The organism is Candidatus Viridilinea mediisalina (genome assembly GCF_002532535.1).
GTDB lineage: Bacteria > Chloroflexota > Chloroflexia > Chloroflexales > Chloroflexaceae > Viridilinea > Viridilinea mediisalina.
This window is the reverse complement of record NZ_NQWI01000039.1, coordinates 1-41,577: the sequence shown is the minus strand read 5'-3', so window position 1 is coordinate 41,577 and position 41,577 is coordinate 1. Positions and strand designations below refer to the sequence as shown.

General features: G+C 58.9%; 22 protein-coding genes. 10 read left to right on the top strand and 12 right to left on the bottom strand.

The features are described from left to right. On the top strand, positions 1-297 hold a 297-nt coding region (locus CJ255_RS10345; RefSeq protein WP_124681899.1), incomplete at its 5' end, for a DUF4351 domain-containing protein. A 237-nt stretch (positions 298-534) separates the two neighbouring features. Here CJ255_RS10345 and CJ255_RS24095 read toward each other — a convergent pair. The 3 genes from CJ255_RS24095 to CJ255_RS10330 form a co-directional block, all read right to left on the bottom strand. Then, positions 535-5,424, bottom strand: a complete 4,890-nt coding sequence (locus CJ255_RS24095; protein ID WP_097644027.1) for a Kelch repeat-containing protein — start codon at positions 5,422-5,424, stop codon at positions 535-537. A 257-nt stretch (positions 5,425-5,681) separates the two neighbouring features. Beyond that, positions 5,682-6,884, bottom strand: coding sequence for an L-2-hydroxyglutarate dehydrogenase (gene lhgD / locus CJ255_RS10335; RefSeq protein ID WP_245863313.1), 1,203 nt, complete (start codon positions 6,882-6,884; stop codon positions 5,682-5,684). A gap of 166 nt (positions 6,885-7,050) precedes the next feature. Further along, positions 7,051-8,109, bottom strand: coding sequence for a DUF8189 domain-containing protein (locus tag CJ255_RS10330; RefSeq protein ID WP_097644025.1), 1,059 nt, complete (start codon positions 8,107-8,109; stop codon positions 7,051-7,053). 239 nt (positions 8,110-8,348) lie between these two features. Here CJ255_RS10330 and CJ255_RS10325 point away from each other — a divergent pair, with 239 nt between their 5' ends. Further along, the gene (locus CJ255_RS10325) at positions 8,349-8,618 is read left to right on the top strand and encodes a helix-turn-helix transcriptional regulator (RefSeq protein WP_097644024.1); all 270 of its coding nucleotides are present in this window, start codon (positions 8,349-8,351) and stop codon (positions 8,616-8,618) included. Positions 8,619-8,790: 172 nt separating this feature from the next. Here the strand turns inward: CJ255_RS10325 and CJ255_RS10320 are convergent, their stop codons facing one another. After that, positions 8,791-9,723: a hypothetical protein gene (locus CJ255_RS10320; protein WP_097644023.1), complete on the bottom strand. Its 933-nt coding sequence runs from the start codon at positions 9,721-9,723 to the stop codon at positions 8,791-8,793. 112 nt (positions 9,724-9,835) lie between these two features. On the opposite strand from CJ255_RS10320, the gene CJ255_RS10315 reads away from it, so the two are divergent. The 3 genes from CJ255_RS10315 to CJ255_RS10305 all read left to right on the top strand — a co-directional run bounded on the left by CJ255_RS10315 (position 9,836) and on the right by CJ255_RS10305 (position 13,397). Then, complete coding sequence (locus CJ255_RS10315) at positions 9,836-10,324, top strand: GNAT family N-acetyltransferase (RefSeq protein ID WP_097644022.1); 489 nt, start codon at positions 9,836-9,838, stop codon at positions 10,322-10,324. A 121-nt stretch (positions 10,325-10,445) separates the two neighbouring features. After that, positions 10,446-11,336: a Uma2 family endonuclease gene (locus CJ255_RS10310; protein WP_097644021.1), complete on the top strand. Its 891-nt coding sequence runs from the start codon at positions 10,446-10,448 to the stop codon at positions 11,334-11,336. A gap of 15 nt (positions 11,337-11,351) precedes the next feature. After that, entirely contained in the window at positions 11,352-13,397 is a 2,046-nt protein-coding gene (locus tag CJ255_RS10305) for a DUF8754 domain-containing protein (RefSeq protein WP_097644020.1), read from the top strand. A gap of 199 nt (positions 13,398-13,596) precedes the next feature. On the opposite strand, the gene CJ255_RS10300 is transcribed toward CJ255_RS10305, so the two are convergent. Then, positions 13,597-14,718 carry a glycosyltransferase family 4 protein gene (locus CJ255_RS10300; RefSeq protein ID WP_097644019.1) on the bottom strand — a complete coding sequence of 374 codons (1,122 nt, stop codon included), beginning with the start codon at positions 14,716-14,718 and terminating at the stop codon, positions 13,597-13,599. 246 nt (positions 14,719-14,964) lie between these two features. Here CJ255_RS10300 and CJ255_RS10295 point away from each other — a divergent pair, with 246 nt between their 5' ends. The 3 genes from CJ255_RS10295 to CJ255_RS10285 all read left to right on the top strand — a co-directional run bounded on the left by CJ255_RS10295 (position 14,965) and on the right by CJ255_RS10285 (position 30,185). After that, entirely contained in the window at positions 14,965-17,217 is a 2,253-nt protein-coding gene (locus CJ255_RS10295) for an ATP-binding protein (RefSeq protein WP_097644018.1), read from the top strand. After that, positions 17,168-27,358 (top strand): Calx-beta domain-containing protein, encoded by a 10,191-nt coding sequence (locus tag CJ255_RS10290; RefSeq protein ID WP_097644017.1) that lies wholly within the window; start codon positions 17,168-17,170, stop codon positions 27,356-27,358. The genes CJ255_RS10295 and CJ255_RS10290 overlap by 50 nt, the downstream gene beginning before the upstream one ends. 148 nt (positions 27,359-27,506) lie before the next feature. After that, entirely contained in the window at positions 27,507-30,185 is a 2,679-nt protein-coding gene (locus CJ255_RS10285; protein WP_097644016.1) for a hypothetical protein, read from the top strand. A 182-nt stretch (positions 30,186-30,367) separates the two neighbouring features. On the opposite strand, the gene CJ255_RS10280 is transcribed toward CJ255_RS10285, so the two are convergent. Further along, entirely contained in the window at positions 30,368-30,781 is a 414-nt protein-coding gene (locus CJ255_RS10280) for a DUF8738 domain-containing protein (protein ID WP_124681898.1), read from the bottom strand. Between the two features lie 293 nt (positions 30,782-31,074). Here CJ255_RS10280 and CJ255_RS10275 point away from each other — a divergent pair, with 293 nt between their 5' ends. Together CJ255_RS10275 and CJ255_RS10270 are read left to right on the top strand one after the other, a co-directional pair. Further along, the gene (locus tag CJ255_RS10275) at positions 31,075-31,764 is read left to right on the top strand and encodes a glycosyltransferase (protein WP_165774659.1); all 690 of its coding nucleotides are present in this window, start codon (positions 31,075-31,077) and stop codon (positions 31,762-31,764) included. A 78-nt stretch (positions 31,765-31,842) separates the two neighbouring features. Then, positions 31,843-32,283 carry a hypothetical protein gene (locus tag CJ255_RS10270; protein WP_097644013.1) on the top strand — a complete coding sequence of 147 codons (441 nt, stop codon included), beginning with the start codon at positions 31,843-31,845 and terminating at the stop codon, positions 32,281-32,283. 185 nt (positions 32,284-32,468) lie between these two features. On the opposite strand, the gene CJ255_RS10265 is transcribed toward CJ255_RS10270, so the two are convergent. From CJ255_RS10265 to CJ255_RS10240, 6 genes are all read right to left on the bottom strand, one after another. Next, positions 32,469-35,807: a type ISP restriction/modification enzyme gene (locus CJ255_RS10265; protein ID WP_097644012.1), complete on the bottom strand. Its 3,339-nt coding sequence runs from the start codon at positions 35,805-35,807 to the stop codon at positions 32,469-32,471. A 348-nt stretch (positions 35,808-36,155) separates the two neighbouring features. Beyond that, positions 36,156-37,562 carry a LutB/LldF family L-lactate oxidation iron-sulfur protein gene (locus tag CJ255_RS10260; RefSeq protein ID WP_097644011.1) on the bottom strand — a complete coding sequence of 469 codons (1,407 nt, stop codon included), beginning with the start codon at positions 37,560-37,562 and terminating at the stop codon, positions 36,156-36,158. A 108-nt stretch (positions 37,563-37,670) separates the two neighbouring features. Then, entirely contained in the window at positions 37,671-38,708 is a 1,038-nt protein-coding gene (locus CJ255_RS10255) for a hypothetical protein (protein ID WP_097644010.1), read from the bottom strand. Next, a complete protein-coding gene (locus CJ255_RS10250) occupies positions 38,709-39,971 on the bottom strand; it encodes a glycosyl hydrolase family 18 protein (RefSeq protein ID WP_097644009.1) in 1,263 nt (420 codons plus the stop codon). Between the two features lie 3 nt (positions 39,972-39,974). Continuing rightward, a complete protein-coding gene (locus tag CJ255_RS10245; RefSeq protein WP_097644008.1) occupies positions 39,975-40,340 on the bottom strand; it encodes a metallopeptidase family protein in 366 nt (121 codons plus the stop codon). 9 nt (positions 40,341-40,349) lie between these two features. Continuing rightward, complete coding sequence (locus CJ255_RS10240; RefSeq protein ID WP_097644028.1) at positions 40,350-41,486, bottom strand: tRNA-queuosine alpha-mannosyltransferase domain-containing protein; 1,137 nt, start codon at positions 41,484-41,486, stop codon at positions 40,350-40,352. Positions 41,487-41,577: the final 91 nt, after the last annotated feature.

Below are 41,577 nucleotides of genomic sequence, written 5' to 3'. Positions count from 1 at the left end.
GAGGCGTTACTCAGCTTCACAACCCAAGCGCATCTTGATGCGTGGCTGCAAGGGCAGCGCGAGGGGTGGGATGTGGCCCCCTTCGTGACCACTACTGAAGAGCCTGCCTATGTCCAAGGCGAGCGTAACGTGGTGCTGCATCTGCTCAAGTGCAAGTTGGGAACACTCAATGATGCGTTGGAGGCGCAGGTTGCGTCCTTGAATCCCGTGTTGCTGGTACCGTTGAGTGAGGCGCTGCTCGCTTTCACGACGCAGACCGAGCTTGAGGCGTGGCTGCGAGAGCAGGGTGGGGGCTAGAACTAGCTGGAATACCTTAGAGGCTGTCTGAAAAGTCTATGAACTGGCGTTGGAGTGCCGACTTTAGCCGGCTAAAGCCGGCACTCCAACACATGCCCACTAGCTTTTCAGACAACTTCTTAGACTGCTGGTTTAATACCATTTACGATTGTAGATTGCAGATTGCAGATTGCCGAACATGGCGTCCCAATGGGCTTTCGCGTTCTTGATCATGCGGCATGTTCAAGGGTAATTGGTTTAACGCACCACTACAGGTAAGTAGACCCAATGACTGGCTTCTAGCTCCTGTTCAGGTTCAGATTCCAGTTCTGGTACTGGGGTTGGTGTGGCCACTGTTGGGCTTGCGGTGGTCGTCGGGCTTGCGGTGGTCGTCGGGCTTGCGGTGGTCGTCGGGCTCGCGGTGGGCGCGGGGCTTGCGGTGGTCGTCGGGCTCGCGGTGGTCGTCGGGCTTGCGGTGCTTGTCGGGCTCGCCGTGGGCGTTGCTTCGGGCGCTTGGCTGAAGCCTGGTGGAATGAAGGGGGCAATCAGTTCGTTGTGAACCAAGGGCGGGGGATCACTACTGAGTTGCGGTGGGATGCCGCCTTGGGCCAGAAAGCTGGCCCAATCGTTCTCGCGGGTGATGTGGAAGAGTTCGTGTTGTACGTAGGCCGCAAAGGCGGGACTGGTGGCGATGCTGCCACGGGCAGGGTAGTAGATGCCGAGTCCGTGGGCGTTGGCTAGGTTGACGTTGTAGCTGCGCTCACCGCCATAGTCGGGGTCTACATAGCCAAAGGATCGGCTGGCATGGGATGCGTGGATCACGAAACGTGCATGGTCGGGATGGGCGACGTTGATGATGCGCTCGCTTGCTGCTTGCACCGCCGGATCGTTGATGTTGCTGCGTAGTTGTTGCGCTAGATGTACCAGATCCACATAGCTATCTTCGTCATCGGGCTCGAAGGGCCGCCCTTCGCCTGAGTCATACTTCTGCACTTGGCTACGTAGGCTACGCAACTCTTGGCGACGCAACTCAGGGTCGCTTTGGACGTAGGCCAAGAGGCTTGCCCCCAGATCACGTATGGCTGCCTCTAGCTCATCAAAGTGGGCAAGGTCAAAGACCGAGATGGTGTAGGGTAGGCCTTCACGCTGAACCAGCATAGCGTAGTGTTGAGCCATGCCCACCGCAAGAGCCTGCGGGTCGGCGGCGCTACCAGCAAGTTGTCGGTAGTGGTCGTAGGCAAATACGCCCCAGGCGGTGTTGGGTGAGGCAATCACAAAGTGGGCGAGCTCGGCAGCAATGGCCGCATTCTCGAAGAGCCCGAAGGAGCAGCCATCATAGAAGATCAGATCAAGTTTGCGCGCTCCATTGTCACTCGCCTCTTCAAGGGCTTGGCGGAGCTGCAAGGGTGTGAGGAAGGGCTGTTGGTTGTTTGGCCCACGACTAGTCTCGTCCTGACCGATGCCCACAATTCCGTTGGCATGATCCACTAGCGCCAGCGCGTAGTGGTCAGTGGGGGGAAGCTGGTTGAAGCCCCAGGTCAAAAAGTCGCGCAGGGTGTCCGGTTCGTCCATGCGCTTTTCGCCAAGGTGGCTCCGTTGCCATGTGCCCGCTGCATCAAGAATGTAGCGTCGGGTGTCGTTGACGCCCGGGCCATCGTAGAGTACGGCAACCTGCACATTGTTGAGCGCACCGGCGCGTTCGAGGCGGTAGAGCATGCCATTGGCGGCGCGGTTGTTGCCCATCCAAAAATCGAGGTTATTGTCGGCCACCGCGTAGATCAGCAGGGTCCAACTGCTACCACTAGCCTGCACTGCGCCTGTGTTGGCGCGAATGATGATCTCCTGTTCCACAGCGCGCGACCAGTCACCTTTAGCGTTTTGCACCTCAAAGCGCACGCGTTGCACCCCCACCGGGAAGGTACTGGCCGCAAGGGTGACGTTGCGCTCAGTGCTGATGACGACGCCATCAAGTGTCCAGCGATAGGCAACGATGCTGGTCTCAGGATCAGGATCGGCTGCGCTCCCCTCGAAGCGGATATTATCCACCTCTTGGCGCGCATCACGCGGAAAGACGCGGTTGATCGTAGCAACAGGCAGCGCACGGGTCATTGCGCCGCTGGCGCGGTGTAGATAGACGCCCTGCACATAGCCGCTACTCGTTTCGCCACCAATGGCTACCATGCGATCAGCCAGTGGATCGTAGCTCATACTCAGGTTGTGCATTGCTGGCAGGGCCGGACTGCTCGTGCGTTCACGCCAGAAGCTCCCATCCCACTCCCAGGTATCGTTGTGCATGCCGCTGCTGCCATTGCCGCCCGCAATCACCACAACATTGCGGAGGCTATCAAAGCTGGCTGCATGGCCACTACGGGCGCTCAGGCGAAACGCCGGGGTAACATTGCTCCAGGTATGGCCGTCCCACTCCCAGACCTCATCGAGATGGCCGCGGCTATTCTGGCCACCAATCAGCACCGCCCGTCCGCGCACGGGATCATAGGTGAGCGTCGCCCCACTGCGCGCCGTCGGGCTGGTGGGCGGGGTCCGCTGCGTCCAATTGGTACCATCAAACTCCCATGTATCGGAGAGGTAGGCGCTACTATGTTGCCCACCAAAGAGCAGCCAAACATTGCGTTCGCTATCGAAGCTGAGGACATAGCCAGCGCGCCCCGCTGGTTGCGTCGCAGGGTGCTGCTGTTGCCATGCGCTACTGTCACTCAGCCAGAGCCACGTATCGCTCAGGTAGCTGCCATTACTGGCCAAGCCACCAAAGAGCAACACCTGAGCGCCGGTGTCATCACGGGCCAAACGATGCGCGGAGCGGGCAATGGGGCGGGGGCCGCTAGGATTGAGTTGCTGCCAACTGCTGCCATTCCAGAGCAGACTACTATCGTCCGCCTCCAGCCCACCAAAGAGCAGACTCGCACCGTTGCGCGTATATTCTAGCGCCGCACCGGGGCGCTGGATGGGGTCGCTGAACAGCAACTGCCAGTGCGTGCCGTTCCAGATCCAATTACCCCTGCTGTGACCACCAGAGCGCGTAAGCCGCTGGTTCAGCGGATCGTAGAAGAGCAAGCTTTGCGTGATAGACGGCATGCTTGTACGAGCAGGGTGTGGTTCCCAATTGGTACCGTCCCACTGCCAAAGCCCACTAAGCACGTTGCGTTGCTGCGTTGCATCAAAGAACATGCGGTAGAAGCCCGGCGGTGGCTGTGTCGCGGGGCTGAGCTCTGTCCAATTGCTGCCATTCCACTCCCAGGTATCGTTGAGATTGCCATAATCACCAGAGCCCCCAAAGAGCAACACCCGTTGGCGCATGGGATCGTAGGCCATGGCGTGACCGTAACGGGTCGAAGGGCGCGTAGCGGGAATGATCTCTGTCCAGTTGTTGCCGTCCCACTCCCAAGTGTCATTGAGCCGCCCCGTACTACCAGTGCCACCAAAGAGTACGGCGCGCTGGCGCAGGGGATCGTAGGCCAGCGTATGTAATGAGCGTGAAGGTGGGTTTGTCGTTGGATGGCGTTGCGTCCATGTCGAGCCATCCCACTCCCAAGTGCCGTTCTGGCTATTGCCGCCGAAGAGCAACACCCGTTGGCGCACAGGATCATACGTCAGCGCAATGGAACCAGAAGTCATCCCTGGATCAACACTAGTCTGGCGATTCGTCCAGCGACTACCATTCCATTCCCAGGTTCTGGTATCCGTCGCCCCACTGCCGGTATAGGCCACAACGGTGCGCCGCGCCTCATCGTAGACCGTGTGACTAGACCATATTTGGAGTGCTGGTGTATGCTGGAACCATTTCATCCCATCCAATAGCCACGTATCATCCCTATTGGCGGCACCAGTGCGACTCCTGCCACCAAAGAGAACCATCTGTTGGCGCGCCGCATCGTAGGCCAATGCATGGCGATCACGGGCAGCAACACTCTGATTCGGATGTTGCTGCCAACTGTTGCCGTCCCACGTCCAAAAGTCATCAATAGCGTAGAGGCTGCCACCATTGTTGGTATAGCCTCCGAAAAGTACCATGCGCTGCCTTACCGGATCATAGGCCATGGCATGATCGCGACGGACAGGCGGACTCGTAAGGGGGGTAAGTCGCATCCAATTGCTGCCATCCCACTCCCAGAGATCGTTGAGGTAGGTGCTTCCATACATGCCAGCGAAGAGAACAACCCGCCGGTAGCTCTCGTCATAGGTCAGCGTATGGCCTGAGCGGGCGGATGGGCTTACCGCAGGATGGCGCTGCTGCCAATCGTTCCCATCCCACTCCCAAGTATCATTGAGGTAGCCGCCGCCACTTCCCCCAAAGAGTACAACGCGCTGCCGCACGCTATCGTAGGCCATCGCATGATCCGAGCGCGCGGATGGGCGATTGGTAGGGTGGCGCTCAACCCAGTTGGTGCCGTCCCACTCCCAGGTATCGTCAAGGCCAATGCCCCCAAAGAGAACGACTCGCTCACGGGCGGCATCGTAGACCATGGCGTGCCTCATCCGTGCAGGCGGACTCACCGCGGGGTTTTTGCGTGTCCAACTGCTGCCATCCCATTCCCAGGTATCGTTGAGGCCGCTACCGCCAAAGAGGACGACTCGTTCGCGGGCGGCATCGTAGGCCATGGCGTGGCCAGCGCGCCCCGCAATCTCGCCGCGTGTCCATGCTGCGTCCAATTGGCTTTGGGGCAGCACGAGGTCAATCTGTTGGCCGCCTTCACGTGCTGTGAAGCTGACACTTGTGCTTTGGCCCCAGGCGCTCGCTGTGATGGTGACGTGGTCGCCGGGGCTGACATTGAGCGGCTCGCCGTTGAGCATGGCCCCAAAGGAGGGCAAGCGCCCGTCGGGGCCGCCTGCGGTGTGTGTGGTTAGGCTGCGCCCTGCGATGCTGATGCGCACCTCGGCGTCGGCAATGGGCTGGCCATTCAGATAGACATAGCCACTGACACAACAGATGGCTTGAGCAAAGTTGTCGAGCGGGGCTCCACGAATGCAGGAGCGCGGCAGGGGGGGCGGGGCCAAATCGGTATCGTGAGTCGTATGCAACACCACTGGCTCGGATTGGGCCAACATCGCATGGGGCGGCACAACAGGCCATAGGTTGAACAGCAGCATGAAGACTACGACCAGCAACAGACCAAGTGGGAAGCGGTGCATGAGGGGTTACTTTCTAAGAAGCGGTCTGAAAAGCCGTGGGGCACATGCTGGAGTGCCGGCTTTAGCCGGCTGAAGCCGGTACTCCAACGCCAAACCATAGACTTTCCAGACAGCCTCTAAGGCAATAGCGCAAAAGTCGCCCTGTGTAGGGGCACGGCAGCGCCGTGCCCCTGGGGGCTACGGCTACCACGGGCAGGGCACGGCGGCACCGTGCCCCTACGGTCAACAGGGTTACTTCTGCGCTATTAGCCTATTTCCTATTTCCTCGTTTCTAACCCCTGCCCTAATGGTGGCAGGCGTTCAACAATGGCAGCACCAATCTCGAGGGCGGCGGTTGCTGCTGGCGAGGGTGCGTTGCAGACGTGGGTCGAGCGGGTGCTGTGAATGATCACAAAGTCGTCTTGGAGTTGACCGTCGGCCATGAGGGCTTGGGCGCGTACCCCGGCGTGGGTTGGTACGACATCTTGGGCGCGAATGCTGGGGATCAGCCGTTGCATACTGCGTACAAAGAGGGTTTTGCTGGCGGAACGTAGCATCTCTTTGCTGCCTTCACCCAGATACTTGCGGGCGAGGTGCCAGAAGGCAGGGTAGCTCAACACTTCAGCACTATCGCGCAGATTGAAGGCCAGTTTGTGGTAGCCTTCGCGCTTGAGGGCTAGGACAGCATTGGGCCCCGCGTGGACACTGCCGTCAATCATGCGCGTGAAGTGGACGCCCAAGAAGGGGAAGGCGGGGTTGGGCACTGGATAGATCAGGCCGCGCACGAGGTGGCGTCGCTCTGGCACAAGTTCATAGTACTCCCCGCGAAAGGGAATGATCCGCATGCCCGTGTGCAGCCCGGCCATACGGGCCACGCGGTCACTATGCAGACCGGCGCAGTTGATCAGGTGGTCTGCCTCAAACGCACCGGCATTGGTCTCGACGCGCACGCCACGGGCATGCTCGCTGATCTGCTCCACCCGGGTTTGCAAGCGCAACTCAACGCCACGTTCGGCCAAAAGTTGGGCCATGCGTTCAGCCACAAGGCGGTAGTCCACTATCCCGGTTGTGGGCGAAAAGATCGCAGCAACAGCCTGCACATAGGGCTCACGCTCACGGATCTCGGCGGGGTCAACGAGGCGTGCAGGTAAGCCATTGGCTTGGGCGCGTTCCAGCAGGGCATGCAGGCGCGGCAACTCGGCAGGCGTAGTGGCCACAATCAACTTACCGCAGAGATCGTGGGCAATGCCATGCGCTTGGCAGAAGGCAACCATCGAGCGGCTGCCTGCGCGGGCCATAGTAGCTTTGAGGCTACCTGGGCGATAGTAAATTCCGGCGTGGATCACCCCACTGTTGCGCCCAGTCTGGTGCGCGGCCCAGCGATCTTCCTTTTCGCAGAGCAGCACACGCAAGTGGGGGTAGCGTTCAGTGAGGGCGAGGGCGGTAGCTAGGCCAACAATGCCACCGCCGACAATAAGCATATGGTAGTCCATACGGCATTATACCAATTACCCTTGAACATGCCGCATTATCATGGAACGCTAACGCCCATTGGGACGCCATGTTCGGCAATCTACAATCTACAATCTACAATCTACAATCTACAATCTACAATCTACAATCTACAATCGTAAATGGTAGTATACTTCACCGCACCGTCCCACTCGTTTGGAGCATATCACCAAAGGCATTGAGCATGGGGCTATCACTGGCCCGGGCGAAGCAATCGGTGCGTCCGGGGGTGGTGCTGGTGCAGGAGGGGATCGTCGCCAGAGGGAGATTCTCATTGGCTGGTTGCCAGGTCACGTTATCACGTCCGGCCCATGTGGTCTGAAAGAGCTTTTGGGCATCATTGAGCGCAAGGATCGCGATGCGATTGGGGCCAATAGCGAGGGCTGCGGGGGCTGAAGCCATCATGAGGGAGTTGCCATTGGCCTCATGCATAGCGAGGGTCACATAGCCACTGCCACTGAGCCGCTCGCCATCGATCAGAATTGCTTGGCGTGAAATGGAGCGTTGGGTATTGGTGACAAAACAGTGGATTACCTGGTCGCCACGGTAGGCAGCGCACGCGGGGGCGGAGCGCAGTTCGCCGCCGAAGTCAATCCATTCAGACCAGCGCCCAGGCACCCAACCTCTCCCATAGAGGCGTCCGCCAGCACCGGCAACAAAGACGGCCACCTGATCGGGCTGCGGCGAGACAATCGTCGGGGCCGACCAAGCATCGCCCCCTAGGCTCTCGCGGGCCCAAGCTTGGCCATCGTAGTAGAAGTGCCACACGGCGCGATCATCTTCGATCAGGGCGACACAACTGATGCGTTGGCTGCCCCAAGAGGCGCATGTGGGAGCAGAGCGCAGCACAACCCCGCGAAAGGCTGGGGGCACCTGCCAACCCGACCATTGCCCCGCTTCGCGGTAGTTTTGAAACAGTTCACCATTGCGTCCGCGCACAAAGAGATCGAGGCGCCCTGCCCCCCACGAGACCACGGCAGGGGCAGAAGTGGCTTCAGCAATCTGGCCTGTCATGGTGGCAAAGGGGCTCCAGGTACCCAAACTCATCTGAGCGGGCACCACAACGGCTGGGGCCAGCAACTCGGTGGCGCGAACTTGTGGTGTAGAGGAGCGCCAGATGTAGATACCAAGACCAAGCAAGCCGAAAAAAATGAGTACAAAGAACCATCTTTTGGGTTGGTATGCCTGATCCACTGTTTTGCTCCTTATTACATTAGCCCTTGGTGGGGGTTTGGGGGAGGCTTCGCCTCCCCCAAAAAAATCTTTCTACGACCTGCTTGCGTACTACACTATTATACTAGACTTTAGATATGCAGTTGAGCATAGATGCGAAGCAAGCTGATTTCCTTTGCATCCCCCATTTCCGCAAATTGATGTACACTGAGGCAGGAACGAACTCCTCGTGCTTACGCCTTGTTGTAAGGAGACCAAGGATGTCGCAGTGGACATTTCTGACCAATCATGCCCAAGTGTTGCTTTGTATTGCTCAGAACCAGAATGCCACGGCCCGTGAAATTGCCGGACAGGTGGGCATCACCGAACGGGCGGTGCAACGCATTCTGCGTGACCTGCACGATGCGGGTTATGTGAGCCATACTCGCGTGGGGCGTTCCAACCGCTATGCCATCCATGCCGACAGGCCCATGCGCCACCCGGCGCAGCATGGGCTTGCTGTGCGTGAGTTACTTGATCTCTTGGGTTAATGTGGCATGGGGCCAGCCTCTATGTGTCGTCCCTCAACATGCGCTGGATTTGGTGATCTCCATTGGGTAGGCCGTAGCAGCGGCCTGTAGATTCCCTACTGCGCGCTGATGCTTGGGGCGGGCCGCTGCTACGCCCCTGCATTCATCATGAGCAAACGCTTGATACTGCTGCTCACGAACGCTGCACCACTCGCAATCCCTCATTCTCTGTAATCGCTGCCATCACGACGCCCTTGGTTGGGGGCACGAGTGGGCGTAGGGCCTGGCGCGCACTGATGCTGCCCCGGTCGCCCTGTACGATGCCAAAGAGCGCTGCGCCAGCTAGGCTGCGCCCACAGGCTACTGCGCCACTCGCGCGCAGTTGGTCGCAAACTTGCTGTTCCCATGCGCTCAACGGGGGTTGTGCGTAGCCACCTTGCAATTGGGTGAGTGCAGCCCCAAAGCCTTCCAGATCATCCGCATCGAGTGCCGCGATCAACGCTTCAGTCGCTGCTTCAGCTTGGGCCGCAGCAAGCTGGGGCGCGAATTGTAAGGCATTGTTTAAGCGTTCTAGCTCAAAGTTGGCTTCTGGCACGGGATCAAGTCGGGGCAATACGATCACGAAGGCCCAGGCCTGGCGGTTCGTATGCTGAATGGTTCGCCGTAGGTCGGGCGTCTGGCTGCCCGGCAAGCCACAGAGCCACAGCCCGCCCTGGGCCGCAATCTGCGCCAAGGGCTGCTCGCCTGGCGGCAGGCCACAGGCGGACGCAATGGTTGCCGCAGGCTCGTGGGGCTGTTCATACCAATGGGCCAAGCCTGTCCCCAAGGTCACCGCCAGACTCGCTGCCGAGCCTAAGCCCATAAAGCTGGGTACCGCCAACTCCAGATCCACGCGCACGCGCCCCCCGAGGCTATGCGCGGCCAACCAGCGTGCCGCATAACTGTAGGCCAAATCTGCCCGCGCTCCGCTCAGATCGAGTGCTTCGCTCGGATAGAGCAACAGATGCACCGGCGGATGCTGCAATGCCACCGCAAGCAACTGCGGCCCACCCGCCCGCCAACCCAAGCCCAACGGCAACACCGCTGGCCCCACCAATTCAATTTGCTTGCCCGCAACCCCTTGCATAGCCCTATAATCCTTGTAGAATGAATGAAGTAGCTTGCCTACGCTACGATCTTAGCACATATTCATGTTTGTGCGGAAGAAGGCACTTCTTCGGTACAACCCAGTGTAAGCGATGAAGCTAACCCTTGCACCGCTCAACGATGCGGAAGTACCCCTGCTGACCCAACTCATGACGGCGGCCTTTGATGCTGATGCGCCCAATGATTCTACCTTCGATCAGCAACTTTTAGCCTGCTATCGCAACAGCGACTTCTTCCAACGTTGGCCCCCAGGCTGCATTGATACCTTCGTCTATACCCTCTGGGTGGAACATGCTCCTGTAGGCGCGGCGGTGATCTGGTACTATAGCCCCCATGAGGCTGTCCTCGGGCTCTTTTTCATCGCCCTGCCCTGGCAGAGCAAAGGTCTTGGCCTGCTCTGCTGGCAAGAACTTGAACGCTTGCACGCCGATGTGCGCCACTGGACCGTCGCAGCACCGCTTTGGTCACCCGCAACCAGACGTTTCTATGAGCGCCAGTGTGGCTTTCGGCGCGTGGGCATGTCTGGCCGCGACTATGTGTGCTATGCGAAAAATGGCCTTGCGTCCAACTCCTCTCCTTAGAGGCTGTCTGAAAAGCCGGGAGGCACACGCTGGAGTGCCGGCTTTAGCCGGCTGAAGCCGGCACTCCAACACCAAACCATAGACTTTTCAGACCGCCTCTTAGAACCAGAACGTACTCCCTATGCAACCTCCTCACAATCCAACTACGCCCGAACACGACCCCTGGTGCTATGGCTGGCGCTATCTGCAACGCCCCATCCCCGGCGATGAACATCACATGGAACGGGTGCCGCTTACCCTCGAAGATGTGCTGCATCCCGAAGAGGACGACTACATTATTCATAGCGACCGCCACGAGAGAGACCGCCTCTATTTGGCTCAGGTGTTGCACACATGCGTTGCTGCCAGCGGCGCTGCACTGGTACTCAGCAATGTTCGGATTACCTGGGATCAGCCGCTGCTCGGTAGCCACACGCCCGACCTTATGCTCATTCGTGGGCTGCACGAGCAGCGCGATTGGCGTACCTTTGATGTGGTCAAAGAGGGTCTGCGCCCCTGCCTGATCATCGAGCGGACTGCGCCCACAACGCGCAACAATGACCTCGATGCTAAAGTCTACCACTACGCCTATGCCGGAGTCACCCAGTATATCATCGTAGACGAAGAAGGGACGGGGGAAACGCGCCAACTCAATCTGCTTGGCTATAACCTCGTCGGCCATAGCTACCATGTGCAACCGCCCGACCCCAGTGGACGGATCTGGATCGATGTGGCCAACATCTGGCTTGGGGTTCACGGCGAGCGCGTCATCTGTTACGATCAGCAGGGCCAAGAGTTGGGCGACTATAGCGCCGCCATCCAACTTGCCGCTGTGGCCGAGGCCCGTGCCGCCAGCGCCGAGTCTTTGGTACGCTACGAGAGCGAAGCGCGCAGCGAGGCGGAGGAGCGTGCTGCTAGTGAAGCGGCAGCACGCGCCGGAGCTGAAGCCCGCGTCACCACCCTCGAGGAGCGCATCCTTGCTATGGAAGCCCAAATCCAAGCGCTCCAAGCCGAACTGAAGCGTCTCCAATAGGAAGAATAAGGTGCAATGAAGCGCATTGTCAGTATTAGCCTGGGCTCTTCGGCCCGTGATTATCGCGTTACCACCACCCTGCTCGGACGGAGTGTCGAGATTGAGCGCATCGGTACCGATGGGAGCGTCGCCCGCGCCGCCGAGTTGCTGCGCTCCTGCGATGGCCACGCCGATGCCATTGGGCTCGGCGGCCTCACCCCGGTCTTTCGGGTCGGCACAGCGCGCTACCCCCACCGCCAAGCCATCCAGATAGCCTCCCAAGCCACGCGCACGCCCGTCGTAGACGGCGGGGTGATCAAGGCCACCCTCGAACGCTGGGCCATTGCCCAAGCAGCCCGGCAACTCCCTAGCCTCTTGCGCTACAAACGGGTGCTGCTCACCAGCGGGATTGAACGCTACCAATTGGCTGCGGCGATTGACCAGTATGAACCAACCTTGCGCTTTGCCGATCCACTGATCCACATCGGCTTGCCCAACCTGCCCCCGCCGCGCAGCCTTGCCCAACTCGAACTCTACGCCGCCACCACGCTGCCCATCACCGCCCTGTTGCCCTACCGCATCCTCTATCCTGTCGGCTTGAGCCAAGCAGACTACGACCCACGCCTGGCCCCCCTCTTCCAATGGGCCGACGTGATCGCGGGCGATTTTGCCTTCATTCGCCGCTTTGCCCCCCCCGATCTCAGTGGCAAAAGCATCATCACCGACGATCCCGCCCCCGCCGAGCTTGAAGATTTGCGCCAGCGGGGCGTCACCACCCTCGTAACCATGATGCCGCCCTTGAGTGCCGAGCGCCCCTTTATGGCCGCCGATGTACTAGAGGCGCTCGTCACTGCGCTGCAAGAGGCCAAGCGCCAACCCGGCGAAGCCGAAGTCCTTGACTTCATCGCCGCCGCTGGCTGGGGGCCAACCGTACAGCAACTCAATCCACGCCCACGCCCCAAGTTTGCCTTCGTCATCCACCCGCTGCGCACCAGCCTGATCGCCAACCACCCGCGCTTCCGCTGGACACGCCACCTGCCCGAACGCCTCGTTGAACGCATGGCCGCCTACATGCCCCCCCTCTACGTCTCCAAGATTCGTGGCATCCGCTCCACTGCCACGGGTGAAGAGGCCGAAGGCTTCCTGCTCTCCTTGGGCACTACGCCCCGCGAAATGATGCGGCGCGAGCCGAGTTTCACCTATCGCCGCCTGATTCGCGCCGCACGCATGGCCGAGCGCATGGGCGCACACCTGATGGGCCTGGGCGCATTCACCTCTGTCGTTGGCGACGCGGGCATCACCGTTGCCCAAAAAGCGACCATCGGCATCACCTCCGGCAACTCACTCACCGTCGCCGCCACCCTTGAGGCGGCCAAGCAAGCCGTCATTCTCATGAAAGGCGGACGGCCCAGCAAAGTCCGCGCCGTGGTCATTGGCGCAACCGGCTCTATTGGCGCAGTCTGCGCTCGCCTGCTGGCCCAAGCGGTTGGCGATGTCGTACTGATCGCGCCGCGCCCCGAACGCCTCCTGGCGCTCAAACAGCAGATCGAAGCCGAAACGCCGGGGGCGCGTGTCATTGCCGCCACCCATCCCGACGCCTACATCGGCGAAGCCGACCTGATCATCACCACTACCAGCTCGCTCACAGGCAACGTCGTCAACGTAGACAAACTCAAACCCGGTGCGGTCATCTGCGACGTTGCGCGCCCACCCGATGTCAAACCCGCCGACGCCGCCCGCCGTCCCGACGTACTCATTGTCGAAAGCGGCGAAATCGTCCTCCCCGGCGAACCCGACTTCGGCGTAGATATTGACATGCCCCCTGGCACCGCCTACGCATGCCTCTCCGAGACCGCATTGTTGGCGATGGAGGGCATGTTTGAAGACTACACCCTCGGGCGCAACATCGAAATGGAGCGGGTCAAAGAGATGTACCGCCTCTGGCACAAACACGGCCTCAAACTAGCCGGACTACGCTCCTTCGGCGTCTACGTCACCGGCGACATGATCAGCGAAAAGCGCCGTCTCGCCGCCGAGCGCCGCCGCCACATGGGGCTGCCGCAGGAGGAGGTAGCGGGGTAGCGAGTTTTTTGAACAAAAGGTTCACAACGTCAACGAGAAGAGGTTCAGAGGATTGCACCACCGGCGCAAAACAGGAACATTCCTGGCTTTGAGTGAAGCCTTGTTCAGCCTCTCCTCTCTGGATGATCTGCAAGCTTGGTTGGCAGCGTTGGAACAGCCGCTACGTTCTTGAGCATGGTCAAGAGGGAACTTGGTTCCCTCACCTCCCGCCTCTTCCACACTCCCGATAGACCGCTAAGGTTTCGCGTGCGGCACGTTGCCACGAGAATTGGGCGGCGCGGAGGGGGCCACGCTGGGCGAGGTCGGCTTGGGCCGCTTCGTCGTCCCAGAGTTGCATGATTGCTGTTGCCCACGCCTCACTATCGCGGGTGGGCAAGACCAAGGCGGCAGCGCCAGCCACTTCGGGTAGGCTGCTATTGTCGGCCACGAGGGTTGGGGCTGCGCAGGCCAGCGCTTCGAGTACGGGCAGGCCAAAACCTTCGTAGAGTGAGGGGTTGGCATAGAGCCTACAGGCAGCATAGAGCCAGTGCAACTCCTTTGGGGCCACCCCACCCAAGAAGGTTACCGCATCTCCCAGCCGTAAGTCGCGCACCAAAGCATAGATCGGCTGATCGAGCCATCCGGCTCGCCCGGCGGCCACGAGCTGGTAGCCTGCCTGCGGTCTGCGATCCAGCGCGATCCGCAGCGCTCGCAGCAGTGTCTCAAGATTCTTACGCGGCTCAATGGTACTCACAAAGAGCAGGAACTGCCCGCCGTTGAGCCTGTGGCCGTTGATCACCCGCTGCTCAGCGCGTGCAGTGGGTAGGGGCCCAAAGGCCGGATCGGCAGCCTCATAGATCACCCGAATCCGTTCGGGTGCTAGTTCAAGCAACTCAACCATATCGGCGCGGGTCGCATGGGAGACGGTGATCACCCCTTCGGCCTCGTGGACTGCGCGCCGCACTTGGCTGTAGTAGCGCCGTGCTGCATCATCGAGAATTTCGGGGAAGTGCAGAAAGGCTAAATCATGAATAGTGACCACGGCTGGACAGGGGCGACGCTGCGGCGCAATGAAATCGGGGCAATGGAGACAATCCAGCCGACGCGGCCATAGCTCAAGCGGTAGCAAGAGTTCTTCGTAGCGGTGGTGCGGCGGGGTGAAGAGTTTGGTTGCGCGCAGCTTGGGGGCCACCAGTAGCGGTTGGCGCTGCCGCAGATGCTGTAATACGACAAACTCATCAGCAGGCGCCAAATGCACCAATGCCTCCAGCAGCAGGCGGGTATACTGGGCAATGCCGCCCTCACGATAGGCATTCAAGCGGGCATCAATTCCAATACGCATAGCCTGAGGAGTATAGCATGCCAGCGGGCGCTTGGGTAGCGTTGAGGCGGTGCCATGCACATGGCGTTACGCCGCCCGGCGGGGGTTCGGGGCGCAGCCCCAGGAATGGGCCGCAACCACCACACAAAATTAAACAAACTGTCAGCAAAAGCCCCTTGCATAACCCCCCTACTAAACCTATACTCATAGTATACGGCGTAGTCTCGCTACGTCCGTTTAGCTTCTGCTTATGTCTACGAGGCGGCTATGAAGCGCATATGGAAGCAGCTTACTGGGCAGCTTCGCTACCAGATTATTATACCCTTCCTGCTGCTCACCCTCGTTGTGTCGGTGATTGGGGCCTCGTTGTCCTTTTTTTTCCTTGCCCAATCGATTGATGAACGGTTCAATAATCAGTTGGCGAGTATTGCCAGCAGCGTAACCGATTCCATTGTTGCCCAAGAACGCTCAAACCTTGAGTTTCTGCGCGAAGCTGCGTTTGCTCCTGAAAACAACGATCCAGAGGTAGCTGCACCGGCTGTTGCTGAGGCGCTGGCTACGAATGATCGCCAAGGTTTGGCCCGTGCGCTCCATCCCTATTTTCGTTTGGCGAGAAACCGCAGCCAGTTACGTATTGATCGCCTGATTGCTTTTAATCAGGCTGGTGAAACACTGGTCGATTTTGAGAGTTTTGGTCAGGCATCTGAGCCAACTGTTCACGCACCTTTTCTCATCCAAGGGTTACCCTATATTGATGACGTTCTAACTGGTCGTGCTGATGATCTCGGCGATAAGTATGCCTACATCATTAGCTTTGATGGGAGTGAAACCTACTATTTGGTGACGATTGCTCCGGTCTACCATAACGAGCAGATTGTTGGTGGCTTGATTGCGGGTATGCGGCTGGATAGCTTTTTGACGATGCTGCGTGACCGTTCGCAAGCTGCCGGGATCACGGCGTATGATACCGCTGGTAGAATCTTGCATTCTACCTTTGTTGAAAATACTGATCCAATTGATAGTGATTTTGTTAGAGGATTTTGGAATAATCCCGACATTACAAGTGAAGGCTTTTCAGTCAATAAAGATTTGCAGCTTGCTCCACGCGAATTCAAGGCAGCCTACGCCGCTCTGTTCATTCGCAGCGAACCGTTAGGCATCATCGCTCCGGCGCTATCAAACGAATTTGTCATGAGCGACTGGCAAAGTGCCTTCGCGCCGATTTTGGGGTTGGTGCTGGTGCTGGCTGTCTCGATTATCATCGTGGGTGTCTTTATTGCGAATCGCATCACCCATCCCCTCCAAGACCTTGTCGCCACGTCGAAGGATGTTGCCGCTGGTCAATTCAACCGGCGTGCTACAGTCTATCGTGAGAATGAGATTGGTCAATTGGCGGTGAGCTTTAACCAGATGACCGAGTTCCTCACTCAGCTCTATGCCCAAGTGCAGTCAGAAGCGAGCCAGCGGGCTGCAATCGTTGATAGTATCACCGATGGGATTGTGGTGGTTGATGATCAGGGCGATGTGCAGTTGATCAATCGGGCGACACGACGGCTGATGCGCCTCCCCGATGATGCCCCCGCACCCAAGAAGTTGAGCGATATTCCCCTCGAACCCTTAACCGACGGTGTGCCTGGCTTTGGTACCCAGCGGGCCCAAGACCTCTATACCCTTGGTGATTTTATTGTGCGTGCTTCGATTGCGCCTGTGGTTGGTGTGGATCAAAGCCGCTCGGGCTATGTCTGTGTGCTCCAAGATATGACCTCTGAAGTAGCGGTAGACCGTGCGAAGACCAATTTTATCGGCACGATTTCGCATGAATTGAAGACGCCCCTCACGGTAATTGGGGGTAATGCCGATCTGCTGCTGCGTGGCCTCGTGGGCCGTTTGGAGGATGACCAAGCGAGTTTTGTGGAGACGATCCGTTTACATGCTAACAACATGGCAGGTTTGCTGCAGAATGTGATTACCGTGGCCCACCTTGATGCTGGAGTGACTACCACCGACCTTGAGGCGGTAGAGTTGGCTCGTGCGGTTGATGAGGCCAATTGGCGGGTTCAGAGTCAGATTAAGGCCAAAGGGCTGACCCTCACCGTTGATATTCCGAGTGATCTGCGGCCCGTCTGGGCCGATTTTGACCATGTGCGTCAGGTGGTGTTCCAATTGGTTGATAATGCCCGGCGCTATACCAGTAGCGGCGGGATTAGCGTCCGTGCCCTCGATTGTGGCGACCATGTGCGGGTTGAGGTAAAAGATACCGGGCGTGGGATTCCACCCGATATGCACGAACAGATTTTCCAACGCTTCATTCGTGGCGATGGCGCGAGTGAGGGCATCAATTCCGCTGAACGGGGCATTGGCCTCGGACTCGCCATCTGTAAGCAACTTGTTGAACGTCTAGGTGGCACTATTGGGGTAGAAAGTGTGCCTGATCAGGGCAGTACCTTCTACTTCACCCTCCGCTACGCTGATGATACGCCGAAACCTGAAAAGTCTTCCTCCATGGCTGCGGCTGCCTAAGCGCGATGTCTTAAAGCACCCGCTCCTGTGGATTATCCTGCTTACGATTGTGGCTATTGTTGGTAGCCTCTTCTTCTTGGCGCGCCTGACCTTCCGCTTGGCGTCGCCCGAAGTCTCGATCTATGCAGGCAATATTCAGGCTCTTGAACCGGCTGACTATAGCTTTTGGGATGATGAGCCTCAAGTTGGTGCGCCTGGTGCTCAGGTGATTGAGGCGATTGAGCGTGATCGCCTGACCCCTACTCCGCGTCCTGGCGTTGGTCTTAATCCGCTCCAAGATGTGGTTGTTATTGCGCCTGCGACCTTTACGCCAACCCCTACGCCTACGCTTGCGCTTACCGATCCGCTTGATGGGCAGACTGGTCTTGGTGCGGGTACGCCTACAACTACGTCTACCAGCACGCCTACGAGTACGCCTACGAGTACGCCGGTGCCGCGCACGCCCACTGCACCAGTTGTATCGTTTGTTACGCCGATTCCGCCGACCAATACGCCGACGCCGGTGCCGCCTGTCGAACCACCAGCGCCTCAGCCTGAACCACCGCCGCCCCCTGAACCTCCGCCCCCCCCACCGACGGCCACGCCTACTCCGCCGCCACCTCCACCTCCGCCACAACCAGCGACGGCGACGCCGACCAATACGCCAGTTCCGGCGACGGCGACGCCAACCAATACGCCAGTTCCGCCAACCGCGACGCCAACCTATACCCCCGTTCCGCCAACCGCGACTCCAACCTATACGCCCGAGCCGACGGCGACCAATCCGCCTGCGCCGACGGTCACGCCTACCAGTACGCCTGAACCGCCCCTGCCAGAGGTTGCGTTCGTGCAGTCCGAAATTACCGCACGCGAAGCCGATGGGCGCGCTACGTTTGTCCTGCGCCTCAATATCAATGCTCCGCGTGAGGTTACGGTGGCCTACACGACCCGCGATGGTAGTGCGCGGGCGGGGGTACACTATCGCGCCACAAGTGGCACGCTGACCTTTGCGCCCGGTGAGCGCGAGCAGGTCTTGCCGATTGAATTGCTGTCCAATGAGCGCAATGATCCGCTGCGTACCGTCCAGTTGCATTTGGGTACGATTACCAATGCGACCCTCGCAGGCCCTGAGCTTGGCCTTTTGACGATTGTCAATAGCGATCCGCCGCCTACGGTGCGCTTTGTTGGTACGGCCCGGACTGTCACCGAGAGCGTTGGTTCGGTGGGCATTAGCCTTGAGTTGAATGCGCCCAGTGGCAGTCGCGTTGAAGTGCCCTATACCGTTACGGGCAGCGCTGAGGCGCGCCACCATACCCTGCGTAGCGGTACGGTCATCTTCCCGCCTGGCACGACGATGATGCGCCTGCGCTTTGAGGTGCTGAGTGATCTCGTCGCTGAACCTGATCGCACCGTTGTGGTGCAACTTGGTACGCCCGTCAATGCTATTGTCGGAGCGCCAAGTACCTATACACTCACGATTAAAGACAATGCGGTCGCTCGCGTCAATCTGAGTGAAACCAACTTTGCGCTCTATGAGGATCGTAGTCGGCCCCATAGCGCCACCTATACCCTTGCGCTCAATAGCCAGCCCCGTGCCCCCGTCACCATTGTGTTGCAGGCCGATGACCAGTTGACGGTTGCGCCTACGAGCCTCACGTTCCGCCCCCAGGATTGGAATGAGCCGCAGACGGTGACGCTTACGGTCATTGATGATGCGATTGCTGAAGGTGACCACGTTGGGCGGATTACCCATCACGCTACGAGCAACGACTCCTTCTACCACGAGGTGGCGATTGCGCCTGTAGAGGTGGCGATTACCGATAATGATACGGCGGGCATTCGCATTACTGCGCCCACTACGGCGCTTGAAGAGAGCCGTGCCAATAATCGCCATCGCACCAGCTATAGTGTGCGCCTCACAAGCCAACCGCGTAGCCCCGTAACTGTCTCGGTTGATGCGAGTGCTACGCCCCACCTTACGGTTGATCGCAATCAGTTGGTCTTTACCGCTGCGAATTGGAACCAGGCGCAGACGGTCAATGTGACGACGGTGCAGAATCAGATTGACCAGGGGAGTACCTATCAGGCTACGTTGAGCCATACTGCCGCCAGCGCTGATCCCAACTATAACGATCCCGGTGCGCCCTTTGCGCCCCGCGAACTCTCCTTTACGATTACTGATGATGATACGGCGGGCCTGATCCTCAGTCGCACGAGCCTGAGCCTCACTGAGACGGCAACTGGTAGTACGCTGGAAACCTATAGCGTGCGCCTCGCCAGCCAGCCCACCGCGCCGGTCACGGTGAATCTTTCCCACGCTACGGTGGAATCGGCAGCACTTGTGCTGACGCCTGCGACCCTCGTCTTTACGCCAGAGCAGTGGGATACCCCGCAGGAAATTGAGGTGCGTGTTGCGCCCAATCGGGTTGATCAGGGCAATACCTATCCCGCAACGATCATCCATACCACGACGAGTAGCGATCCCTTCTACCAAGAGGTGCGCCGTACTCTGGGGGTGACGATTACCGATAATGATACGGCGGGACTACTGCTGAGTGCCAATAGCATCAGTCTGCGTGAACTCACTGAGGCACCTGGGAGTACGGTGGCGAGCTACAGCGTGCGCCTCGCCAGCCGCCCAACTGCGCCGGTGACGGTGAACCTGACCCATGCGATTGTCAACTCGGCGGCACTTGAGTTTTCAACAACAACCCTCGTCTTTGCGCCCGCACAGTGGGATACGCCGCAGGAAATCCGGGTTTGGGTTGCGCCCAATCGGGTGGATCAGGGCGATACCTACGCCGCAACGATTACGCATAGCAGTAGCAGTAGCGATTCCTTCTACCAGGGCTTGAGCCGTGCCTTGCCGGTTACGATTACTGATAATGATACGGCAGGGCTAATCCTTAGCCGCAATAGCATCAGTCTTGAAGAGACGCCCACGGGCAGTACGACGGCCACCTACAATGTGCGCCTCAACAGCCAGCCCACTGCGCCGGTGATGGTCAGTTTTGATGTGGCGATCATTGACACGGCTGCACTTACCTTTGCCCCAGCAACCCTGCTCTTCACCCCAGCAAACTGGGATAGCAACCAGACGGTGCAGGTAGAGGTTTTGCCCAACCAGGTTGATCAGGGTACAAGCTATAACGCCACGATCACCAACCGAACCACCAGCGCCGATCCGCGCTATACCGGACTCAGCCGTGCGGTTGCCGTGACCATTGTGGACAACGATAGCGCAGGGTTGGTCGTTAGCCCGAATAGCATCAGTTTGACTGAAACGATCACGGGCAGCACGACGGCCACCTACAATGTGCGCCTCAACAGCGAGCCCACTGAGCGGGTGACGATCAACTTTAGCCAGGTGATCAGCGCTGGGGCCAACCTGCGCTTTAGCCCGCCGAGTCTAGTCTTTACGCCCAACAATTGGGCTACTGCCCGTACTGTGGAGGTGCGCGTTGCGCCCAATTTCGTTGACCACGGCACAAGCTATACGGCCTTGATTGGCAATAATGCCACCAGTAGCGATCCGCGCTACCAAGGTCTGAGTGCCCAGGTTACGGCCACGATTAGCGACGATGATGTGGCGGGCATCAGCCTCAGCACTACCAGCCTGAGCCTTGATGAGGGCGATAATCTAACCTACAGCGTGCGCCTTACCAGTGAACCAACTGCGCCCGTGAACATCACGCTCACGCCGAGCGTTGCGGGTGAAGTGACGCTCACGCCGAATACGCTGAGTTTCAATAGTAGTAATTGGGATATTTCGCAAACCGTTACGCTGACCAGCATTGACAATAATGTCGCTGACGGCGACCGCACGCTGACGATTGCTCACACCAGCAGCAGCGCCGATCCTTTCAACCAAGGACTCAGTGCAACACTGAGTGTAACGATTACCGACAATGATACGGCAGGTGTGTTGCTCAGTACCACTGCCATCAGCCTCAGTGAGACGCCGACGGGGAGTACGACGGCCAGTTACAGCGTGCGCCTCGACAGCCAGCCTCTTGCACCAGTGACGCTTGAGGTTGCCGTGGCAATCACCGATACGGCTGAACTTGTGCTGAATCCGGCCACGCTCATCTTCACACCTGCAACGTGGAATGTCAGCCAGACCGTGGAGGTACAGGTTGCGCCCAATTTCGTTGACCAGGGCACGAGCTATACGGCAACCCTTAGTTACACGGCGACTAGCAGCGATCCCCTCTACCAAGGGATTGCTGTGCCGCCCATTGCTGTCACCATTACCGACAATGATACGGCGGGCATTCTGCTCAGCCCCACTAGCCTGAGTCTTGATGAGGGCACGGCTGAAACCTACACGCTACGTCTTACCAGTGAACCAACTGAGCCCGTGAACATCATGCTTACGCCCAGCATCACGGATGAAGTGACGCTCACGCCGAGTAGCCTGAGTTTCGATCGTAACAACTGGAATATCTCGCAGACCGTTACGCTGACCAGCATTGACAACAACATTGTTGATGGTGACCGGACGCTGACGATTACGAACACCAGCAGCAGCGCCGATCCCTTCTACGCAGGGCTGAGTGCAGTGCTGGATGTGACGATTCACGACAATGATCTGCCGGGTCTCCAGATCAGCACCACGAGCATCAGTCTTGAAGAGACGCCCACAGGCAGCGATCCGGTGACCTACAGCGTGCAACTAGTCAGCCAGCCCACCGCGCCAGTGACGGTGAGCTTTGGGGTGGCGATTACCACCACTTCTGGCTTGGTGATCACGCCCGCTGTGTTGCTCTTCGCGCCAGCCGAGTGGAATGTGGCCCAAACGGTCACGGTGACGGTGGTGCCCAACACGGTGGCTCAGGGTGATACCTACACCGCTACGATCACCCACACCAGCAGCAGCGCCGATCCCTTCTACGCAGGGCTGAGTGCAGTGCTGGATGTGACGATTGAGGACGATGATCAGCCGGGCCTCCAATTTAGCACTACCAACCTCAGCCTCACCGAAACGCCCACGGGCAGCGATCCCGTTACCTACAGCGTGAGTTTGGCAACCGAGCCGACGGCTGCGGTGATGCTCAGTTTTGTGGTGGAGATTACCGATACGGCTGAGTTGCAGATCACGCCCACTGTGCTGCTCTTTGATAACACCAATTGGAACACCAGCCAGACCATTACGGTTTCGGTTGCGCCCAACTTTGTGGATCAGGGCACAAGCTACACGGCGACGATTCGCCACAATGCGACCAGTGTTGATCCCTTCTATAACGGGGTCAGCCGTGCGGTCGCGGTGAGCATTGTTGATGACGATAGCGCCGGGCTGCTGCTCAGTACCGATAGCCTCAGCCTCACCGAGACACCCACGGGCAGCAATGTAGTGACCTATAGGTTCAGTCTGGCCAGCCAACCCACTGCGGATGTGACGCTCGACTTTAGCCAGGTGATCAGCGCTGGGGCCAATCTGATCTTCACGCCAACCACCCTGCTCTTCACCCCGGCTACTTGGAACGTCAGCCAGACCGTTGAGGTGCAGGTTGCGCCCAACTTTGTTGACCACGGCACGAGCTATACGGCTACCATCAGCCATAATGCAAGCAGTGCAGACCCCTTGTACCAAGGGCTCAGTGCGACCCTGAGCGCCACGATCACTGATGATGATACGGCAGACATCCTGCTCAGTACGTCAAGCATCAGCATGACTGAGGGCACGGTTGCAACCTACACGCTGCGGCTTGCCAGTACACCAACTGCGCCCGTGAACATTACGCTTACGCCAAGTGTCATGGGTGAAGTGACGCTCTCGGCTACCAGTCTGAATTTCGATAGTAGCAACTGGGCCATTTCGCAGACCGTCACGATCACCAGCATTGACAACAACATCGTTGATGGTGACCGAACCTTGACGATTACTCACACCAGTAGTAGTAGCGATCCCTTCTACGCAGGGCTAAGTGAAACGCTGGCAGTTACGATTGAAGACAATGACAGCGTGGGCATCCTGCTCAGTACGCCCAGCATCAGCCTAACGGAAACGCCCACAGGTAGCAATGTGGAGACCTATAGTGTTAGTCTGGCCAGCCAGCCCACTGCGGAGGTCACGCTCACCTTTAGCGTGGCCATCAGCGCTGGGGCTAATCTGATCTTTACGCCAGACCCCCTGGTCTTCACCCCGGCTACTTGGAACCTCAGCCAGACCGTCGAGGTGCAGGTTGCACCCAACCAGGTTGACCACGGCACAAGCTACACCGCTACCATCAGCCATGTGGCCAGCAGCGCCGATCCGTTCTACGCTGGACTCACGGCAGAGCTGACGGCGACGATCATTGATGATGATACGGCGGGCATCCTGCTCAGTACGCCCACCATCAGCCTGAGCGAAACGCCCACGGGTAGCAATGTGGAGACCTATAGTGTGCGACTGGCCAGCCAGCCCACTGCGGATGTGACGCTCGACTTTGGCGTGGTGATCAGTGCTGGGGCCAACCTGATCTTCACCCCAACCACCCTGGTCTTCACCCCAACGACCTGGAATGTCAGCCAGACCGTTGAGGTGCAAGTTGCGCCCAACCAGGTTGACCACGGCACGAGCTACATCGCTACCATCAGCCACAACGCCACCAGTGCTGATCCCTTCTACCAAGGGCTCAGTGCGACCCTGAGCGCCACGATTACCGATGATGATACGGCGGGCATTCTGCTCAGTACCACCAGCCTGAGTCTTGATGAGGGCAGCAGTGTCAACTACAGCGTGCGCCTAGCGAGCGAACCGACCGCGCCGATCACCCTCACCCTTACGCCGAGCATTACGGGTGAAGTGACGCTCTCGGCTACCAGTCTGAGTTTCGATAGTAGCAACTGGGCCATTGCGCAGACCGTCACGATCACCAGCATTGACAACAACATCGTTGATGGCGACCGCACGCTCACCATTGATCACAGCAGCAGCAGTGCCGATCCCTTCTACGTGGGCTTGAGTGAAACACTCAGCGTCACTGTGCTCGACAACGATATGGCCGCGTTGCTGCTCAGTACGTCCAGCATCAGCCTGAGCGAGACGCCCACAGGCAGCAATGTGGTGGCCTACAGTGTCAGTCTGGCCTCTATGCCAACTGATCCGGTAGAGATCAACCTGAGTGTCGCCATTACCGACAGCGCCACGCTCATCCTCACCCCAACCACCCTAGTCTTCGATCCAGCCACTTGGAACATCAGCCAGACAGTGGAAGTGCAGGTTGCGCCCAATGTTGTGGATCAGGGCACAAGCTACACCGCTACCATTAGCCACAACGCCACGAGTGCCGATGCGCTCTACAACGGGCTGACTGAACTAATTACCGCTACGATTACCGACGACGACACTGCGGGCCTGCTGCTCAGCACCAACAGCATGAGTATCACCGAGGGCACGGTTGAAACCTACACGCTACGGCTTGCCAGTGAACCAACTGCGCCGGTGAGCATTGCGCTTACGCCGAGCATCGCGGGTGAAGTGGAACTGAGTGCTACGCTGTTCAACTTCGATGCCAGCAACTGGGCCATTTCGCAGACCGTCACCATCACCAGTGTTGATAACTTCATTGTTGATGGCGACCGCAACGTGACCCTGAGCCACCTCAGTAGCAGTAGCGATCCCTTCTACGCAGGGCTGAATGAGGCGCTTGCGCTCACGATTGAAGACGATGACAGCGTAGGGATTGTGCTCAGTACGCCAACCATCAGCCTCAGCGAGACACCCACGGGCAGCAATGTGGTGACCTATAGCGTTAGCCTGAACAGTGAGCCCTTGGATGAGGTCACGCTTGATCTGACGGTAGCAATCAGTGCTGGCGCGGAGTTGCTGATCACCCCAACCACCCTGGTCTTCGAGCCTGCTACTTGGAACATCAGTCAGACCGTCGAGGTGCAGGTTGCGCCCAACTTCGTGGATCACGGCACGAGCTACACCGCCATCATCAGCCATGTGGCCAGCAGTACTGATCCCTTGTACGCAGGGCTGAGTGAAGTGCTGACGGTGACCATTGAAGACGATGACACGGCGGGCATTCTGCTCAGCACGCCCACCATCAGCCTCACCGAAACGCCCACGGGCAGCAATGTGGAGACCTATAGTGTCAGCCTGAGCAGTGAACCCTTGGAGGATGTTACGCTTGATCTGACCGTAGCAATCAGTGCTGGCGCGGAGTTGCTGATCACCCCAACCACCTTGGTCTTCACCCCAACGACCTGGAACGTCAGCCGGACGGTGGAGGTGCAGGTTGCGCCCAACTTCGTGGATCACGGCACGATCTACAGCGCCACCATCAATCACAGTGCCACCAGCAGCGATCCGCGCTACGCTGGCCTCAATGAAGTCTTGACTGCCACCATCGAGGACGACGATGTTGCAGGCGTGCTCATCACCCCCGACAGCGTCTACCTCTACGAAGAGGGCGAAACGAGCGCCACGCTGGAAGTACGCCTGACAAGCGAACCCATCATGCCCGTTACCCTCGACCTAAGCCATGACGGGCAACTGCGGGCGATCACGCCAACCCAACTGATCTTTGATAATACCAACTGGCAAACCACGCAGCCCATCGTGGTACAAGCCCTCGACGACAATCTGCTCGAAACCGTTGTACACAGTGCCATCCTCACACTGACCGGCAGTGGCGACCCCGCCTACATGCAGACGTGGGTCTACAACGGCATCGCCATCGAAGACAACGACACTGCTGGCTGGATCGTCACGCTGCCCGACGGCAACGTGACCTCTGAGGATGGGACGGAAGTTCGCATGCAGATCCGCCTGATCAGCATCCCAAGCGATCCAGTCTTCCTCAACGTCAGTTCAAACGATCCGACCGAGGGCATCATTGATGGCACCTTGCCACTCGAATTCACCCCGGCCAACTGGAACATCACCCAGACCATCTTGGTTCGCGGCGTAGACGACCTAGACTATGACGGAACTCAAACCTACACCGTCACGGTTGCGGTAGCGAGCAGCGCTGATCCGGGCTATGCTGCGGCAGCCAGTACGAGCCACACCTTCTTCAACGAAGACAACGAAAGGCGCACCGTCTCGATTGGTGATGCAACCCCAATGAACAAAGATCAGCCAAATCTCACCTTCCCAGTGAATCTCTCAGGTGTCACCTTTGGGATTGTCGAGGTGGACTACACCACGATTGATCTGAGTGCGCGTGCAGGCGAAGACTTTGTGGCGCAGAGCGGCACGCTCACCTTCAATCCGGGCGTACTCAATGCGAATATTGTGGTAGCTCTGATCAACAACTTTGAACCCTTCCAGAGCGACATGGCGGTGCGGCTGACTGCCATCCGTACCTTGGGCAATGATCAGGTCGTCTTTAGTGACCGCCAAGCGATTGGGACGGTGCTCAGCACCTACCCATCCATGCTGCGCTTCAGCACAGACACGCTCTATGTCGCTCGGCAGGGTGTGGCAACCACCCCTGTGGAGATTGAGGTACGCTTGGATGCCGCCATCGGCTACCCTGTCAGCGTAGGCTACAGCATCACAGGTGGTACAGCCCAGGCCGGTACTGACTACACCCCAACAAGTGGTACACTCACCTTCCCTGCGGGCGTAGTGGCCCAAAGCTTCACGCTGGAGGTCTTGGAGAATGCCAGCGCCAACCTGACCGAAACCATCCAACTGACCCTAGGTGATCCGGTGGTTGGTGGCGGCAACCCAGCGATTCGGCGCGGCAACCCCTACGAACTGGAAGTCATCCTCTACAACCTGCCGCCGGGCGATCCCAACGTACCCAACCCGGCACCACTTGAGATTGTCGCCGATTTTGGTGCACCTGTTACTGGAGGCATGGGGCGCTTCGTACCGATCTACATAGACTACACCAATCCAGGGCCAGCAACGGCCTACACCACGACCGTCAGGATCAGTCTGCCCCCCGAATTGACAACCTTTGGATTTACATGTGCTCCTGTGGGGTTACCATTTACCTGTAGCACCGAACAGCTTGGCCTTGATCAATTCATCAACCTAGAGCTTGGTAATCTGAGCGCTGGCGCTACCGGGAGGATTACTACGCAAGCCCTCATTGATCCTAATGCGCGCCAAGGCAATCGTGCAGTAATGCTCGCCGAGACAGCATTTGGCGATCCAGCCGGTCAGACCTACAACCTGCGCACCACCGCAACGCTCTTGATCACACCGCCATAAGGGAAGGATACAGAAACGAGAACATAGAACATAGGTTTGCGGCATCAGTTTGCGAGGACGCGAGGACGCGAGGACGCGAGGACGCGAAGCACTCGCCTCTTCGCCTCACGCATCCTCGCAACATTGTATAGGGCATTATAATAGCCCCATGGCTCAACGTTCTCACCGTCTGCTCTGGGGGGCGCAACTCCTCACCATGCTGCTCGTCGGCGCCTACCTGATCTATTTTGCCGACCACGCGCTGCAGTTGCTCACCTTTCCCTTCCCGCTCGATTATGGCGAAGGGCCACTCGTGGCCCAAGTGGCGCGTCTGCTGGCTGGCACGAGCATCTGGGCGCTCTATCGTGATCCCAGCCTTGCGCCCTTCCAGATCATCAACTACCCGCCGCTCTACCTCATCGTCACCGCCGCACTAACGCCTCTCACCAACTCGCCCCTGATTGCCGGGCGACTGGTGGCGCTGCTCAGTACCTTGGCGAGTGTTGTTGCTCTTGCGCTGCTGGCCCAACGCGCTACCCCCATACCCGCACAGCGTTCATGGCGTACAGTAGGCTTGACGCTCTACCCGGCGCTCTTCTTCCTTACTATTCCCATTGTGCGCGAATGGGCCGTGTTGATGCGCGTAGATATGCTGGGACTCTGTTTGGGCCTGTGGGGTTTAGTCGTACTGAGTTGGCGTGGGCCACCCACTGCGGGGCGCAGCATCCTTGCCGCCCTGCTGCTCACCGCCTCGCTCTTTGTCAAACCCTCACTCATCGCCGCCCCGGCTGCGGCCCTGCTCTGGCTCCTCTGGCTCAACTTGCGTTTCGCCCTGCCGCGCTGCCGCGCTGCCGCGCTCCCGCCCCCTCGCTCTCCCGTACTCCCACTCATCCTCTTCAGCGCCACCCTCGCCCTCGTTGGCGGCGGATTCTTCGCGCTCTTCCAATGGGCCAGTGGCGGCTGGTTTGCGCTCCATGTCGTTGCGGCCAATGCCAACCGCTGGGAGTTTGCATTGGCCAAAGGTTTCTGGGAACAGCAGTTAGCCCTACGCTGGCCCCTTGCTGCCGCAGCACTCCTGAGTAGCCTCTTGATCAGCAAGCTCGCACGGTTCCAACGTTCGAGCGAGCGCAGTGCAGCACCTGAGCGTCTGGACGCAAGCCTCATCCTGCCCATGCTCTACACCCTGTTTGGCATCGTCACTGCCGCTGGGATTGGCAAAGTGGGTGCCTACAGCAACTACTTTCTTGAACTCTACGCCGGGCTGATCTGGCTGCTTACCCTGGGCCTGTATAGCGCCGCAATCTCCATGCCTGGGTATGTTCATAGGCGGACAGAAGATTTGCTCTTGAAGCCACGAATAGGCTATCGGGATGCCCGAGATGGCCCTCACCCCCCGGCCCCCTCTCCCACAACGTGGGAGAGGGGGGGAATGCAGCATCCCCTCCTTCATCCTTCCTCCTTCCTCCTTCCTCTTCCCTACATCCTCCCCGCCATCTACTGCCTGCTTGTCCTCGCCCTGCTCTTCTACCCGCCCCTCTGGGATGCGACGCGGCTACGGCCTGCGGGCCTGCTCGAACCAAGCCCGCCACGGTTTATCTTGGGGCCTCATGGGCTCTGGAGCGACATGATGCGCGAGCGCGACGTGCTTGCGGCGCAGACGCGGGTGGGTGCTGCGCTGCGCGATGAAGTGCAGGCCGCCGGGCCGCGCATCTTCAGCGACATGCCCGGCGTTGCCGCCGCCGCAGGCGTCGAATCGCGTCTGCAAGCCTTTGAAGCGCGCCAACTGTTTGATCAGGGTCTCGCCACTGAAACATCCTTACTGCACGAATTGGCCAATGGCGAAATCCCCTTAGCCGTGATTGACTTCTTGGGCAACTGGTTAACCCCTGGTGTTATTGAGGTTATGCAACGTCGTTATGCCTACGACTACGCCATTGGCACCTTCCAACTCTATCGTCCCGTGGCGGTCGGTGCGCTACAACCCATCCCAGAGCAACGTATAGCCACAGACGGCCTCGCGTTGCATGGGATCCACCTGGCTGAACCTGTAGGGAACACCTACGAACCTGGCAGTCTCGTAGCCATAAGCCTCGTGTGGCAACGCAGTGCCGCCCTTGGCTTGACCCAACCCGTAAGTGTGACGTTGCAACTCCAAACGCCCGACGGCTATCCATTGCTCACAAGTGAACGCCCGTTGCTCTACGGTGTCTACCCGCCAGCGCAATGGCCTGTGGCGGCACCCGTCCAGCATATGCAGCCGCTACAGCTCCCCGAAGCATTACCCGATGGTCGCTACCAGCTTGCCGTCGGGCTACAGATAGCGGACGGGCCACTGGTTGCGCCTCAAGCCGTAATCGAGCTAGAGAGCATCTGGCAGGGCGGCATGGAGTTTGAAGCGACGGGCCACTTCGTACCGGCGCGTCTGCTGCGTGCCTGGGCCGAACTGGGCGGCCCCAGCCGTGCAGGGCTACCACTCACCCCGGTGGTGCCTTTTGCTTGGGGCCAGCTACAATGCTACGAGTATGCTTGCCTAGAACTGCGCGGCGAGCATGTCACCCCGCGTGAATTGGGCAGCCTACACTACCTCGCCGAAACCATCCGCAGCACCACATGCCTTGATGCTTCACGTGCAGATGAGCAACTCTGCCCAGGCTTCGCCCCTGCCCCAGCCGACTACCGCGCCCTCGGCCCGGCCATCAGCGGCGAAATGCTACGCAACGGCTGGATTGTCCAATGGAGCAGCGGGGCACGCCTTGAACGCGCCCCCGGCAGCGACGAGATCAACCTTGGGCGGCTCGGCGACGAAAGCCTGCACCTGCCACCGGGCATGAGCTACCGCTGGCCATAATGCCATTGTAGATTGTAGATTGTAGATTGTAGATTGCCGAACATGGCGTCCCAAAGGGCTCTAGGGATGGTTTCAGGATACGTTATAGTCTTGAGGCATCCAAGGCGTTCTGAAGCCTCAGCCCTATTTCCTATTTCCTATTTCCTATTTCCTGTTTTCTGTGTCTTTCCGTTAGCGTTAATCTACTCACAATAGACAAAGCCACCCTGAAGGTCACCATGGTAGGCATACTCAACCCCATCAGCGACAAGGACAGCCCGGAAGCCATCAATGAGTACTTGCGGGTAGAACATGCCCTCCTGTGGGCAGCCTAGCGCGCCATCGGGCCAGGTTACAAACTCAACCTCAGCGAGGCTAACCTGCTCAGGATCAACACCCTGCTGCGCAGCCAGATCGGCAATCATCGCGTCCAGCCATTCCGGGGGCAACTCGGAGGTAATCGGAGCAGGCACAGCCTCTTGGGGTTGCTCGACGGGCGGTAGGGTCGGATCCGCCGGAGTGGGCCCGTTCGGTGCCGCCGTACCAGCACCACAGCCAACCAGCGCCAAAAGCAACAAAAGGCTCAAGCCGAGCATCATACGTTGGGTTGTCATCATCAAACTCCTTTATGGTAAAGCCTAGCACCATTCCCTCTACATGACGTACCAAGTCTCTCAATGGTTCCCCTCAACGCTATGCTATACTAGTATGATAAGCCCCTGCTGGGGGGTGGGGGAGGCGAAGCCTCGCCTGAAAACCCCTCATTTCCTTTCGTGTTGGCGGCTTCGCCGCCAACACGAAAGGAAATGAGGGGTTGCGGCACCGCTGGATGCGTTCAGCGCATCCAGCGGTGCCGCAACCCTACTTTTTACTTTCTGTATCCTTCCCTAACCATCACGGGGGCCGAGTCGTGGAAGCGATCAAACTATCAATCATTCTACCAACCAACGGAGGGGGCAAGCGGCTAACGATGGCCGTAGCCGAGGCGCTGGCCTTAGCCGGGGAAGCCCTTAGTACCTATGAGCTTATCATTGTTGATGATGCGAGCGACCACGAAACCGCGCGCATTGCCGATCGCCTAGCGGCAACCCATCAGCATGTGGCACTCTTGCGCTTCACACGCCGCCTCGGCTACCGTCGTGCGCTGCATGATGCATGGGGGGCCGCCAGTGGCCAGTATATCGCTGCGCTTGACCTGAGTGGGCCTGCGAGCCTTCGTGAGCTTCCGCAGCTCTGTGCAGCCGCACCAGGGCATGCGGTTGTGCTTGGTTACCGTGAGCGCCCAACCCACAGCCTACGCGAGTTGATCTTCAACACGACCGCACGGCGCATTGCGCCCGAAGTGCGCGACCCCGCTTTGGGCTTGGCGCTCTTTCACGCTGATCAACGCGACCTCATTGCTACCGCTGGGCCGGATCGTCTCACTCATATCGCTGCCTATGCCGCCGCACAGCAGCGTGGCCTGCCGGTTACCCAAGTCAGCATCAAGGCCCAAACGCCCCTTGCCCCCAGCAGCAGCCCCAGTAGCGCCCTTGGTGTCGGCATGCTCGTTGCCGCAGGCAGCCTCTGGCTGCTGCGGCGGATAATGCGCCATCCCTAAGGGAAGGAAGAAGTAGAAAATAGGTTTGCGGCATCAAGATGCGCTGCACACCCCCAAGCTGTAACAGAGGAGACCTCTATGAGTCAACCGCCGAACGATGACCAGTCCAAACAGTCGCAGGGCGAGATCGCCAACGAGTTGCGCGAACTAAGCCAACAGATCGAGACGCTCTTTCGCAATGTCCTCCAGACCGAAAAGGCCCGCCAGATTCAGCAGGATGTCTCGGCTGGGCTGAAAGAGATTGGCACCCAACTCCACTCGGCTGCAAAATCGATCCAGGAGAGCCCCAAGTTTCAGGAATTTGTTGAACGTGGCGAGCAGGCGGTCAATCAGGCCCAGCAGAATAAGGTTGCCCAAGACTTCCAAGAGAGCCTTGCTCGCGGCATCTCACAGCTCAACGATCAACTCGCGGCCTTCATCGCCCGCACCCGCGAAGACGGCGCAAGCCCAGGCGGAACGGCACGCCCCAGTGAACCGAGTACAGGCGAAACCACCCGGCTTGATCCTGATGAGAAGTAGGCGTTCGGCGCAGACAACACTCTTTTTTGCGCTGGGGATGCTGCGAGGGAACCATGTTCCCTCGCGCACCCTACAAGCGTAGCGCTTATCGCCCGCTCGCCATGATCAAGAACGCGAAAGCCTATTGGGACGCCATGTTCGGCAATCTGCAATCTACAATCTACAATCTACAATCGCAAACAGCCTCAATCATCATCAACTTCATCGTGTTCAGCAGCAAGAGCATCCTCCATACCCGGTAGGGCATGGTTAGTTGCTATGCTGGGAGGTGTGGGGCCTTGCCGTTCACGCGCACTGGGCTTGGGCAACTCGCTGGCCTCAAAGGTCGCACCAGCGCAAATCTGCTCACTCAGGGCCGTTGCCAGGGGCAATCTAGCAAGCGTATGCTCTAGCACCCAGAGCAGATCGAGCAATTCATCGTCGAAACTCCAGCACTCAGGCCGCAGCTCATCAAGCAGCGACGAACGCTTACCCGAACGTTTACGCATGCGATAACTGAGCCATGAGGCAAGTACCGGCATCCCCGAAACCTGAAACGCCCAAAGCTCTGGCGCAACCCTACTAAAGCGCCCCTTCCCAACCCGCAATTCCTGCTTGGTGGGCTCGTAGGCATAGGTTGTGGGATACTCCTCCTTGCTCTGGGGAACCGCCACCTCAATCTGGGCCGTACCATAAGGCACCCGCCCAGCGCTGCGGCCCGGCGGAACATAACGTTCGCCAAAGGTATGCAGCCAGATCAACTCGGCCCCCAGATCGGCCATAGCGTTAAAGAGCTTCCCGTCTTTGGTGATCGGCAAACGCGGGCCGGGTATGGTCAACTCCTCCCAAAAACGCTCAACATAATCCGGGTTGGCCAAAATGCCATACGTATAGGCCAGGAAGCGTTCCGGGCTGACCGGCTGGCCATACGCTGCTTCGAGTACAGCCAACAGCCCGGCAGGCAGATTAGCTTCGGTAGCGGCAGCATCACGCCAGAGGGGGATGACGTCTTTGCCACCTCGGTTGCGAAAGTGATGTAGATCGGGCAACAGATAGGTCACAACCGCGCCCGGCCCTTTACCTAGAACGTCGGTGAGCAGGCTGGTGAGGTAGACTTGGTGCTTGCCATACACCGCCTGCAAAGCCGGACGTGGTCGGTCACACAGGCGATGATCACGGATCATCCACTGGCGATCAAAACTACGATAGGCATAACGCACAATCGGTTGACTGGGGCTGTCTGCTGGGAGGTTGGCAAGCGCAGGCAGTTCTATGTCTGGCAGCGCAGGACTCTTCACCACACGCGATACCGTGCGTGCATCAGTTTCACGCAGCGCCTCACCGCGCTGTTGTGGCGGTAGCGCCAAGAATTCCCGCCAGCGCCGCTGCAACAGTTCTGGCGTCTCGCCAATCGGCCATGAGCGTTTGAACTGCATCCCATTGGTTTGCCAAGGGAAGAGGTCGGTCAAGCAGGGCCATGACCAGTAGTTGGTCGGAAAGGTGGGCAGAAAGGGCGCTTGCCAAGCATTGTGGCATGAGCGCCAAGGGATGTCACCGAAGCGGTTCACCGCCTCAAGGGCCGCCAGCTTCTCCTTGCGACTGCCGGTGATACAGGTGTAGTAGACGTTCGCCGGGGTATCTTCGGTCGTCTGTGGTGTGCGTAGGCCCACCGCAATCGCTACCGGGGTTTGGATGGCAAAGACATTCTCAGTTTTGCGCGCCCCACGATGATCACCCTCAAGGTCAATAATCCAGATTTCATCGAAGCTACGGCGCAACAATTCGCGCATGCCCGCAAAACCAGGGCCGCGCAGGTATGATGATGCGGTAATAAAGCTGATGATGCCGCCACTCGTTTGCTGTTCACACACCTTCCAGAGCGCCCAACGCCAAAAGTAGACATAATCGTTGTAGAGGCTCTTAGCGTGCAGCGTCGTCCCCGCCGCCTCAAGCGGTGCAAGAAAGTCGTGCAACAGCGGCTGAACACTCTCATCTTGGCTCGGATCGCCAAAGCGCACCCAGCCCCCCTTACGCCGCTGCCCAACCGTCGCCGCATCGATCACCTGGCGATCGTAGGGCGGATTGCCGAGGCAAACCAACACCGGCGTATCACGCTTAATCGTTTGGGCACGCTGCTGTTCAATCCCAAACTGCTTATAGGGCAACGGCAGGTAATCCTTAGGCTTAGCATGGGGCGATTCGAGCGTATCAGTCAGATAGACGTGAATCCCATCAGCGGGCAGGGTGCCACCCTCAGCCAGAATCTGCTGCGTGAGGCGCAAATGGGCCACCGCATAGGGGCCAACCAGCAACTCAAAGGCGTGCATCTGCTCGGCAGCCGTCGTCGCGGCAGAGGCACGCTTGCCACGCCCCTTCACAGCGACAATCTGATCGAGGCCATACTGCAACGCGGCAAGCAGATAGGTTCCCGTGCCAGTGGCCGGGTCGAGCGTCACCACGCCCTCATCCACAAAAGCGAAGGGCTTAGCGAAGCGTTCGGCGAGCAATTGGGCCACGAGGCGCACTTGGCAGCGCACCACCTCCAAGGGCGTATAGTAGACCCCACGATCCTTGCGCATCTTGGGATCATAAGCAGCCAAAAAGTCTTCGTAAAAATAGAGCCAGGGATCGCCACTCTGCGGCCTAAAGAGGCGCGGATCAACCGCTGCAACCACCCGTTCCAGCAGACGCACCGGCACCTCAAGTTCCGCCCGCGCATCAGCATCGGCCAGCATGCGGAGCGTATCGGAGAGCAAACGATGACCCGGACGCAGCGCACTAACCGCGTTACTCGTTGTCAATTCTTGCGCCCCCGAAACACGAGCCAGCAGCAGAGCATAACTAAAGGTCTGGGCATAGGCATCAGCAAACTGCTGGTCATCCGCCTCAGGAAAGAAGAAGACACGCCAATCCTTCGCCAGATTAGCCAGTGCCGAATCGCCCTTTTGCAGCGCCACACGCACATCTTCGCGCAGCAGGCGACAGAGCGGCGCAAGCAGCTCCGCCAACGCACGGGGCGTCGTGGGGGCCACCGGCTCCCAGCGCAAAAAGGTACGCAAAAGTTCCAACAATTGAACTGCATCCCGCATGGTCACCGCCGCAGCGCCAGCACTCGTCACCGCGCCACTCATCCGCACAAGGCCACCTACCGGCGCACCATTGGCATACAAAGCCCACTCATTGCCATCGCAATAGATCAGATTAGGCAGATTCTTAAACTTCTCCCACTGCGCCCTATCATCGCCCTTAAATCTCGTAGGCTCGGCACCCTTACCAGGCGCCTTAAGTTCAACATAGCCAACCAAGAGGCCATCGAGCACCACCCCCAAATCGGGGCGACCACCCACATCAGCCACCTGCACCTCACTCAAGACCTGCACCGGCGCGATGGAGAGGGCCGCACCCGCCGCCGCAATCACCCGGCTGATCGGCCCCTTAAGCTGATCTTCAGGATGTGCCTTGGGCAACAGGCCATAGAGCGCCGTAAGCTCAGCGGCATAGGCCATGAGCGCCTGGTGGAAGGAGGAGGTTTGTGGTGTGGTCATGGGGGGGATTATACCATTGCCGATTGCCGATTGCCGAACGTTGCATGATCACCGTGTAGCACGTATCATACCCATTACCCTTGAACATGCCGTATAGCAAATTACGTCAGACCGCATTGCAATGAGGTATAGCCTGCTTGTCACTCGTCACTCATTACTTGTAACTGGTATCATACCAAGTTGATGTGCATCGCTGGGAGCTTTCCGCTGGCACGATTTGACTTGATCTTCTTCTTTTTTTTGCTCAAGGCTGAACCTCTTAGGACGGAGGGGGTAAGCGAGGGAACTAGGTTCCCTCGCTTACCCTTCCTAATTCGGCTACGATTAGCATCTGTAGGAGGGCATCAGCTACCGCCCCCTCTGCTCCCACCACTCCGTGAAGCTCTGGCGCGGTAGCGCCGGGAAGTCGCGCTTGCGTGTCCAGAGGTGCAGCGGTGGCGGCAGGCGGCGGATGCGCCCTTGGCGCTCTAAGAAGCGCGCCCCAATCCGCGCTGCCCGCCCGCTCGCTCGGTAGAGCGTCGGGTTCTTCATGGTTGTCGTGTAGCTCTGGATGGCCGCTCGCTCCACCGCGTCGGCCTTGCCCGCTCGCACCGCGTCGGCCCGTAGGCGCAAGAGCAGGTCGGGGATGGCGATGCGTACCGGGCAGACCTCTTGGCATGCGCCGCAGAGCGAACTGGCCTGCGGGAGCATGTGGACATCCGGGAGATCAGGTTGTAGCAGGGGGGTCAAAATCGCCCCAATTGGCCCGGAGTAGACGCCGCCATAGGCGTGGCCGCCAATCGCTTGGTAGACCGGGCAGGCGTTGAGGCATGCGCCACAGCGGATGCACATCAGCGCTTCGGCGTAGGGGCCGCCGAGCATCTTGGAGCGCCCGTTGTCGAGCAGCACCAGGTGGAACTCCTCCGGGCCGTCGGCCTCGTCGGGGCGTGCCGGGCCGTTGATGATGCTCGTGTAGACACTCAGTTTCTGGCCGGTGGCCGAACGGCCTAGCACCTGTAGCAACACGCCCAAGTCGTCCATCCGCTCGCAGATGCGCTCAATCCCCATAATCGCCACATGGATGCGCGGCACACTCGTCGTGAGGCGTGCATTGCCCTCATTCTCCACAATCACCACTGCGCCCTCATCGGCCACGCCGAAGTTCACCCCGCTGATCCCCATATCAGCCTGGAGAAACTCCTGACGCAAGGCTTGGCGCGCCGCCCGGATCATCGGCGGAACCTCCGTGGTTGGCGCCATCCCCAGATGCTCCTCAAAGAGCGCCCCCACCTGCTCACGGGTCTTGTGGATGGCAGGGGCAATGATGTGCGAAGGGGTCTCGCCCGCCAACTGGATAATATACTCACCCAAGTCGGTCTCGACCACCTCTACGCCCGCTGTTTCAAGCGCATGGTTCAGGTGAATCTCCTCCGAGGCCATAGACTTCGATTTGACCACCTTCTGTACGCCGCGCTCACGGGCCAACTCAGTGATATAGCGGCATGCTGCGGCACCATCCGTCGCCCAACAGACATGGCCGCCCCGCGCTTCCACCTGGACAGCCAAACGCTCCAGCAGCGTATCGAGGTGCGCCAGCGCATGGGCCCGCAACGCCCGCGCCTGATTACGCAGCACCGCTTCCTCACTAAGTGCCGCCAGCGCCAACGTCCGATTGCTAATAAAGCGCGTCGTCGCCCGTTCCAACGCCGTCTTCAGCATGCCATCCTTGAGGGCATGCTCAACCCGCTCATAGAAGGAGATGCTTTGGGTGGTCATGAGATTTCCCTTGAATTTTGCCTTACGGCGACCTACTTTTTCTTCCGGTTTGGCGGCTTCGCCGCCAAACCGGAAGAAAAAAATAGGGTTTGGGGCGAAGCCCCAATCTCACCGCGCCGTCTGCGCCGAGAGGGCGCTCAGTTCAGCCAAGAGTTGCGATTGGGCCGCGAAGGAGCTTTGGGCACGCTCGATGTAGGCGCGTGATTCTTGGAAGCGGAGCGCAGCACGGTTGGCGTTGGCAACTTCGTAGCTACTAAAGAAGACCAAGACCGCATCAAGCCCTTCGCGCTGCAACTCAAGCCCCCGGCGATAGTCGTCGTGGGCCTGTTGCAGCGTTGCGGGGGGGCGCAGCGCATCCATTGCGGTAATCGCATCATCAACCGCCGCTCGCAGGCGCTGGTTGGCCGTCGCTGCCCCCACCGAACCACCTACAAGCCGCGTTGTCTCGTCGTGGTAGGTGGCCGTCGCGACGCGCAAGCTCTCACGTACCGGCTCCAAGGCATTCAGATAGCCCACGCTCAAGCTTTCAACCACAGCCAGCGGTTCGGCTTCCAGAATCGGCTCAATCGTCGGCAACGGATTGGCTACCGGCTCTACAACTTCAACCACAACCTCATCGAGCGTAGGGGCAGCAACCTGTGCCGCCAAACTCTGCTCCAAGGCGAAGACAAAACTCTGGTAGAGCACAATCGCCACACAGACAAGCGCAATTGGAAAACTCCAGAGCAGCAGGCGCGCCCGGTTCATCTCGTGGCGGTTGCGGCGAAAACTGACCCACCAAGAATCGCGGCGCTCCGCATCATCAATGGCCGACGCCGGGCTGGGCTGATCGAGGCCAGGTGCGGGCTGAACCACCCCCGGCGCTAAACCACGCTGCTCAAGCATGCGCAGCCCACGCAGCGCATGCTGGTTCTCCGGGTTGAGCTTTAGCACCGCCTCAAGGCAAAACGCCTGTTGACCCGGCTCGTCCAACACCCCACTGAGCCAGAGCCACGCCTGCTCGCTGTCAGGATTCAGGCGCAGTGAACGGGTCAATAAACCTACCGCAACCCGCCGCTGACCACCGCGTGCCGCTGCGACACCGCGCTGGTACAAGCGTTGGGCTTCATGTTCGTTGGCGCGGATGGCCTGTTCGCTAATGGTCATTTAGTGTTCAGGGATCAAAGGACGCAATGCACGCTGCACCAGGGTTGGATCATTCACCATATGCTCACGTACCGTCTGCCAATATTCCGGTTTCTCATAGCCAAGCTGCCAGATCGCAATCCCCGCAAGGTCGCGCTCTTGTACCGTCTGGATCTTTGAAGCCAGACCTGTCGCGGTCATAAACCAGACTTGGCGCACACCCTGGGCCGAATTGTAGTTGAAGTAGCTCTCTTGCACCGGCCCAAAGCTATTACGCTCCATAAAATTGACCGTTGCGCCCTGTTGGTTAATGATGTCCTCAATGACGCTCCAGGGCCGCGCAATCGCATTACCAGAAGGTGGCCAGTCGTAGCCATAGAAATGAACGCCCAAAAAGACCTTTCCAGGATCCATCACACTCGCCGCATATTCGGTCACTGCATCAACCCAATAGCCAGGCGCAACTGGCCCAGGGCCACTCCCACGCCAATGGTAGTCGTAGGTCATGATACGCAATTGATCAATATAGGGCTCAATCGCCACCCAATCCTGAAAACCACCGAGCCCGCCGTAGTCACTCGATTTGGCATGCACCGCCACCGTGAGCAACTTGTCGTGCTGACGCAGGGCCACACTCAACTCCTGAATAAAGGCGGTATAGTAGGGCCGCATCGAAGCAGCCAGACTCTCATAATCAATGTCAATCCCATCATAGTTACGGGCTACCACTTCGTCTACGATATACTGAACGTGGCGGGCACGCAGACCGGGATCGCGCAAAATGTTGACCACAATATTGGGATCATGGGTCACATTATGGATCGAAGGAATTACGCGAATATTCAGTCCGTGGGCAATCCGCACCAACTCATCATCGCGGTTGCCAAAGATACGCCCACTGGCGTCTGGGGTATACCAGAAGGGGCTAATATCGTCAATAATATCGGCATTGGCGAAGAAGGAATCGCGTGCCGCCCCCTGAAAGATGGCGGGGAGCCAGACAACAACGTAGCGCCCACTCTTGGGATGGTAATTGACCGGCTCCGGCTCAGGGGCCTCAGCGGTAGGCACCGGCGTTGGGGGCACCGGGGTGGGCAGAATGATCAACGGTGCCGCTGTCGGTACCGGCGTCGGCGTATACTCCGGCAACATCGCGGCCTGCACCGGCGCCTGAGGAAGACGCTGGGCCAAGCTGAAGGTCTGCACAAAGAGCGCTCCGGCCACACCTAGGGCAACAAGGTAGATCAAGCTCAAAATAGCAATACGCAAAGGAAAACGGCGCATAGTTTAGTAAGCGTCCAACTCACGCAGCCGGTCGTCACTGATGCCAAAGAGATGAGCAATCTCGTGCAGCACCGTGCGGCGTACCTGCTCACGCAGTTGAGCGGCAGTGCGAAAATCGCGCTGAAGCGCATCTTGAAAGATAACAATCGTGTCGGGCAACAGCAACATCCCGCCCGTGCGCTCAGTGTACGGGACACCATCGTACATCCCGTAGACCGTATGCCAGGGCTTGAGTTCCAATGCCCGCCGCTGTTCGCGCGTGGGGCGGCGCGCTACGATGATCTCGACATTTTCGAGATAATCGCCAAACGGAGGCGGGAGATCTTCAATCGCTTCAACAACGAGTTGCTCGAAGGTTGTGCTGTCCATATACGTTCATTATACGGGCGCGTGATTTGGGGTGTCAAGATGAGTTGAGCCTGATCCATACTTCCCCAACAGCGGATCATAGTGAACCACCAACTGGGCCCAGTCGTAACGCTCAGCCAGCTTGCGCCACGTCCTACGCGGTACGCTGCGGCAGCGGATCAAGGCATGGGCCAGCGTCTCAGCCAAATCCTCCGCATCACCCGTATAGAGCCAAGCGGCATGCAGTTCACTGGGCAGCAAGGCGGGGTAGTTGAGACGGTTGGGCAGTACCGGAGCACAGCCGCAGTACATAGCTTCGAGGACACCAATCCCAAAGAACTCCTGGATCGCTGTACTCACCACTAGCGCACTGCGGCGCAACAGCGCCCCATAGCTGGCCCGTGTAGGCGCATAGCCCCAATGGAGCGTCTGCGCCGCCCAGCGCGCTTTGGCCGCTAGGTAGCTCGCATCACGCGGATCGATCTGCTCGCCCACCACAATCAGGCCAAAATCCACCCCTTGGGCGGCCAAATGCTCTAAGGCCGCAAAAAAGACCCCCGGCTGCTTATCGTAGTCCCAACGGGCATTCCAGAGGATCACCGGGGGGCCAGTGAGTGCGTCTGCTTCCTCTGGGCCGTCGAGGGCAGCCAAATCAATTCCTGGGGGCAACACCTCACTCTTGGCCGCAATGCAGGGCAGCGTCTCCAACTCACGGAAATCGTGGTAACGCCCCAACAAACCCGGCAGCGCCGCCAAGAATTCTTGGCGATGAAAGGCCGAATTGAAGAGCAGCCCATCGGCTACCAGCGCCGTCGTATAGTTGATCCACGCAAAACTGAGATCGCGTTGCCGCCCCGCTGGCAAAGGGTAGGTCAACTGATTCTCATGAAAATAGGCCAGTGCCGGAATCCCCGCAAACTGTGGGCTCGTCAAAGCCCGAAACGTCGCCAGATCAAGCATATCACTAGCCACAATCAGATCAGGGCGTTGCGGCAATGCAAGCGCCAAACGCGCCAACGTCACCGCCCCACCGCGCATACGCCAGCGCCACCCCCCCGTCGTAGGCAGAGTCAGCAACGTCACCTGATGGGCACTACGGGCCGCGTAGCCCGCCGCTACCGCCGCATGAGAGCCACCATGAAATGGATCGAGCCAGAGAATGTGCATGGGGGTAGGAAATAGGGGGTAGGAAATAGGGGGTAGGAAATAGGGGGTAGGAAATAGGGGGTAGGAAATAGGGGGTAGGAAATAGGGGGTA

Bases quoted from the DNA above. Each gene is read 5' to 3' on its own strand.
- CJ255_RS24095 (WP_097644027.1), bottom strand. From the start codon at position 5,424: ATGCACCGCTTCCCACTTGGTCTGTTGCTGGTCGTAGTCTTCATGCTG.
- lhgD (WP_245863313.1), bottom strand. From the start codon at position 6,884: ATGCTTATTGTCGGCGGTGGCATTGTTGGCCTAGCTACCGCCCTCGCC.
- CJ255_RS10325 (WP_097644024.1), top strand. From the start codon at position 8,349: ATGTCGCAGTGGACATTTCTGACCAATCATGCCCAAGTGTTGCTTTGT.
- CJ255_RS10320 (WP_097644023.1), bottom strand. From the start codon at position 9,723: ATGCAAGGGGTTGCGGGCAAGCAAATTGAATTGGTGGGGCCAGCGGTG.
- CJ255_RS10315 (WP_097644022.1), top strand. From the start codon at position 9,836: ATGAAGCTAACCCTTGCACCGCTCAACGATGCGGAAGTACCCCTGCTG.
- CJ255_RS10310 (WP_097644021.1), top strand. From the start codon at position 10,446: ATGCAACCTCCTCACAATCCAACTACGCCCGAACACGACCCCTGGTGC.
- CJ255_RS10305 (WP_097644020.1), top strand. From the start codon at position 11,352: ATGAAGCGCATTGTCAGTATTAGCCTGGGCTCTTCGGCCCGTGATTAT.
- CJ255_RS10300 (WP_097644019.1), bottom strand. From the start codon at position 14,718: ATGCGTATTGGAATTGATGCCCGCTTGAATGCCTATCGTGAGGGCGGC.
- CJ255_RS10295 (WP_097644018.1), top strand. From the start codon at position 14,965: ATGAAGCGCATATGGAAGCAGCTTACTGGGCAGCTTCGCTACCAGATT.
- CJ255_RS10290 (WP_097644017.1), top strand. From the start codon at position 17,168: ATGATACGCCGAAACCTGAAAAGTCTTCCTCCATGGCTGCGGCTGCCT.
- CJ255_RS10285 (WP_097644016.1), top strand. From the start codon at position 27,507: ATGGCTCAACGTTCTCACCGTCTGCTCTGGGGGGCGCAACTCCTCACC.
- CJ255_RS10280 (WP_124681898.1), bottom strand. From the start codon at position 30,781: ATGATGACAACCCAACGTATGATGCTCGGCTTGAGCCTTTTGTTGCTT.
- CJ255_RS10270 (WP_097644013.1), top strand. From the start codon at position 31,843: ATGAGTCAACCGCCGAACGATGACCAGTCCAAACAGTCGCAGGGCGAG.
- CJ255_RS10265 (WP_097644012.1), bottom strand. From the start codon at position 35,807: ATGACCACACCACAAACCTCCTCCTTCCACCAGGCGCTCATGGCCTAT.
- CJ255_RS10260 (WP_097644011.1), bottom strand. From the start codon at position 37,562: ATGACCACCCAAAGCATCTCCTTCTATGAGCGGGTTGAGCATGCCCTC.
- CJ255_RS10255 (WP_097644010.1), bottom strand. From the start codon at position 38,708: ATGACCATTAGCGAACAGGCCATCCGCGCCAACGAACATGAAGCCCAA.
- CJ255_RS10250 (WP_097644009.1), bottom strand. From the start codon at position 39,971: ATGCGCCGTTTTCCTTTGCGTATTGCTATTTTGAGCTTGATCTACCTT.
- CJ255_RS10245 (WP_097644008.1), bottom strand. From the start codon at position 40,340: ATGGACAGCACAACCTTCGAGCAACTCGTTGTTGAAGCGATTGAAGAT.
- CJ255_RS10240 (WP_097644028.1), bottom strand. From the start codon at position 41,486: ATGCACATTCTCTGGCTCGATCCATTTCATGGTGGCTCTCATGCGGCG.